We start from the raw sequence: 55,522 nt of genomic DNA on the forward strand, positions 1-55,522 counted from the left end.
CACGATGCGCCTCCAGGCAGCTTTGTGCTGATCGACCAGTACATCGACCGCACCATCCAGCGTGACAAAACCTTTTTCGGCCCCGGGCTGGTCGGCCATGTGCCCTTCGGCGAGCCGGTCTGTGCGCGCATGCGCGGCGTGCTCGCCGAGAGTGCCGAGGCCAGCGATATCCAGGCACGCAACGGCGGCACCTACGTGGTCATGGAAGGCCCGCAGTTCTCGACCCGCGCCGAGTCCCACCTGTACCGCCACTGGGGCGGCACGGTGATCGGCATGACCGCGATGCCCGAAGCCAAGCTGGCCCGCGAGGCCGAGCTTTGCTACGCGATGATCGCCATTCCGACCGATTTCGACTGTTGGCACGAATCCCACGAGCCGGTGAACGCCACGCTGGTGGCGCAACGCATGGCGGACACCTTCAACCTGACCCGGCGCCTGGTGACCGAAGCCGTGACCCGTTTGGGCCGGCATGCCGGGGCCTGCCCCTGCGGTTGCGACCGCGCCCTGGACACCGCGGTGATGACCGCTCCCGAGCACCGCGACCCGCGCATGGTCGAGCGCCTGTTGAGCGTTGCGCCCAATGCCACTCATTTGTCCGCGAACAAGGAATGAATCGATGAACCAGGCCATCCCCACCAAGGACCGTGTGCGGATCCATCAGGTCGAAGTGCTTTCGGACAACTGGTACGTGCTGCGCAAGACCACCTACGACTTCCAGGGCCGCGACGGCGTCTGGCGCACCCTGGACCGGGAAACCTACGACCGCGGCAATGGCGCCACCATCCTGTTGTACAGCCGGGCCAAGCAGACGGTGGTGCTGACCCGGCAGTTTCGCTTCCCGGCCTTCGTCAACGAACACGACGGCATGCTGATCGAAACCTGCGCCGGGCTGCTGGACAAGGACGATGCCCGTACCTGCATCCACAAGGAGACGGAGGAGGAAACCGGCTACCGCATCCGTGAGGTGCGCAAGGTGTTCGAGGCCTTCATGAGCCCGGGGTCGGTCACCGAGCGCCTGCACTTTTTCGTCGGCGAATATTTCGACGAAGACAAGCAGAGCGAGGGCGGCGGCCTGGAACACGAGGGCGAAGAGATCGAAGTGCTGGAGCTGCCGATCGACCGCGCCCTGGCCATGATCGACAGCGGCGAGATCTGCGACGGCAAGACCATCATGCTGCTGCAGTACGCCAAGCTGCACCGTTTGCTGGAGGCCGCCGATGACTGAGCTCAACGCCATCAGCTCGATGGAGCATGCCGAGCTGGCCGAATTCATCGCCGGCATCAGCCAGCACATCGGCATGCCGGTGCGCCTGACCCGTTGCTCCACCTCGGAGCTGATCGAACGCCTGCACAGCGGCAGCGCCGGGGCCTGGGACCTGTTGCTGGGCACGGCGGCCACCGCCTTGCTCGACCCCGGCCTGGCCTGGCAATTGATGCCGCTGACGGACATCGAATTCGCCGGCCTGCCGGACGCCGCGGTGGCCACGGATCGCCGCTGGTTCGCCGCGTCGGGTTTCGTCCCGGCCTTCTGTTATGACCCCAAGGTCCTCGCCCGCGAGGGCCTGGCGGTGCCGACCCGTTGGCAGAACCTGACCGCTCCCGAGTGGTCCGGGCGGCTGGCCTTGCCCGACCCCGGGCGCTCCGGCGCCGGCTACCTGCACCTTGGCGCGCTGCTCGAACATTACGGCGAGCAGGCCTGGGCGCTGCTGGCCCAGGTGGCCAGGCAAGCCCCTTCGATCAGCGGTTCCTCCACGGCGCCGATCGAGGCGGTCGTGCAGGGGCAGGCCTGGCTGGGGGTAACGGTGTCGACCGCGGCCACCCGCGCCGCCGAACAGCACCCGCACCTGCGCTGGTGCGTGCCGGAAGATGCGCGCTGTTATGAGGACGAGGTGTTCGCCTGTCGGGCCGGCTCGCCCAACGCCGCCCATGCGCAGCAGGCGTTGCAGTGGATGCTCACGCCTGCCGCGGCGGCGATCAGCCAGCGTTATGGCAAGGTGGTGCCGGGCCAGGCCCATCCGAGCGGTGCGCTGCAACCGCTGCCGGCCGTGCAGGCCAGCCGGGACAAGGCCGCGCGCTGCCGGCAATGGCAGGCGCTGTTCAGCCGGGAGACGGCCCATGGCTGAAGCCGCGCGGGATTCCAGTCAAGCGCTCAGCGGCCAGGAGCAGGTCCGCGAGGCGCGCCCGTGGTTCCTTTACCTGTTGTTCGGGTTGTTCGGCGCCCAGCAAGGGTTGCTCGGGCCGATCATGCCGTTCCTGCGCGAAACCCTGGCGCTCGACCTCGGTTGGGCCGGCCTGCATTTCGCCGCCTATGCCGCCGGCCTGGCGCTGGTCGGCTGGCCCTACCGCTGGCTGGAGCGACGGGCGCGGTCGACGAGCATGAGCACCGTAGCCTGCCTCTCGGTGGTGATCGCCAGCAGCCTGTTCGCGCTGGCCGGGCACTGGTCGCTGACCTTGCTCGCCGCCGGGGCGATGGGCCTGTCGGGTGGGTTTGTGCTGGCGGTGGGGCAGGCGGCCCTGGGCGAGCGTTATCGCGAGCAGGCCGCGCCGAGGCTGGTGGAGGCGCACATAGTCGCCGGGCTGTGCGTGCTCGGCGGCGCCTTGCTGGTGGGGAGCATGACCGGCCTGGGGCTGTCCTGGCGCCTGGTGCCGGGCAGCATCGCCGCCATCGCGCTGCTGGTGACCGTGCTCTCGCTGAGTACCTGGAACGCCCCGGCGATACTCGCCGCCGCCCATCAAGCCAGCGAGAGCGGGCAGAGCCTCATGACCCGGCGGGTTCAGCTGAGCCTGTGGGCCTTGGTGCTGCTGGGGATCTCCGCGGAATGGGGCGTCGGTTTCTGGGGCGCGGAATACCTGGCCGTGCACGTCCAGGTCAGCGCCTCGGCCGCGGCCACGCTGATGAGCCTGTATTTTGCCGGCACGGTGTGCGGGCGCCTGGCCAGCCGTTATGCGTTGAGCCGCATCAGCCCGTTGCCGCTGCTGGTCGGCGTGATGCTCGGGGCCATCGCCACCCTGGTGCTGCTGTACTTCAGCCAGACCCAACTGCTCACTGCCTTGTTGGTCTTTGTCCTGGGTGCCTGCCTGGGCAATTTCTTCCCGTTGATCCTCGGTTCGGCGATGCGTGTCGCGCCCCGGGCCAGTTCGGCCATCAGCGCCCAGGCCTCCCAGGCGGTGGGCGTGGCGCTGTTGCTGGCGCCGTTCCTGCTCGGCTTGCTGTCCGCGCGGATCGGTGTCGAAGCGGCTTTCAGCCTGTTGATCGTTTATCCCTTTCTCATGCTGCCGATCGCGCGCGGTCTGCATTTTCCCGGAGCACGCCCTTGAAGCTTTCTGCCCTGCTGTTCGATCTCGACGGCACCCTCATCGACACCGATGACCTGCACCTCAACGCCTACAACCAGTTGCTGGCGCGCTGGGGCAAGTCCATGAGCCTGGATTACTACAAGGCCCATGTGATGGGCTTTCCCGACGACATGATTTTCTCCGGCCTGTTTCCCAATGCTCCGGCAGCGCAGTACCCGGAGCTGGCGGCGCAGAAGGAGGCCATGTTCCGCGCCCAACTGCGCGAGACCACGCCGGTGCCTGGCGTATTGCGCACCCTGGATTATGCCCAGGCGGCCGGCATCCCCATGGCGGTGGTGACCAACGCACCCCGGGAAAACGCCGAAGCCATGCTCCAGGGCCTGGGGATTGCCGAGCGTTTCGATGCGCTGGTGATCGGCGGTGAGCTGGCGCGCGGCAAGCCCGACCCGCTGCCTTACCTGACCGCCCTGCAACTGCTGGAGGTGAGCGCCGATCAGGCGCTGGCCTTCGAGGACTCGCTGGCCGGTGTGCGCTCCGCGGCGGCGGCGGGCATCCACACCTTCGGCATGCTGTCGGGGCTCGAGGAAACTCAGCTTCGCGAGGCGGGTGCGCGGAGTATCATCCGGGACTTCAACGATGAGGCCTTGTGGCAGCGACTCCAGGTCCCTGCCTGAGCCCGGGCGGTCCATGCGGGACGGTGCCGGGGCAGGGCGCCGTAGTGCGAGGACCGCCATGGACCGATTCCAGGAAATGCAGGTGTTCATCAGCGTCGCCCAGGAGCAGGGCTTCGCTGCCGCGGCGCGGCGCCTGGGGCTGTCCGCGCCCAGCGTGACCCGGGCGGTGGCGGCGCTGGAGCTGCGTATCGGCACCCAGTTGCTGACCCGCACCACGCGCAATGTGCTGCTGACGGAAGCCGGCCAGCGTTACCTGGAAGACAGCCGGCGCATCCTCGCCGAGTTGCAGGACGCCGAGGCCTCGGCCGCCGGCATCCATGCCCTCCCGCGCGGCCAACTGACGATCACCGCGCCGGTGCTGTTCGGCGAGTTGTTCGTGACCCCGCTGATGGTGGATTACCTGGAACGCTTTCCCGAGGTCAGCATCAATGCCCTGCTGGTCGATCGGGTGGTGAGCATGGTCGAGGAAGGCATGGACGTCGCGGTGCGCATCGGCGAGTTGCCCGACAGCGGCCAGCACGCCATGCGCGTCGGCGAGGTGCGGCGGGTCATCTGCGCGTCCCCGGCTTTCCTGGCCCGGCATGGGCGGCCGCGCCATCCGCAGGAGTTGCGCCAGGCGCCGCTGATTGCGCCGTCGTCCATCGGCCAGTCCAGGAGCTGGCTGTTCAACGAGGGCGGAACCCCCTTGAGCGTTCGTCCGGAGCCGCGGCTGGTGGTTACCGCCAACCAGGCGGCGATCAGTGCCGCGTGCCTGGGGCTGGGCCTGACCCGGGTGCTGTCGTACCAGGTCGCGGGCAAGGTGGCGGCTGGTGAGCTGGAGATTGTTTTGGCTGAGTTCGAATTGGCGCCGCTGCCGATCCATGTGGTGTATCAGGGCGGGCGCAAGGCCCCGGCACGGGTGCGCAGTTTCGTCGACTTCGCGGTGCAGGCGCTGCGCGAACATCCGGCGTTGCAGTCGTAGCGTGGATCATTACGCTGGCTGAAATGATGGATTGTGTTTTCTGGTGATTCTGTTGTTTTGACCTGAGAGAGAAGATGGCGTCCGTCAGTGCCGCTCTTGTGAGCCGCACCCCTGCCCAGCGGAGTCTGCCATGCACGCCATCAAGCTCTACAACTTCCCCCGTTCCGGTCATGCCCATCGCGTCGAACTGATGTTGTCGCTGCTGGGGTTGCCTTTTGAGCTCATCTTCGTCGATCTGGCGAAAGGCGAGCACAAGCAGGCGGCCTTCCTGGCGCTGAACTCTTTTGGCCAGGTGCCGGTGATCGACGACCAGGGCGTGGTGCTGGCCGACTCCAACGCGATCCTGGTGTATCTGGCGCAGAAGTACGGCCAGGGCCGTTGGTTGCCCAGCGATCCGGTTGGCGCGGCACGGGTCCAGCGCTGGTTGTCGGTGGCGGCGGGACCGATTGCCTTCGGCCCGGCGGTGGCGCGGCTGATCACCGTATTCGGCGCGCAGCGCAACGCCGAGGAGGCCATCGACCGCTCCCATGCGTTGCTCAAGGTGGTCGAGCAGGAACTGACGGCCAGCCCTTACCTGGCGGGCAGCGAACCGACCATCGCCGATATCGCCGGCTACAGCTACATCGCCCACGCCCCCGAGGGCAATGTGTCGCTGGCGGATTATCCACAGGTCCGCGCCTGGCTGGCGCGCATCGAAGCCTTGCCCGGCTTCGTCGGCATGCCGCGCACCGCGGTGGGCCTGCAAAGCGCCTGAATCTGGCGGCCCGGCACCTCCCGGGCCCGCTGACTGCTGCGTCATCGACGCAGGGGAGACTCATGATGAATACCGAATCCCCCTGGCACGCAGGCGAAACCCGCCTGCAAGCCCAGGCCGGCGTGGCCGAGCGCATGGAAGTCGTCGGGCGCAAGGTGATCCGCAGCGAGATGCCCGATCAGCACCGGCAGTTTTATCAACAGCTGCCGTTCATGCTGCTCGGGGCTGTGGATAACCAGGGCAACCCCTGGGCCAGCGTGCTCGAAGGGGCTGTCGGTTTCGCCCACTCGCCAACCCCTGGGCGGCTAAGGCTCGACAGCCTGCCAGCCGCCGAAGACCCCGCCCAGCTGACGCCGGGCGCGGCCATTGGCCTGCTGGGCATCGAGCTGCACACCCGGCGGCGCAACCGCCTCAACGGGCGGATCGTCGAGCTGGACCATAGCGGTTTTGCCCTGGGCGTCGAGCAGTCCTTCGGCAACTGCCCGCGCTACATCCAGCTGCGTCAGTTCGAGTCGGTGCCGCTGGCCGCGCACCGGCCGGTGCAGCGCCTGAACGTGCTGGATGAAGAGGCGAGGGCGATGATCCGGAGCGCCGATACGTTTTTTGTCGCCAGTTACGTGGAGGTCGAGGGACGGCTCTGGGTCGATGTTTCCCACCGCGGCGGCCCGGCCGGCTTCGTGCGGGTCGAGGGCAACCGCCTGAGCATTCCGGATTTCGCCGGCAACCTGCACTTCAACACCCTGGGCAACCTGCTGCTCAACCCCCGCGCCGGCCTGCTGTTCATCGACTTCAGCCGTGGCGATCTGCTGCAGCTCAGCGGGCGCACTGAAGTCGTGCTCGACGACCCGCAGATCGCAACCTTCCCGGGCGCCGAGCGCCTGTGGCGCTTCGAGGTCGAACAACTGGTGCGCCGGCCCGCGGCGCTGGCCCTGCGCTGGCACCAGAGCACAAACCTGTAGGAGCGAGGCTTGCCCGCGATGGTCGTTAACGATGACGCGTGTTGACTGGGTAAACGCGGCGCTCTCAAGTCCATCGCGGGCAAGTCGGATCGCCGCCCGCTCGCTCCTACAACGCAACCTCAGGCGTAGGACAGGGCTTTTTCCTCCAGCAGCTCCTGGTACAGCTCGCTCCACCTGCGGCCCATCTCGTCGGCGGTGAACAGCTGCCGGTAACGGGCTTCGGCCTTGAGGCCCATTTGCGCGGCCTGTTCCGGGTTGTCCCAGAGCTGGCGCATGGCGGCGCGGAAGGCCAGGGGATCGCTGGGCGGCACCACCAGGCCGGTTTCGCCATGGATATTGATATAGCTGGTGCCGGTACCGATCTCGCTGGAGATCATTGGTTTGCCGTACATCGCGCCTTCGAGTAACGAGATGCCAAACGCCTCGGAGCGCAAGTGCGAAGGGAAGACGATGGCGTAGCTCAGTTGCAGCAAGGCCACCTTGTCTTCATCCCCCAGGCGGCCGAGGAAATGCAGGTTGCGCAGGCCCAGGGCCGCGGCCTGGGCATGCAGCTCGGCCTCGAGCGGGCCGGCGCCGACGATCACCACCGGGTAGTCCACGTCCTTGAGGGCATCGAGCAGGATGTGCAGGCCCTTGTAGTAACGCATCACCCCGACGAACAGGAAAAAACGCTCGCCCAGGCGCTGGCGCCACCGGGCCATGCGTTCGCTATCGGGCTGTGGATAACCGGCCTTGTTCAGGCCGTAGGGGATGACCAGGGTCTTGTCCGGGAATTGCTGCAGCACATCGCTGGTGTGCAGGTAGTTCGGCGACGCGGCGACGATCCGGTCGACACTGCCCAGGAAGCGATTCATCAACGGCCGGTACAGCTTGAGCAAATGGCGCTGGCGGATGATGTCGGAGTGGTAGGTGGCCACGCAGGGCTTGTTCATGCCACTCACGAAATGCACCAGGTCCATGAACGGCCAGGGGAAGTGGTAGTTGACCACGTCGGCTTCGGCAGCCATTTCGCGGAACTGCTTGAACACGCTGTAGGAGAAACCGGTGGAGGCGAACTGTATGTCGAGCTTGGCCCGGTGCACCTCATGCTGACCGAGCTTGAGTATCGCGGGGTGCGGGTCGGCGCTGAGGGTCAGGACCTGGCCTTCGATACCCTGTTGGGCGCCGCTTTCGCAGAGTTGGAAGATGACCTGTTCGATACCGCCGACCGAGTCAGGCAAATAGGTTTTGAAGAAATGTAAGACCCGCATTCAGCCTCCTATAGCCTGACGGTAGGTGCGCGCGGTGATCTGCGCGCAGTGCCTCCAGGAAAACCGCCCGGCTTGTTGCAAACCCGCTTCGCGGCATGCCTGCCAATGGGGCTCATCGTCGATCAAGCGAAGCATAGTGCTGTTCAAGCCATGCACATCGCCAGGCTCGACATAATTGCCGGCCAGACCCGCGACTTCCGGCATGGCCGAACGCCGCGTCACTACCACCGGTGTGCCACTGGCCATGGCTTCCAGGACCGGAAGACCGAAGCCTTCATACAGCGATGGAAAGATCAGCGCCCTGGCTCCGGCCACCAACTGCGCCACCTGTTCGTCCGGCAGGTAGCCCAGCAGTCGTACATGGCCGCTGGCCAAAGCCTTTTGCAGGGTGTCGCTGAATTGTCCTTGCTCCCAACCCGCCATGCCGACGATCAGCAACGGATAACGTTGGCGCAGCGCTGGCGGCAGCTGTTCGTGGGCCTGCAGGGCCTGGGACAGGTTCTTGCGTGGTTCCAGCGTGCCGACGCACAGGAAGTAGCCTTGAGGCTGCAGGCCATGGACTGCGAGGCTGTGTTCCAGCTCGGCATGCTCACGTGGATGGAAGCGCGGGGCGACGCCCAGAGGCGCCACGACAAAGCGATCGCGCGGCAGGCCGAAATAGTCCTGGGCTTCATCGGCGATGAACTGCGAGTCCGTCAGGATCAGTCGCGCCTGTTCCACGCCTGCGCCAAGACGCCGCTCGATTTCCTTCAAGCGGGCCGGCGGCTGGGTCGAGGGGTAATGCAGGTGAGTCAGGTCATGCAGGGTCATCACGGTCGGGCCTTCGAACTCCAGCGGCCACAGGCTGGGCTCATGGTAGAGATCGATCGCTGCAGGCTGCCCCTGGTCGAAGCGTCGCTGTTCCAGCCAGCGCCGGGCCTGGTAGGCCCCGGGGATCTGTCGCAGCCAAGGGGCCACTTGGGAGTAACCCGGCATGGCCGCCGCCGGCAGCTCGGGGCTCCAGCCCCAGCCGTGGAACAGTGACAACTCCAGCCCCTGTTCGGTGACCAGGGCCGAGGCCAGTTCCGCTACGTAATGACCGATACCGGTGCGGGGCGACTGGAGAATGCGCGCGTTAAGGGCTATCCGCATCGTGCGTCTCCATGACCGAGGGGGCGTGGTTCCTGTGGAACACAATGCGTTCGACCAGTTGGGTACTGGCTTCTCGCCAACCCAGCCAGCGCCAGTCATCGACATGGCGGGCCGCGGGAAACACGCCGCTGGTTTCCTGCTGGATGACCAGGTCGGCCAGGCTCTGCGGATTGTTCAGGTCGAAATAGGCCATGAACTCGCCGCCGATCTCGCGAAATACCGGGATGTCGCTGCCCATGGCGGGCAAGCCGCGCTGCATGGCCTCCACCAGAGGCAGGCCGAACCCTTCGACATAGGAGGGGAACACCAGCGCCGTCGCCTTGGAATAGGCGTACTCCAGGCTGTTGTCGTCCAGGGAGTTGAACATGAACAGGCGCCGGTTCAACTCCGGGTGCCGGCGAATCCGCTCGATCAGCGCCTCGCACTTCCAGCCGATGCGCCCGGCGATGCACAGGCGAGCCTGGGAACCGCTGGCCCAGACGCGCTCGAAGGCGTCGAGCAGGAACCCGTGGTTCTTGCGGGGTTCGATGGTGCTGACCATCAGGAAGACCGCTGCCTGGCCCTTGAACAGCTGGGCCAGGTCCGGGTTGATCCGAGCGTTTTCACTGCACTGGTCCAGTTCCGAACCCAGGTGGAAATAGTCGAACCAGCGCTGTGCCACCTGTTGGCGCCCGACCCGGCGGAGCATCTCTTCGCGGACCTGGTCGCGGATCGTCGCGGAAATGGCGATGTAGCCGTCGGCGGTGCGCGCTATCCAGTCGAACCAATGGTTGAACACCCGGACCAGCCCGGCGTCGCAGAACTGCGGGTGGGTCAGGGGGATCAGGTCGTAAATCACCGAGACGATACCCACGCCATCGCGCTTGAGTTGTTCGGCCAGGGGAAAGAAGTCGGCATGCCAGGATGAGTCCAGCAACACCAGTTGATCGCCCGGTTGATGTTGCAGCGGTACGCAGCGCTGGGGGATTTCCCGGGTGTTGAGGAACCGGTTGCACAGCCGCAACGGAATGCTGAAGCAGACCAGTGCGGTCAAGCGGCACGCCACATAGAGGAAGCGGCGCGCAAGGTAGGAATCGAAGGGTTTGCGTCGCTCCAGGGTGCGGTGACGCAGCCAGAAGACGTTGGCCATCTGTTCCAGGCGCACCCGCAACCCCATCAGGTTCCAGCGCTCGGGTTTCAACGGCTTCAGGCTCAATACCCGCAAGAGCTGGCCCTTGAGCATGACCACCGGAATGCATTCGACCGAGGCATCGGCCGCGGGCAGTTCACGGATAACGTTGCGCACCACACGCTGGATGCCCGAGTTGGTCTCGGGGTGTTCGAACACATAGGTGCATTCAATCAACAGTCGGGTCATGGAGCGGCTCGCTGAGGCATTGACTGGGTGGACTGCGACGGTGAGCGGACAATGCTGGTCCGCGCCTGCAGCCAGGAACAGCCGACGAAGTCTTCCTGGCGGTTGTTGATGACGTGGAAGACCAGGCCGTAGTCGCGCCATTCGAAGTTGCGATCCAGATGCGAATCCAGCCGTGACAGGCTCAGGGCCACCGAGTAGTTACCCTTGCCCAGGCCCATGGTGAAGGCAAAGCGGAAGGTGATCTTCTCGCCGGCGCTCAAGTCGGTCAGGGCCTGGTCCAGGCGATGGGTGTTGATGCCATACATGGGCTGGCCGAGACGGTCCTTGATCATGAAACCCAGTACCAGCCGTTCGATGTCCTGGCGTACCTCGACCTGTACTTCCAGCACCACCGGCTGGCCGACTTCGGCCATTTCGATCGAGCGCTCGCGCTCGTCACGCAGGTGCACACTGAGGATCCCGGCTTCGCCGGTGCCGGAAATGGTCCGCACCTGGCCGTTGGCGAGCATTTCCTGGCGCACCGTCTGGCCTTCGCGTTCGGCGAGCATGGCGTTGTAGTAGTCCATCACCTCTTCCGGCTTGCCGTGCATGGCCACACGGCCCTGCTCGAGCAGGATCGCGGTGTCGCAGATCGACTGGATCGCCGAGCGGTCGTGGGAAACGATCAGCAGGGTGGTGCCGGCGCGGCGAAAGCTGCGGATGCGCTCGAAGCTCTTGTGCTGGAAGTAGGCGTCGCCCACCGACAGTGCCTCGTCGACGATCAGGATGTCCGGGCGCCGGGCCGTGGCCACGCTGAACGCCAGGCGCATCTGCATGCCGCTCGAATAGGTGCGTACCGGGTGATCGATGGCCTCGCCAATTTCGGCGAAGGCTTCGATTTCTGCCATCAGGGCTTCGATTTCCTCGACCTGCATGCCCAGCAGCTGGCCGGCCATGACCGCGTTCTGGCGCCCGGTGAAGTCCGGGTGAAAGCCCATGCCCAACTCCAGCAACGCCGCCACCCGGCCTCGCAGGTGGATCTCGCCGCAGGTCGGCTGGGTGGTGCCGGTGATCATTTTCAGCAAGGTGCTTTTGCCGGCGCCGTTGACCCCGACTATGCCCACGGCCTGGCCCGGCTCGATCTCGAAGTCGACGCCCTGCAGCACCCAGTGCAGGTGATGGCGCGGCCTGGAAAACGGAATCATCCACTCGAACAGCCGGCTCCAGCGGTTCGGGTACTGCTTATAGGCCTTGCCCAGGCCGCTGACGCGTATATGTCCCATCAGAGCTCATCCACCATTTCACCGACGCGCTGGCGGAAAAGCCGCAGCCCCATGGCACAGAACAGCAGGCTGATCACCAGCATCGGGGTCAGCGAACTCCATTGCGGCCACTGGTCGTACAGGAACAGGTTCTGGTAGCTGTGCATCAGCGCGGTCAGCGGGTTGAGCGCCAGCAGGCGCTGGATCGACTCGGGCAGGATGCTGATGGGGTAGACGATGGGGGTCAGCCAGAACCAGAACTGCAGGAAGATGCCGAAAAACTGCGCTACATCGCGGAAGAACACGTTCAGCACCCCGAGGATCATCCCCAGGCCGGTGCAGAACAGCACCTGCAACAGCAGCAGCGGGATCAGCGCCAGCAGCGCCAGGCCCGGCAGGCGCCCGGTGATCAGCAGGAAGCCGAGGAACAGGCCGAGGATGATCGCGAAGTTGATGCCGGCGTTGAGCAGCACGATCACCGGCAGGCAGATGCGCGGGAAGCTGATCTTCTTCAGCAGGTTGGCGTTTTCCAGGAACATGCTCTGGCTGCGCAGGGTCAGCTCGGAAAACAGGCCCCAGGTCAGCAGTCCGGCGCACAGGTAGACGCTGTAGGCCAGGCCGTCCTCCACCCCTGGCAGGCGGGCGCGCATCACCTGGGAAAAGATCACCGTGTAGACGACGATCATCGACAGCGGGTTGAGCACGGTCCACAAGGCGCCGAACAGCGAGTTGCGATAACGCGCCTGGAACTCGCGCTGCACGCTGCCGAGGATGAAGCCCCGGTAGCTGCGCAGCGAGCGGTACAGATTGAGCAGCATCAGGCCGTCCTGCCGTATTGGTCTTCGAAGCGGACGATGTCGTCCTCGCCCAGATACTCGCCGCTCTGCACTTCGATGATGACCAGGTCGATCACCCCCGGGTTCGCCAGTCGATGCTTGTGCCCGGCGGCGATGAAGGTGGATTCGTTGCTGTTGACCAGGTGCGAGCCGTCGCCGTTGTTGGTGACCATGGCCGTGCCCTTGACCACCACCCAGTGTTCGTTGCGATGGTGGTGCATCTGCAGCGATAGCGCCGCGCCCGGCTTGACCACGATTTTCTTGATCTTGAAGCCCGGGCCTTCCTCCAGCACGGTGTAGCTGCCCCAGGGCCGACTGACCGTGCGATGCAGGCGATAGGACTCGTGGTTGCGGTCCTTGAGCTGCCGGGCCACCTGGCGCACGTCCTGGGCGCGGTCGGCGTGAGCCACCAGGATGGCGTCGGCGGTCTCGACCACGATCAGGTTGTCGACGCCGACCGTGGCGATCATCCGGCCCTCGCTCTGCACGAAGTTGCCGTGGCTGTCGATGAACAGGGCTTCGCCGGTGGCGCGGTTGTCCTGGGCATCGGCGTCGACCAGGGCGCTGATCGCGCCCCAGGAACCGATGTCGCTCCAGTCGAACCGGGCGGGCACCACCGCGACCTGGTCCGAAACCTCCATCAGCGCGTAGTCGATGGAAATGTCCGGCATCTCGGCGAAATGTTCCGCCGACAATTCATGCTGGAGGATGCGCCCGGTTTCCACCGGTGTGCTTGCGGCCAGGCAGGCGCGGCCCAGTTCCAGCAGCTCGGGGGCGTGCTGTTGCAGCTGCTCCAGCAGCGTGGCGACGGTGAAACAGAACAGGCCGGAATTCCACAGGAACCGGCCGCTTTCGAGGTAGCCCAAGGCGGTCTTCAGGTCGGGCTTTTCCACGAAGCGCAGCACCCTGGCGGCGCCCTGGTCGTCGAGAGCGTCGCCCGACTCGATATAGCCAAAGCCGGTTTCCGGCGCGTTCGGGGTCACGCCGAAGGTAACCAGATGCCCGGTCTCGGCCAGTTGCGCGGCATGGGCGACCGCGCTTTTGAAGGCTTCTTCGTTGCGGATCAGATGGTCGGCGGGCATCACCACCAGGGTCGCTTGGTCACCATGCCGGGCCTGCACGGCCAGGGCTGCGATGGCGATGGCCGGGGCGGTGTTGCGGCCCGAAGGTTCGAGGATGAAATGCCCGAGGTGCCGATCCAGCCGGGCGGCCTGGAAGTGATCCTTGCTTTGAAAGAAGTGGTCGCGGTTGGTCACGGTGACGATGTCGCCGCTGCCCGCCAGCAACCCGGCGGCGCGGCGGTAGGTCTTGCCCAGCAGGCTCTGGCCGTCGGGCAGGATCATGAAGGGCTTGGGATGACCTTCGCGCGAAACCGGCCACAAGCGGGTCCCGGCACCGCCGGAAAGAATCACTGGAATCAGCATGCCTTACTCCTTGGCGACGCGTTTCATGTCCGCATCCATCATCATGCGGATCAGGGTTTCCAGATGGGTCTTGGGTTTCCAGCCGAGTACCCGTTGGGCCTTGGCCGGGTTGCCCAACAGCACGTCGACTTCCGCGGGGCGGAAGAACGCCGGGTCGATTTTCACGTAGTCACGGTAGTTCAGGCCGACGTGTTCGAAGGCGATCTGGCACATCTCGCGCACGGTGGTGGTGACGCCGGTGGCTACCACGTAATCATCGGCCTTGCCTTGTTGCAGCATCAGCCACATGGCTTCGACATAGTCGCCGGCGAATCCCCAGTCGCGCTTGGCGTCGATGTTGCCCAGGCGCAGCTCCTGCTGCTTGCCCTGTTTGATCCGGGCGGCGGCGTCGGTGACCTTGCGGGTCACGAACTCGATGCCGCGCAGGGGCGATTCGTGGTTGAACAGGATGCCGCTACTGGCATGCAGGCCGAAGCTCTCGCGGTAGTTCACGGTGATCCAGTGTCCGTAGAGCTTGGCCACGCCGTAGGGGCTGCGCGGGTAGAACGGGGTATTTTCGTCCTGCTGCTCGGCCTGGATCAGGCCGAACATTTCACTGGTGGAGGCCTGGTAGAAGCGGGTGTGCGGGCTGAACTGGCGGATCGCCTCGAGCAGGTGGGTCACGCCCAGCCCGTCGACGATGCCGGTGGTCACCGGCTGGTCCCAGGAAGCGGCGACAAAGCTTTGCGCCGCCAGGTTGTAGAGTTCGTCGGGCGCCGCCTTGATCACCGCCCGTTGCACGGAGCAGGCGTCGGCCATGTCGCCATCCAGGTAGCGGATCTCGCCCTCGATACCCATCTCACGCAAGCGCCAGCGCGAGTCGCTGCTGCGTCGCGCCACCAGTCCGTGAACCTGATAGCCCTTGTCCAGCAGCAACTTGGCCAGATAGGCGCCGTCCTGCCCGGTGATCCCTGTGATCAGTGCACTTTTTGTCATTCTTGTCGTACCCGTGACTCCCAGTCGGACAGGATCGCCCGCAGGGATTGTTTTATTGTGGTTTCGGGCGTCCATCCGGTGACGGCTTGCAGCCTGGCGTGACTGCCACAGACACGACGCTGTTCTGCCCGTCGCAGACGGGCGGGGTCTTGAACCAGTTCCATTTCGACCTGAGCGATGTCCGCCAACTGCTGGATCAGGCTGCGGATGCTGTGCTCCCGGCCGGAGCAGATGTTGTAGACCTGGCCCGGCACGCCACTGCGCAACAGGGCCAGGTAAGCGTTCACCACGTCAGCGACATCGAGGAAATCGCGGGTGACGTCGATATCGCCGACCTCCAGCCGCGGTGCCTGCAGGCCGTGCTTGATCCGGGCGATCTGGCGCGCGGCGCTGGCGACGGCGAAGCTGTCCAGCTGACCGGTACCGATATGGTTGAACGGTCTGGCCACCATCACGGGCCAGCCTTCGCTCATGCCCCACTGCAGGCACAGGAGTTCGGTCGAGGCCTTGCTCACCGCATAAGGATTGCGCGGGGAGGGCGGCTGGCGCTCGTCGATGGGCAAGTCGTTTTCGCTGACCTGGCCGTAGACGTCACCGGAGCTGACGTACAGGAAGGTGCCGCTGAAGCCACGGGCTTTCAGCGCTTGCAACAGGTTGAGGGTGCCCAGCAGGTTGATCTGCAAGGTCCGGGCAGGATCGCGGAAGGCTTCGGGGACGAAGGTCTGGCCAGCCAGGTGAATCACCGCATCCGGCAACTCGGGCCACAGGTCTTGCAGGCTTTGCGGTTGGGTCAGGTCGAAGGGCGGCGCGGGCAACAGTTCCCAGCCTGAATCGGCAGCGCCCAGGCGGGAGCGTAGATGACGTCCCACGAATCCATTCAGGCCCGTTACAAACAGACGCTTTTTCAAGCAGCAGCCTCTTTAGACGGAGGCTTCGGCAATATTTGGACACATAATTCGTGTGAGAAATACGAAAACTCTGCTATTTCCCAGGGCCTTTCTATTGACGAAGCTTGTTGTAGTTGTTTGGCAGTCAATCTGTGCCAATTGCGCGGCAATTTCAATAAGTCCTACCGTGACCGGTAAGTTCTCGTTTTCCAGCATAGGAAAAATCTTGTTCTGAGGTTCCCGAATCTTAAACGGATGTGTTTAGAATGCCCCTCGTCTCGACCCAAAAACGATCAGGATGGCTGTCTCGGCGCCATGCAAAACTGACCAATAGAACAAGAACGTAGACGGGCATGAGAACGATGGATGCACGCCCACCAACACTGGCGTGGTGCCATGGCTCTACCGTCATTGTGTGAAGGTGCCAGGATGGCGGCTTCATCGTGAGATGCCATGAATTTCATTCTTTATTCGGATGTGAACGACGGCTCCATCAGCCAGAGCCTCGGGCGTCCGGAATACAGCTATTACTTCGTGCTCAAGGCCTATCGCCCGGTGCTGGAAAGCCTTGGGCGCGTTCATGTGGTGCAGACGCCCGCCGAGGTCGATCGGCTGTATCACGAGCTGCGGCTCAAGGGCGAAGACAGCCTGTTTCTTTCGTTCACCCCACCCCAGAAAACCCCGGCCGACCTGGACTGCCCGACCCTGTGCGTGGTGGCCTGGGAGTTCGATTCGATCCCCCACGAATACTGGGATAACGACCCGCACCAGGACTGGAGCCGCACCCTTGGCCGCCATGGCCGGGTGATCACCCTGTCCAGCCATACGGCCCGGGCGGTGCGGCGGGTGCTGGGTGAGCATTTCCCGGTGCTGGTGCTGCCTACCCCGTTGTGGGAGCGCTTCGACGGCGTCCGCGGGCAATACCCCAACGTCCCGGTCAACGCCGGCACTACCTTGCAAATCAAGGGCTGCATCATCGACAGCCGGACGCTGGGGCTTTCCGCCGATGGCCTGATCGCGCCGGTACTGGAAGAAGTGCCACCGTCTCCTGCTCCAGTCGAAGTCGAGGCCGAAATCGTCGCAGCCCCGCCGCTGACCGCCAGGCGCCGGCTGTTCATCGCCAAGCACTATCTGCGCGAATGGTATCGGGCGCTGGCCGGCGGCGAATGGCGCCGGCCGTTGTTCATCAGCAAGCACTACATTCGTGAATGCTACCGCGAGGGGTTGCGTGACCGGGTCCCCGAACGCCTGCGGGCGCTGATGGCCAAGCCAGGCCCGGAGCACGTTGTGCCAGCGCCACCTGCGCCTGAGCCAGAACCAGAACATCCCCAGGCCGTCCTCCCGGCCACCGACCAGCAGGTGGAGTTCCAGGTCGATGGCGTGGTCTATGTCAGCGTGTTCAACCCCGACGACGGCCGCAAGAACTGGCATCAGTTGATCACCGCGTTCTGCTGGGCGATGCGTGACACCGAAGACGCCACCCTGGTGTTGAAGATGACCCAGAACGACCTGTCGACCTATTACGTCGAAATGCTGACCCTGCTGTCGCAGCTGTCTCCGTTCAGCTGTCGGGTGGTGGCCATGCACGGTTATCTGGACGACGAGCAATTCGCCCGGTTGTACGGCGCGGCCAGTTTCTACGTCAACGCCTCGCGCTGCGAAGGCCTGTGCCTGCCGCTGATGGAGTTCATGGCCTGTGGCAAACCGGTGATCGCGCCGCTGCATACGGCCATGCTGGATTACATCGACGAAGAGGTGGCCTTCGTCGTCAAGTCCAGCCAGGAGCCGGCGATCTGGCCGCAGGACTCGCGCATCCTGTTTCGCACCCTGCGCCACCGCCCGGACTGGGGCTCGTTGAAAACCGCCTACCAGGACAGCTACCGCATGGCCAAGGAAAACCCCGTGGGCTACCAGTCGATGTCCCAGGCCGCGGCCCGGCGCATGCAGGAATACAGCAGCTTCGCCAGCGTGCAGGGGCGCCTGCGGGACTTCTTCGCCCTGACCTCGTTGACCGAGGCTGACGGCGCGTCCTCCCTGGCTGTGGCGGGTAACGCCTGATGCTGATCCTCATCCATTCGGAAACCAACCAGAGCAATATCCAGCAGAACCTCGGCCGTCCCGAATACAGCTACTACTTCGTGCTCAAGGAGTTCCGGCCGGTGCTGGAACGCCTGGGCCAGGTGCTGGAGGTCAGCAATCCCGACGAACAGGTGGACCGCCTGTATTTCGACTGCCAGAGCCGCGGCGAGGCGTGCATTTTCCTGTCGTTCTCGCCGCCCCATCGCACGCCCAACCACTACGCCTGCCCGACCATCCCGGTGTTCGCCTGGGAGTTCAGCACCATTCCCACCGAAAGCTGGCAGGGCGAGCCGCGGCATGACTGGCGGCTGGTCCTGGGCACCGCGGGCGCGGCAATCACCCACTCCAGCTTTACCGTGCGAGCGGTGCGCGATGTGATGGGCGAGGACTATCCGATCTGTGCGATCCCGGCCCCGGTCTGGGATCGCTTCGCCCGCCGTGGCGAGCAACTGGGCAAGCAGGCGCGGGCGTCCCGGGTGACCCTCAACCTGCATGGTCTGTTGCTCGACAGCCGCACCCTGGACCTGAACGCCTACGGTCCGAGCACGCTGCGCGAAGGCACGCCGCTGGTGCTCGATACCCAGGCCCGCGATTGCCAACTGCTGCTCGACGGGGTGGTCTACACCTCGGTGTTCAACCCCTACGACGGGCGCAAGAACTGGCAGGACATGATCAGCGCGTTCTGCACCACCTTTCGCGACTGTGCCGACGCCACCCTGGTGCTGAAACTGACCCACCACGATATCGGCAACGCGCTGGCCGACATGCTGCACCACCTCTACAAGAACCAGTCCTACCAGTGCCGCATCGTGCTGATCCACGGCTTCCTGTCCGATCCGGACTACGAGCGGCTGGTGGAGGCCACCTGCTATGTGGTGAATTCCTCGTTCGGCGAAGGGCAGTGCCTGCCGCTGATGGAGTTCATGTCCTGCGGCAAGCCGGCGGTGGCGCCGTGCAACACCGCGATGGCCGACTACATCGACCACGACAACACCTTCATCGTCGACTCCACCGACGAACTGACCGCCTGGCCCCACGATCCGCGGGCCGCCTATCGGACCCTGCGCTATATCACCAACTGGGATTCGCTGTGCTGGGCCTACCGCGCCAGCTACGACGTCGCCCTGCAGGACCCGGATCGTTATGCACGGATGTCGACCCATGCGATCGAAAGCCTGCGGCGTTTCTGTAGCCAGGCCATGGCCGAACAGCGCCTGGGTGAGTTCTTCCAGCAGGTGCTGGAGCGGCGCAAGGCACCTGCCACCCCCGGGCTTCCCACGTGATGCGGGCGTTTCTGCGACGTTTGCGCAGGGGCGCGCCGTTGCCTGCGCCGCTGCTGGCCGAAGCGCCCAAGGTGGCGGTTTCTCCCCGCGATTGCGGCTTGCGCGACGCCCTGCTCGACGGCTGGTTCCGTTCTGAAACCGGCGAGCTGCTCAAGGGCTTTGCCATCAGCGCTGAAGACACCCTGCTCGATGTCGGCTGTGGCGAGGGCGTGGCGACGCTGTTCGCCATGCGCCAGGGCGCTTCGGTGATTTTTACCGACAGCGAGTTCGACAAGGTGCGCGAGCTGGCCCGGCAAGTCGCCGAGCAATCGGACGTAGCCGCCCTGGGGCTGGTCAGCAACAGCCTGCCATTGCCGCTGGCCCAGGGCTGCGCCAGCAAAGTGGTGTGCATGGAAGTGCTGGAACACATCGAACAACCCGCGCCGTTTCTCGCCGAGCTGGTGCGCATGGGCCGCCCCGGCGCGCAATACCTGATCAGCGTTCCGGACCCGGTGGGCGAGCATCTGCAGAAGGGCATCGCGCCGCCCGGCTATTACCGCGCGCCGAACCATGTGCAGATCTTTTCCCGCGAAGGCTTTGGCCAGATGATCGAGGCCGCCGGGCTGGTCATCGAACACCGGCAGGCCACGGGCTTTTTCTGGGTCATGGGCATGATCTTCTTCTGGGCCAGCGAACGGGCCGCCGGCCGCGAGCCGCCGGGCGCCGTGCGCGACCGGATCCAGGCGCCGTACCCGGCGCTGATGGAAGGCTGGGCACGGACCTGGGAAGAACTGCTGGCGCAACCCGACGGGCTGGCGATCAAGCAGGTGCTGGATGGCTTCATGCCGAAAAGCCAGGTCATCATCGCCCGCAAGCCGCTGTCTGGCGCAGTGGCTGAGCCGTCTTGAACGACAAGCGGATCATGGACATCGAGCTGCTGCGGGGCATCGCGGTGCTGGGTGTGGTGTTCCATCATCTGCAAGGCAGTCTGTTTCGCGACGGGCTCGCCTGGCTGGGCAGCGTCGCGGCCTACGGCCAGTTCTGGTGGGGTGTGGACCTGTTCTTCGCCATCTCCGGCTTTGTCATCGCCCGCAGCCTGGTCCCGCAACTGCGCGCCTGCACCAGCGCCGCGCAGTTCTGGCAACGGACCCGCGACTTCTGGATTCGCCGCGCCTTCCGCCTGTTGCCCTCGGCCTGGTTGTGGTTGCTGCTGATGTTGCTGGCGACCCTGTTTCTCAATCGTTCGGGGGCCTTCGGCAGCCTGCACGCCAACCTGTGGGCCACGGTTGCCGGACTGTTGCAGTTTGCCAATTTGCGGTTCGCCGACAGCTTTTTCCACTATGAGTACGGCGCCAGTTTCGTCTACTGGAGCCTGTCGCTGGAGGAGCAGTTCTACCTGTTGCTGCCGCTGCTGGTGCTGTTATGCCGCAAGTACCTGGCCTGGGCGTTGCTGGCGCTGGTACTGGTGCAGATCCTGACCCTGCGCTCGGCGCTGCTGATGGTCATCCGGACCGACGCCATGGCCCTCGGCGTGTTGCTGGCGCTGTGGACGGCCCGCGGCAGCTACCGGCACTGGGAGCCAAAGTGGCTGGGACGGTATCCGGGGCTCGGCCCGCTGCTGTTGATCCTGTCGTGCCTGGGCCTGGGCTGGTTGGCCACCGATGGTTTTAATGTCACCCGTTACCGGGTTGGCGCCCTGGCGGTGCTCTGCGCGCTGTTGGTATGGATCGCTTCCTACAACCGTGACTACCTGTTGCCCCGCGGCCTGCTGAAAAGCCTGTTGGCCTGGGTCGGCAGCCGTTCCTACGGGATCTACCTGATCCATGTCCCGGTGTTTCTGCTGGTCCGCGAAGCCTGGTTCCGCCTGGCGCCCCTGGGCACGACCGGGCTGAACGAGCAGCCGCTGCTGGCAATGGCCTGCGCCGCGGGCCTGCTGCTGTTGCTGAGCGAACTCAACTACCGTGTCATCGAGTTGCCCCTGCGCAATCGGGGCGCCGAGCTGGTGCAACGCCTGGGTCCATCCCGTTCTCCCGTTCCCTCCACTGGAGTCACTTCATGCTGAGCCTTCTGAAAAAACTCACGGCGAGCGCTCCTGCGGCCGTGACGCCCGAGACACCGCCGCCGGCCAAGGTCGATCCGTACATGCTGGGCCTGCAGGACGCCATGCTCAGCGGCTGGTTCAACCAGGAAAACGGCGAGTTGTTCACCGGCTTTCCGGTGACGGCCGAGGACACCCTGCTGGATGTCGGCTGTGGTGATGGCGGTAACGTGCATTACTGCGCGATGCGCGGGGCGAAGATCATCATTGCCGACATCGATGCGGCCAAGGTCGAGGCGACGCGCCAGCGCCTGAGCGATACGCCGGCCCGCGGTGTCGAATGCCATGTCACCGACTGCAATCCGTTGCCGATCGCCGACGGTACCGCCAGCCGTGTGGTGTCCACCGAGGTCATCGAGCATGTGGACGACCCGGCGCAGTTTCTCTCCGAACTGGTGCGGGTCGGCCAGCCAAGCGCGCTGTACCTGTTGAGCGTGCCGCACCCGAGCTCCGAGGACCTGCAAAAGGACATCGCCGCGCCCGAGTATTTCCAGAAGCCCAACCATATCCGCATCATCAGCGAAGAGCAGTTCAAGCGGATGGTCAGCGACGCCGGGCTGGAGGTGCTCAGCCATAGCCAGTACGGCTTCTACTGGTCGATGTGGATGCTGCTGTTCTGGGAAGCCAAGGTCGAATTCAGCAACCCCGACCACCCATTGCTCGACCAGTGGGCGAACACCTGGCAGACCATCCTCAACTCGCCGCGCGGCGTGCAGATCAAGCACGCGCTGGACGCTGTGGTCGCCAAGAGCCAGGTCATCATTGCCCGCAAGCCGGCCTGAACCGGCGCGGGCTTTTGCCCGCTTGAATGAGGCAGGACGCTGGCTTTTGTAGCCGCTGCCGGAGGCTGCGATCGCGACCGAAGGGCGCAGATCGCTGAAGGCCTGCGGCCTTATCGCAGCCTTCGGCAGCGGCTACAGAGTTCAGGCCTGTTGCACGAAGGTCAGGCGCAGGGCAAAGCCGATCAGCAGGCTGCCGAACAGCCATTGCTGGACCCGCTGGGCGGCGCGGTTGTGCGCCAGCCAGCGGCCGATCCAGGCGCCGGCCAGGGCGTAGGCACTGTCGAACAGCAACCCCACCAGCACCAGCAGCAGGCCGAGGCTGGCGAACTGCGCCGCCACGGGGCCGGCCTGCGGGTCGATGAACTGTGGCAGCAGCACCGAGCAGAACAGCAGCGCCTTGGGGTTGAGCAGGTTGGTCAGCAGGCCGCGGCGGATCGCTTCGCGCCAGCGCAATGCGCTCGCGGCTTCGCCGTTTTGCAGGCTGGGCAGCAGGTTGGCCCGCAGGCACTGCACGCCAAGCCACAGCAGGTAGGCGGCCCCGCCCAGGCGTACCACTTCGAAGGTCCAGGGCGCGGCCTTGAACAGGGCGGCCAGGCCCAATGCCGCCAGCGCCACATGGCAGCCCCGGGCGATTGCCAGGCCTGCCGCGGTGGCCAGCGCCAGGCCCTTGCCCTGGCGGGCGCCGGTTTGCAGCAGCAGGATCATGTCGGGGCCGGGCAGCAGATAGACCACCGCCAGCGCCAGGAAAAACATCCAGAGTTGTGCCACCTTGCCACCCCTTTCGTTGTCGATTCGGTAGCCAGAGTCTAGGGCCGAAGGGCAGGGCAGGTGCTTGCGTAGTCAGCCAGCATGAGGGCGGAAATTGGCATAATCTTCCGTCTGGACATGGAGTGACTATCGGAAAATGCCAAAAATGAAACTGGACGCCTACGACCGCAAGATTCTCGCCGCCCTGCAGCGCGACGGCCGCCTGAGCAACGTGCAACTGGCGGAGGAGATCGGTCTGTCGCCCTCACCCTGCCTGCGCCGGGTACGGATGCTGGAAGAAGCCGGGGTGATTCGCGGCTACCAGGCCAACCTCGATCGCGATGAAGTGGGCCTGGGGCTGACGGTGTTCGTCGGGGTCAAGGTCGAGCGGCACACCGACGAGCATTCCGAAGCCTTCCACAAGGCGGTGACGGCGCTGCCGGAGGTGCTTTCGGCGTTCCTGGTGTCCGGCGAGTCGGACTTTCTGCTGCAGGTGGTGGTGCCGGACCTGCGCGCCTACGACCGCTTTCTCACCGGCAGCCTGCTGAAACTGCCGGGCGTCAGCGATATCCGCAGCAACTTCGCGATCCACACGGTGAAAACCCCGGGGGCGCTGCCGCTGGGGCATCTACCGGCCTGACGCGATCATCTGTAGCCGCTGCCGAAGGCTGCGATCGCGACCGAAGGGCGCGCAGGATCTGAAGATCGCTGAAGGCCTGCGGCCTTATCGCAGCCTGCGGCAGCGGCTACAGGGGCGGGACCGGGCTCTACATCTGCGTCGCCATCCCCTCGACATCCATCGCCGCCTGGCGCAATGCCTCGGAGCGGGTCGGGTGCGGGTGGCAGGTCAGGGCGATATCTTCGGCCGAGGCGGAAAACTCCATGGCCACGCAGTATTCGCCGATCATTTCGCTGACGCTCGGTCCTACTAAATGCACGCCGAGGATTTCATCGGTCTGCGCGTCCGCCAGGACCTTGGCGAAACCTTCGGTCTCATGGTTGATCTTGGCCCGGCTGTTGGCCGTGAAAGGGAACTTGCCGGCCTTGTAGGCCCGGCCCTCGGCCTTGAGCTGCTCTTCGGTCTTGCCGACGCTGGCCAGCTCCGGTTTGGTGTAGATCACACTGGGGATCAGGTTGTAGTTCACTTCACCGGCCTTGCCGACAATCTGTTCGATACAGGCCATGGCCTCGTCCTCGGCCTTGTGGGCGAGCATCGGCCCGGACGTGACGTCGCCAATCACCCACACGCCAGGGGCCTCGGTGCGGTGCTGGCGGTTGGCGAGCATGCCGCGCGAGTCGGTGCTCAGGCCGACGTTCTCCAGCCCCAGGCCCTGGGTATAAGGCCGGCGTCCGATGGCCACCAGCACGTAGTCGGCTTCCAGCAGCTGCGCCGTGCCGCCCGCCGCCGGCTCGATGCTCAATTGCACGCCGTTGGCCGAGGTGCTGGCGCTAGTGACCTTGGTGCCGAGCTTGAAGGCGATCCCCTGTTTGCCCAGGGCCCGTTGCAGGGTCTTGCCGGCTTCGCCATCGACGCCGGGGCAGATGCGGTCCAGGTACTCGACCACCGTCACCTGGGCCCCCAGGCGCCGCCAGACCGAGCCCAGCTCCAGGCCGATCACCCCGGCGCCAATCACCACCAGGTGCCGGGGCACTTCGCCGAGGGACAGCGCGCCGGTGGAGTCGAGGATGCGCCGGTTGTCGATCTCCACCCCGGGCAATGGCGTCGGCTCGGAGCCGGTGGCGATCACGATGTCCTTGGCCTGCAACCGGGTCTTGCCGCCGGCGCTGTCGGTCACCGTGACCTGGCCCGGGCCGTCGATATGGCCCCAGCCCTTGATCCAGTCGACCTTGTTCTTGCGGAACAGGAACTCGATGCCCTTGGTCAGGCCCGCCACGCTGTCATCCTTCTGCTTCATCATCTGGGCCAGGTTGAGGCTGGGCTTGACCTCGATGCCCAGTTCGGCGAATTCCTTGCCCATGGCCGCGTCATACAGCTCCGAGGCATGCAGCAAGGCCTTGGACGGCATGCAGCCGACGTTCAGGCAAGTACCGCCGAGGGTGGCGCGGCCTTCGACACAGGCGGCCTTGAGCCCCAGCTGGCCGGCGCGAATGGCGGCGTTGTAGCCACCGGGACCCCCACCGAGGATGACGACGTCGTAGCTGCTCATGGCTGTTCTCCTGCGATCGCAAAGACGGGTTTAAAGGTAGTCGAGCAAAAAATTATGACCGTAATATGGGCGTGCAAAGGGCTGGCGGTCAAGCAGGGGTGTTCACATTTCCTGTAGGAGCAGCCGGTCGACGCTCGATTGCTCGCGATGCGGCCAACGCGATTCAACGACAAGACCGCGTCGATGCCATCGCGAGCAAGCTTCGCTCCTACAGAAGAGGGGGCGGGGTGTTCAGGTCCACCAGTAGCGCACGAGGTGGAAGAAGATCGGCGCGGCGAAACACACCGAGTCCAGGCGATCGAGCATGCCGCCGTGGCCTTCGATCATGTGGCCCCAGTCCTTTACCCCGCGGTCGCGCTTGATCGCCGACATGACGATGCCGCCGGCAAAGCCCAGCAGGTTGATCAGCAGGGCGATCAGGAACGACTGCCAGATAGTGAACGGGGTGATCCACCACAGCGCGCCGCCGATCAGCGAGGCCAGCAGGATGCCGCCGACAAAACCTTCCACGGTCTTGGACGGCGACAGCCGTGGGGCGATCTTGCGTTTGCCGAAGAGTTTTCCACAGACGTACTGCAACACATCCGACATCTGCACCACGATCACCAGGTAGGCGATCAGCAGCAGGTTGCGCCCTTCGTAGCCGGCGATATCCAGGGTCAGCAGCGCCGGCACGAACGACACGCAGAACACTGCGATCATCAGCCCCCACTGGACCTTGGAGGCACGCTCCAGGAAGTGCGTGCTGTCGCCGCCCAGGGACGCGAGGATCGGCAGCAGCAGGAACACATAGACCGGGATGAAGATCGAGAACAGCCCGTACCAGTCGAAGTAGATCAGCAGGTATTGCACGGGCAGGGCCAGGTAGAACGCCGCCACCAGCGCCGGGTAGTCGCTGCGCCGGGTCGGCATCAGGGTCAGGAACTCGCGCAGGGCGTAGAAGGACACGGCGTAGAACAGCAGGATCACCGCGCTGGTGCCGAGCCAGAAGGCGACGCCGATCACCAGCACCATCACCCACCAGGCGTTGATGCGCGCGTTGAGGTTGTCGATCACCGAGCTCGGCGCGCCACGGGTGCGCAGCTTGAGCAGAAAACCGATCAGCGAGGCCAGCACCAGTACCGCGCCGATCCCGCCGAACAACATCAGGGTTTGCCTATCCATCTCAAGAATGCTCCGGGGCCATGGCCAGCAGCGCTGCGCGGCTGCGTTCGAGGAATTGCTCTTTGCTTTCGCCGTCCTCCAGGGACAACGGCGCGCCGAAGCTGGTGGTGCATAGAAGCGGCAGGGGCAGGAAACGACCCTTGGGCATCACGCGGTTGAGGTTGGCGATCCACACCGGGATCACCTGGGCCTGTGGGTAACTTTTCGCCAGGTGGTAGAGGCCGCTCTTGAACGGCAGCAGGCCTTCCTCCTCCAGGTTGCGCGTGCCTTCGGGGAAGATGATCAGCGAATCGCCGTTGGCCAGGGCGTCGAGCATCGGCTGCAAGGGGTTATCCACAGGCTCCTTGCGCTCGCGGTCGATCAGCACGCCGTTGAACACCCGGTTGATGATGTAGCGGCGCAGCGGGCGGGTCTGCCAGTAATCGGCGCCGGCCACTGGCCGCGTCACCTTGCGCAGCGCGGGCGGCAGCGAGGCCCACAGCAGCACGAAGTCGCCGTGGCTGCTGTGGTTGGCGAAGTAGATGCGTTGCACCGCCTGCGGCCCGCAACCGAGCCACAGGCTGCGCGCCCCGGTGATGGTGCGGGCGGCGGAGGTGATGAGGGTGGCGACCAGGGGTTCGAGCATGAGAATTCCTTATCCGGCGATGGCCAGCCAGGGGCTGGCCAGGATGAAGCCCAATGTCAGCAGTATTTGCGCCGCCAGCAGCCAGGCCTGGCGACGCAACAGGTTGAGGGCGCCGCGGCTGCGTTGTTGCCACGGGCGGCCGCCGGCGGTCGCCGGTTGCAGGCCGAGGGCGCTCAGCGCCTGGTCCAGCGCGGCGCTGCGTTCGGCCAGCGGCAGCGGACTGTCCGCCACTCGCTGGAACAACTCGGCATCGAAGGCCACCCGCAGCGCCCAGTACTTTTGCAGCACTCCCAGGAGCAGCAGGGCGACGCTCAGGGCAATGGCCCAGGGGGCGGACGCGCCGAGCAACCACTGGCCGAGGCCAAGCAGGGCGCCGAGCAGTGTCAGGCCTGTGGATAACAGGTCCAGCGAATGCCCGCGGCGCAACAGGCTCGCCACCGCATGCAGTTCCATATCAGTGGCCATGCACCTTCCCCTGGGCTGTGGATAAAGGCTCCAGGGCCCGGCGGTGCGCGGGTTGCAGGACGATCTGCGGGCGCGCGCGACGGATCTGCACGATGGCCGCATCGACGCTGGCGGCGCGGCCTGTGTACAACAGCCAGGCGGCCACGGCGGTGGCGCTACGCGAGTAACCCAAGGCGCAGCAGACCAGCAGCGGCGCGTGCTCGCGCAGGCTTTCGATGGCTTGCGCGGCCTCGCGGCATTGCGTGGTGGTGGGCGCGGTCAGGTCGAGCACCGGCACGCAGCGATAGGCCAGGTGGCGGCCGTCCATGGACAGCTCGGCGCACAGGTCGACCACCGCGCTGAACGGGCTGTCCTGCAGCTCGCCCGGGGTCGGCACGCGCCCGAGCCAGACGTTATCCACAACCTCGTCGGGCTGTGGATGCTTGCGTGTCCACAGCCGGGAATTGGTCCAGGCCGCCGCCAGGTAAGGCGCCAGCAGCCAGCGCGTGGCGTTGCTAAGGCGGCCGTCCGCGCCTTTCTGGAAACCCTTGGCGTCGAACAATCCGTAGTTCAGCGCCACCAGCAGCAGGGCCACGGCGGGCCACAGCAGCCACAGCCAGGTTGCGGCGAAGGCCAGGGCCGGCATGGCAAACAGCAGTGCTCCCAGGGCATAACGCAACGCCAGGCGCCAGCGCTGGCGATCGCGAGCCAGGCGCAGGTTCTGCAGCATACCGGGACGGTCCAGCGGCCACAGCCAGACGCACAGCCAACCGGCCAGGGCGCCTGTGGGCAGGTCGATAAAGTGGTGTTGATAAGTGGTCAGCACCGACACGCCGATCAGCGCGAACCAGCCGTGCACCAGCCAGCGCCAGGCGCCCTGGACATGCCGCGCGTAGCAGACCCACAGCACCACCAGCAGCGCGATGTGCAGCGACGGCGCCTGGTTGAACGGCTTGTCGAAGCCAGCCAGCACGTCGAACAGCCAGCCGAACAGGCCATCCAGCTCCGGGCGCTGGAAGGTGAAGCGCAACGGCCAGAGCAGGAAGCAACTGACGGCGATGACTTGCGCGGTCAACAGGCGCAAGGCGTGGCGCTTGAGTTCTTCGCGGCTGGTGGGCAGCAGCAGGGAAAAGCCGTACAGCAGGTCGATCGACCAGTAGGGCACGATGCTCCAGGCCCAGAACGGCATCTGCCGCTCCCAGTCGAACACCAGGCTGCCGACCTCGGCCCGTTGCGAGGTGACCCAGGTGGCGAAGCCGTAGGTGCCGAAAAACAGCGGCGCCAGTAGCAACAGCCAGAGCACCGCGGGTTTCAGCAGGCCGGGCTCGCGGGTGTATGTCGCGGCGACCGTCATCATTGCACCCGCTGCGCCAGCGACACGCTGAAAATGCCCCACTGATCGACGCGCAGGGTGATCCGGCGGAATCCCGCGGCCTCCACCAGTTGGTCCATCTCGGCCTGGGTCCGGCGACGCATGACCCAGGCCTGCCCCGCGCGGTGGCTGGTCAGGGCGCGGGCGATCAGTTCCAGCTGCGGGTGCCACGGCTGCCCGGTGTAGACCAGGTAACCGCCGGGCTCCACGGCGGCGGCCAGGCCCGCCAGGGAGTCGCTGACCATCTGGTTGTCGGCGAACAGTTCGTACAGGCCGGACACCACCGCCAGCGTCGGTTTGGGCTCCAGGGCCGCGAGGTCGTCGCGGTCGAAGGCGTCGGCCTTGACGAAGCGGGCGATCTGGCCCAGGCCTTGCTCGGCGATCAGCGCGCTGCCGTCGCGCACGTTGATGTCGCTGTAGTCGCGCAGCAGGATCGATTCCGGCAGCGGGCTGACGCCCTGCAAGGCTTCGAGAATGTAGCGCCCGTGGCCGGCGGCGATGTCGACGATGCGCACTTCGCGCTGCTGGGCGCGCAATTTCTCCATGGCCAGGCGCAGCAGTTCTTCCACATGCAGCTTGCGTTGACGAATGCCGCGCCAGCCGATGGAGTCCAGGTAGTTGCGGTCGATCATCCGGCCCAGGGCCGAGGTGCCGGTCGCTTGGTTGCGGTACACGTAGTCCAGGGTGCTGCCGGAGTCGAAACCGGTGTCGAACCCCAGCTTGACCCCGGCCGAGAGCTGGCTGCCCAGGCGCATGCTGGCGCGGGTCAGGCGCCAGTAGAGGTCGCGCAGGGAGTTATGCGGCAGCGGTGCCGCCAGTGCCTCGGATTCGGCGCAGGTCAGGCCCAGGCGGTCGGCGTCGAGCAGGGAAGGGCGGTTCAGCGGCCGCGCGAAGTTCTGCAGGATGAACCGTCGGGCGCTGGCGACGGCCGGGGCCCGGGCTTTCTCGCCGAGGGTGTCGTGGAAGAAGCCCGGCAGGATGTGTTTTTCCTTGTGCAGGCTGCCCAGGCGCTCGAAGAACTGCTCCTGGGGTCGGCGATGGACGACGAAGTCGGCGCCGGAGATCAGCAACTGGGTCGGCACCTGGATCGCCTGGGCGTCGGCCACCACCCGCTCGGCGGCTTCGTACAGGCCGAGCAGCACGTTCACCGAGATCGCCTTGGTGATCAGCGGATCGCTGTCATAGGAGGCCACCCGCGCCGGGTCGTGGCTGAGGAAGCGCGCCTTGACGTAGCTATTGACGAAAAAGTTGCCGCGAAACCGCCGCATCAGCGCCAGGCCCGGGCGGGCGAAAGGCACGTAGAGCTTGACCTTGAACGCCGGCGACGCCAGCACCAGGGCGCGGATGCGCGGTGCGTAGTCATGGACCCAGGTGGATGCGATCACCGCGCCGACGCTCTGGGCCACCACGGCCATGTGTTCTTCGTCGATGCCGTGGCTGGCCCGCAGGTGATCGCAGAAGGTCTGCACGTCGCGCACGCTGGTGGCGAAGCTCGGGCTGTCGCCCCGGGCGCCGGGCGACTGGCCATGGCCGCGGGCGTCCCAGGCGAAGAAATCGAAGGCCGGCAGGTCCAGTTCGTCCACCAGATGGGCGATGCGCGCGGAGTGTTCGTGGCCGCGGTGGAACAGCAGCACGGCCTGGCGCGGGCCGTCCGCGGGGGCGGCGGTGGCCGGCCAGTGGCGGTAGAACAGCTCGACGCCGTCGTGAGTGGTGAAGGTCTGGTGGAGAGCTTCGCGCATGGCAACTTCCTTATTCCGAGGGGGCGTTTTGCTGCACTTGTTGTGGTGCTTCTGGTTGTGGCACGTCTTGCTGTCGTGCTTCGAGCAGGCCCTGGCGAACCCGGTTGATCAAGGTGTAGACCAACAACGCGGCGACCACCGCCAGCAGGCCATTGATCCAGGCGGCGCTGAGCCAGCCCAGGGCGATGCCGGTGGCCAGCACGCCGAGTACGAACGCCCGGTCGCTCTTGCCCATGGGGCCGTCGTAGCGACGCGAGGCGCCGATCATCGGCCCGAGCACGCCGGCGTATTCGCTGAACAGCGCCAGCAGCGTCACCAGCAGGACCAGCGGCAGGCTGACGCCGGCAATTAGCGCGAAAGGCAGGATCAGCGCGCTGTCGGCAATCACATCGCACAATTCGTTGAGGTAGGCACCCAGGCGCGATTGCTGGCCGAATTCCCGGGCCAGCATGCCGTCGATGGCGTTCAGCGCCATGCGCAGGATCATCCACAGCGGGATCAGGATGAACAGCCAGAGGTGGTTGGCGAAACTGCCGATCAGGGCCCCCACCAGCACCGAAATCACCCCTGCCAGCACGGTGATCTGGTTGGCCGTGGTGCCGTTGTCGTACAGGCGCTGGACCCAAGGCCGCAGCAGATTCTGGAAGCGCGGTTTGAGCTGGTAGATGGAGAGCATGGCTGGACGTTTCCTTGTCACAAAGTGGGCCACGGATTATGGCCACAGATCTCGCGGGCTGGCATCAGCGCAGCAGCGGTTTTCCCCGGCTTTGTGACGCGCTCATGGCAAATAAAGGCATAGGTAAGCGACGAAAATTTCACTACTATCGTTATATCGTAACGATTTGTGACAAATACAGCGGCCTGCCGAAGAGTTATCCACAGGCCGGAACGGGTTAACGACCAGCGTTGGGGTGGTATGCAAGTCGATCTTGAGACTGAAGGGGCGGGGGTCGAAGCCTTGCCGAGGTTTCAGCGGGCGGCCTTTCACGAGCGCCGTCTGAAGCGTTGGGGCATCGGGCTGGCGGGGCTGGCCGGGGTGGGGTTGGTGCTGGCGTTTTTCGTCGACCTGTTTGCCCCGCAATCCTTGTGGCCGGCGTTGCTGGTCAATCTGGCGGCGGCTTTGCTGGTGCTGGTCGGCGGCCTGCAGGCGGCGGGCTGGGTCAGTGCCTGGCGCGCGGGTGTGTTGCGCGCGCCAGATGTGGCGCCGAGCCCGGAGCCGGTTGTGGACGAACCCTTGCCCGATGACGGCTGGTACGAACGCTTGCTGGACGGCATCAGCCAGCGTTGGTCCGGGCTGCTGGCGCAGATCGGCGCGCCGACCCTGTGGCTGGGTGGCTGGGCCTTGCTGGTGCTGTTGGTCATCGAGCAGGCGTGGAACCTGAGCCTGTCCGCCGCGGCCCTGGGCCTGGCGGGCAATGTCGGCGCGGTGCTGGCGCTGTTGCTGGCCTTCGGCTTGCTGGTGTTCGAGCGCCAGCTGAGCCAGGAACACCCCGGCGAATGGCCGGAAGCCGAGGCGCTGGCACAGTTGGCGCGAGTGGCGATCATCAGCCTGGTACTGGCCGCGCTGTGCCTGTTGTTCAGCAGCGACACGGCGCTCTGGCCGGTGCGCCTGGGCGTGTTGATCGGGGTATTGCCGGCGCTGGTGGCCCTGGAGTTCCTGCTGCGCGCGGTGCTGTCGTTGTTCAGCCCGCGGCGCGCGCAACTGGAACCGCGCATGTTGGCCCACAGCGTGATTGCCGATTTGTTGCGCTGGCCGCCGCAGCCTTTGCTGGCCTTGCAGCACGAATTGCACAACCGCTTCGGCATCGATCTGCGGCAGATCTGGGCCTTCACTTATATGCGCCGGGCGTTCCTGCCGGTACTGCTGGTGGTGCTCGGGGTGGGCTGGCTGCTCACCGGCCTGCATGAAGTGCCGTTGCAGGGGCGAGGTATCTACGAACGTTTCGGCAAGCCGGTGGCGGTCTTTGGCCCGGGTTTGCACGCGGGTCTGCCCTGGCCGCTGGGGCGGGTGCTGAGTGTGGAGAACGGCGTGGTGCATGAACTGGCCACCAGCGTCGGCGAGGCGCCTACCGTAGTCGAACCGGCATCCGCCGAAGGGCCGCCGCCATTGGTGGCCAACCGCTTGTGGGACGCCAGCCACGTGAACGACAAGTCCCAGGTGATCGCCAGCGGCAGTGCCGACAAACAGAGTTTCCAGATCGTCAACATGGATGTGCGCTTCGTCTATCGCATCGGCCTGAGCGATCAGGCGGCGCTGGCGGCGACCTACAACAGCGCCGACATTCCGATGCTGATCCGCAGCACCGCCAGCCGCATCCTGGTCCACGACTTTGCCTCGCGCACCCTCGATGGCCTGTTGGGCGAAGACCGTACCAACCTGGCCGAGGATATCGGCCGCGCGGTGCAGGCCGACCTGGAGAAGCTCGACAGCGGGGTGGAGATTCTCGCCACCGTGGTCGAAGCCATTCACCCGCCGGCGGGCGCCGCCAATGCTTATCACGGTGTCCAGGCCGCGCAGATCGGCGCCCAGGCGCTGATTTCACGCGAGCGCGGCGCGGCCAGCGAACAGACCAACCAGGCGCAGTTGCAGGCCAGCATTGCCCGCGACCAGGCCCAGGCCTCGGCCCATGAAGTGCAGGCCACGGCGCAAGCGGCCGACCTGCGTTTCTCCGCCGAGCAAAAGGCCTATGCCAGCGCCGGCCAGGCATTCGTTCTGGAGCAGTATTTGAGCCAGCTGAGCCAGGGCCTGCGCAACGCCAAGTTGCTGGTACTCGATCATCGCCTGGGCGGCGCCAACGCACCGACCCTCGACCTGCGTACATTCACTTTGCCAACCGAGCCTTCGGTGCCGGGTAACACCGCTCAGCCAGGAGCCGTCCATTGAGCCAGTCCCATTCCCACGATCATCAGGATCACGCCGGCCACGATCACGGCCACGGTGGTCATCACCACCACGGGCACCATCACCACCACGGCGCGCCGGAAGAGGCGGGGCCCTTTCCCTGGCGGCGCATGGCCTGGGCGCTGTTGCTGGTGCTGTTCGCCGTCGCTGCGGCGAGCCTGGTGCAAGTGCGTTCCGGCGAAGCCACGGTGATCACCCGTTTTGGCAACCCGGCGCGGGTGCTGCTGGAGCCGGGCCTCGGCTGGCGCTGGCCGGCACCGTTCGAGGCGGCGATCCCAGTGGACCTGCGCCTGCGCACCACGTCCAGCGGTTTGCAGGATGTCGGCACCCGCGACGGTCTGCGCATCATCGTCCAGGCCTATGTGGCGTGGCAGGTGCAGGGCGACCCGGACAACGTGAAGCGCTTTATGCGCGCGGTGCAGAACCAGCCGGACGAAGCGGCGCGGCAGATCCGTACCTTTGTCGGCTCGGCCCTGGAAACCACCGCCAGCAGTTTCGACCTGGCCAATCTGGTGAACACCGATGCGAGCAAGGTGCGCATCGCCGACTTCGAAGCCCAGTTGCGCAAACAGATCGAACAGCAATTGCTGAGTACCTATGGCGTGCGCGTGCTGCAAGTCGGCGTGGAACGCCTGACCCTACCCTCGGTGACCCTGACCGCCACCGTCGACCGTATGCGCGCCGAGCGTGAAACCATCGCCACCGAACGCACGGCCATCGGCAAGCGCGAAGCGGCGCAAATCCGTTCCGCCGCCGAGCGCGATGCGCGCATCGTCCAGGCCGACGCCACGGTGAAGGCCGCGGATATCGAAGCGCAATCCCGGGTGCAGGCGGCGGAGATTTATGGCCGCGCTTATGCCGGTTCGCCGCAGCTGTACAACCTGCTGCGTTCGCTGGACACCTTGGGCACGGTGGTGACCCCGGGCACCAAGCTGATTCTGCGCACCGATGCCGCACCGTTCCGGGTGCTGGTGGACGGGCCGCCGACCCTCGGCAATAAAGCCGCCGGGTCGCAACCATGAGTTTGGTTCCACGTGGAACACATGAACTTGGCAGCCCGTGGATTCAGGCCGGTCGCCTGGCGTTTCTCGCCCTGTATGCGGTGACCGTGCTGGCGGCACTGGCCTGGGCGTTTTCCAATGTGCGGCAGATCGATCCACAGAACCGTGCGGTGGTCCTGCATTTCGGCGCTCTGGATCGCATTCAGAACGCTGGATTGTTGCTGGCCTGGCCGAAACCGTTCGAACAGGTGGTGCTGTTGCCCGCCGCGGACCGGGTGATCGAGCGCCGGGTGGAAAGCCTGCTGCGTTCCGATGCGGCCCTAAAGGGTGACAAGGTGGCGAGTTTCGCCGTACCGCTGAGCGATGCCCTGGCCGGTTCCGGTTATTTGCTGACCGGCGACGCCGGGGTGGTGCAGCTGGATGTGCGGGTGTTCTACAAGGTCACCGAGCCCTATGCCTTCGTGTTGCAGGGCGAACATGTGTTGCCGGCGCTGGATCGGCTGGTGACCCGCAGTGCCCTGGCCCTGACCGCCGCCCGCGATCTCGACACGATATTGGTGGCGCGTCCGGAACTGATCGGGGCCGACAATCAGGCCGCCGAGCGTCGCGAACGGTTGCGTGGCGATCTGGTGCAAGGTATCAACCAACGGCTGGCGGATCTGGCGGCGACCGGGCAGGGGATCGGCATCGAGGTGACCCGGGTCGACGTCCAGTCCAGTTTGCCGGGGCCGGCGGTCAGCGCCTTCAACGCGGTGCTGACCGCCAGCCAGCAAGCCGACAAGGCGGTGGCCAACGCCCGCACCGACGCCGAAAAGCTCACGCAAACCGCCAACGAACAGGCCGACCGTACCTTGCAGGTGGCGCACGCCCAGGCCGGTGAACGCCTGGCCAAGGCCCAGGCCGACACCGCGACCATCCAGAGCCTGGCCCAGGCGCAACGCAATGGCACCGACCCGGAAATGCTCCTGCGCATCTACCGCGAACGCCTGCCGAAGATTCTCGGTCAGGCCGGCTCGGTGACCACGGTCAATCCCAAAGACGATTCCCGCCTGATCATTCAGGGAGCCCAACCATGACTGCTCACACCCATGCCGCCGCGCCGGCGAGCATGCTGACTTCCGCCGAACAACGCAGCGCCGCGCGCCAGCTGACCCTGGCCATGCTGGCCTTGGGGCTGCTCGGCCTGGGCCTGGTCTGGCGCTGGCTGGCCCCGGAACAGACCGGCGTCAGCCAGTTGCTGCTGGGTTTTGCCTCGTTGCTGGTGGCGCTGCCGGTGATGCGTTCGGCCTGGTACAGCCTGCGTTACCCGAGCCTGCACGGCATTACCGACCAGTTGATCGCCCTGGCCATGCTCGGCGCCTGGGCCACCGGCGACCTGCTGACCGCGGCGCTGTTGCCGATCATCATGATCTTCGGCCACGTGCTGGAAGAGCGCAGCGTCATCGGTTCCCAGGAAGCCATTCATGCCCTGGGCCGTTTGACCCGCAGCCATGCGCGGCTGGTGCAGGCCGACGGCAGCATTGGCGAGGTGGACAACGCCACGCTCAAGGCCGGCGATATCGTCGAGGTGCGCGCCGGCGACCGGGTGCCCGCCGACGGCCTGGTGCTGTCCGGGCAAGCCAGCCTTGACACTGCGCCGATCACCGGCGAGTCGGTGCCGTTGGAGGCCGATGTCGGTATGCAGGTGTTCGGCGGGGCGATCAATCTCGACGGCCTGTTGCGCCTGGAAGTGACCCGCACTGGCCACGAATCGACCCTGGGCAAGGTCATCGCGCTGATGCAAAGCGCCGAGCGCTCCAAGCCGCCGATCACCCGGTTGCTCGAACGTTACGCCGGCAGCTACATGGTGCTGGTGTTGCTGCTGGCAGCGGTGACCTGGTTCATCACCAACGATGCCCAGGCGATGCTCGCGGTGCTGGTGGCGGCCTGTCCCTGCGCCCTGGTGCTGTCCGCGCCGGCCACGGCGATTGCCGGGATCGCCGTGGCAGCGCGTCATGGCATCCTGATTCGCAGCTCGGCGTTCCTCGAGGAGCTGGCGGACCTGACCTCGCTGGTGGTGGACAAGACCGGCACCCTGACGTTTGGCACCTTGCGCCTGCAATCCATCGACAGCCCGCGGGAAGATCGCCAGGCCTTGTTGAACCTCGCGGCCAGCCTCGGTTCGGCCAGCAGCCACCCGGTCAGCCGCGCGCTGGCCGGGTTGGTGGCCCAGGAGCATTTCCTGGTGTTGTCGGATATTCACGAGCGCCAGGGCCTCGGCGTGGTGGCGCAGACCGAGCAGGGCGAAGCGGCCCTGGGGCGTCCCGAGTTGTTCAGTCAACTCGGCATCGCCACCACCGCGGTACCGGAACATGACGGACCGATTGCCGGGCTGGCGTTGAACGGCGAATTTCTCGCCTGGCTATTGCTGGCCGACAGCGTCAAGCCGGAGGCGCGTTTTGCCCTCGACGAACTGCGTGAACTGGGGCTGGGCCGCCAGCTGTTGCTGACCGGTGACCGCCAGAGTGTCGCCGACAGCCTGGCGCGGGATGTTGGCATCGGCGATGTCGAAGCCCAGGCGCTGCCGGAAGACAAACTCAAACGCGTGCTGGGGGAAATCGACAGCGGTTTCCGGCCGATGGTGGTGGGCGACGGGATCAACGATTCCCTGGCGCTCAAGGCTGGCGTGGTCGGCGTGGCCATGGGCGCAGGCGGAGCGGACATCGCCCTGGCCTCGGCCGATATCGTGCTGATCGGCAGCGACCTGCGGCGCCTCGGCACCTGTGTGCGCCTGAGCCGCCAGTGCCGCCAGACCCTGCAAGTCAATGTGATCATCGGCCTGGGCTGGACCCTGGCCATCGTCGCCTTCGCCGCGTTCGGCTGGCTCGGCGCGGCGGGGGCGATGATTGCGGCGGTGCTGCATAACCTCAGCACCTTGCTGGTGCTGGGCAACGCCGGGCGTTTGTTGCGTTTCCAGGAGCCGTTGCTCAAGTTGTAGAGGCGGAAAATGGCGGCGCTGAGGGAGCGCCGCTTGTGGCTGTTGCCCCTCGAGCCGCGACCGGCTGCTTCTATATATAGAGAGGAGGGCCAGGGTATGAAGCGCGGGCATGAGCGTCTGCAGCTAGACTTGAAACCAGGTCGAACTGTGGGCCCGCCTGGCGGTCATCTGTGAAGAGGGCCCAGCCCCCGGGACGGTCGGCTGGCTGTTCACCAGGGATTGTTGCAATGCCGGCACTGATGAATTTCAGCTATCAGATCGATAGCCTGCTATTTTTTCAGTATGGTCTAACCTCACTCAGACGTCTGAAACAAGGGGGATAATCCATGCTCGCGCAACTTCCACCGGCCTTACAGAATCTGCAACTACCGCTACGCCTGCGGCTCTGGGACGGCCATGAATTCAACCTGGGGCCGGCGCCCAGCGTCACCATTGTGGTCAAGGACCCGCAACTGGTCACCCAGCTCACCCATCCCACTCTCGACGCGCTGGGGGCGGCGTTCGTCGAGGGCAAACTTGAACTGGAAGGCTCGATCAGCGAAGTCATCCGGGTTTGCGATGAGCTGACCCAGGCGCTGCTGGACGGCGATGAACAAGTGCTGCCGGTACGCTCCCTGCACGACAAGGCCACCGACGCGGCCGCTATCTCTTACCACTACGACCTTTCCAACGAGTTCTACCAGCTGTGGCTCGACAGCGACATGGCCTATTCCTGTGCCTATTTCGAGACCGGCAGTGAAAGCCTGGAACAGGCCCAGCAAGCCAAATTCCGCCACCTGTGCCGCAAGTTGCGCTTGCAGCCCGGCGAGTACCTGCTGGACGTCGGTTGTGGCTGGGGCGGGCTGGCGCGTTACGCGGCGCGGGAATTCGGGGCCAAGGTATTCGGTATCACCCTGAGCAAGGAACAACTGGCACTGGCCAAGGAGCGGGTGATCGCCGAAGGCTTGCAGGACCAGGTGGAACTGCAACTGCTGGACTACCGCGACCTGCCCCAGGACGGCCGCTTCGACAAGGTGGTGAGTGTCGGCATGTTCGAGCACGTGGGCCACGCCAACCTGGCGCAGTACTGCAAGACGCTGTTCGGCGCGGTGCGCGAAGGCGGGCTGGTGATGAACCACGGGATCACCGCCAAGCACACCGATGGACGTCCTGTGGGCCGTGGGGCCGGCGACTTCATCGAGAAGTACGTGTTCCCCAACGGCGAGCTGCCGCACCTGGCGATGATCTCGGCCGAGATCAGCGAAGCGGGGCTGGAGATCGTCGACGTGGAAAGCCTGCGCCTGCATTACGCCCGCACCCTGGACCACTGGAGCGAGCGCCTGGAAGACAACCTGGAAGCCGCCTCCCGGCTGGTGCCGGAACAGGTCCTGCGCATCTGGCGCCTGTACCTGGCCGGCTGCGCCTATGCCTTCGCCCGCGGCTGGATCAACCTGCACCAGATTCTCGCGGTCAAGGCTCACGCCGATGGCAGTCATGAACTGCCCTGGACTCGCGACGACTTGTATTACTCGTGAGTTAAAGAATCGGTGAAATAAGCCGGGCTACCCGCATGCCAAGCTGTTGCAGGCGGTGGGTTTCCCGGCTTTCTTCTTTGGCGATTTCGCGCGAGTGCTCGAAGTCGAGGTTGAGCATCTGTTCCACCTCCCTGGCGAAGGCTTCGTCCACGGTCAGCAACATCACCTCGAAATTCAGACGGAACGAGCGGTTGTCCAGGTTGGCGCTGCCGATCGCGCTGATTTCGCTGTCGATCAGCACCACTTTCTGGTGCAGGAAACCCGGCTGATAACGGAACACCCGCACCCCGGCGCGTACCGCTTCGAAGGCGTACAGGCTGGACGCGGCGTAGACGATCCGATGGTCCGCGCGCGACGGCAGCAGGATCCGCACGTCCACCCCGCGCAGGACGGCCAGGCGCAGGGCGGAAAACACTGCTTCGTCGGGGACGAAATAGGGGCTGGTGATCCAGATCCGTTCGGTCGCCGCGTGGATGGCTTCGACGAAGAACAGCGAGCAGGTTTCGTAAGGGTCCGCCGGGCCGCTGGCCAGCACCTGGCACAGCACGCCGTCGTCGGGGTAAGTGTCCGGCAGGATCAGCGGCGGCAGTTGCCGCGAGGCCCAGAACCAGTCTTCGGCGAAGGATTCCTGCAGGCAGGCCACCACCGGGCCGCTGACCGAAACATGAGTGTCGCGCCAGGGCGCCAATGGCGGTTTTTTCCCCAGGTATTCGTCGCCGACGTTATGCCCGCCGACAAACCCCAGCAGGCCATCCACCACCACAATCTTGCGGTGGTTGCGGAAGTTGATCTGGAAGCGATTGAGCCAGCCGCTGCGGGTGGCGAAGGCATGTACCTGGATGCCGGCATCGCGCAGTGGTTGCACATAGGAGTGGGGTAGGGAATGGCTGCCGATGCGGTCGTAGAGCAGGTGGATCGCCACGCCTTCGCTAGCCTTTTTCAGCAGCAGCTTTTGCAGGCGTCGGCCAAGGTCGTCGTCGTGGATGATGAAGAACTGGATCAGCACTGCCGTGCGGGCGCGTTCGATGGCCTGGAAAATCGCGGCGAAGGTGGCATCGCCGTTGACCAGCAGTTGTACATGGTTGCTGGCCAGGCAGGGCATGCGTCCCAGCTTGGGCATGGCCCGCAGCGAGGTGTAGGCGGCCGAGGCGCGGGCACTCAGGGCCTCCTCGACCCAGGGGCGCCAGTTCAGCTCGTTGATCGCCTTGCGCATCTCCAGGTTGGCCTGGCGCCGGGCCTTGATATAGGCATCGAAGGTGCTGCGGCCGAATACCAGATAGGGAATCAGGGTCAGGTACGGCATGAACAGCAGCGACAGGGCCCAGGCGATGGAGCCTTGGGCGGTCCTGACGGTCAACACGGCGTGGATGGCGGCGATCAGGCCGAGAATGTGCAGGGTGGCAATCAGATAGCCAAAGATGTGCGGGCCAAAATAATCCATGGGGCAGCCTTGCTCCTGAAGATTCAATGCCTAGGGGCTGTACGAAAAGTGGCTGCGCGCTGGGCGCTGTCGACGCTACGCAGGCCTGGTGCGAAAACAGGCTCGACCTTCGCTCGCCGACTTTTCATGCAGACCTTAACAGACCATGTTCCACAGCGATTGTCGCTAATTAATTCGCCATGCAACGCCGCTGCATTTTTGGCGTCTAACGGGCCACTACTGTCTAGGAGTCATTCGATGAAGCTTCGTCTACTGGGTTTGGCCATGGCTGCCGTTGTCTCGCTTCCGTTGGCCGCGCAGGCCCAGATGCTGCAACCGGGCCTGTGGGAACTGACCACCAGCAACATGAAAGTCGATGACCAGAGCCTGCCGGATCTGTCGTTGATTCTCGGCCAGTTACAACAACAGCTGACCCCCGAGCAACGGGCACAGCTGGAGAAGCAGGGCGTGACCATGGGCGGCAAGGGCATCCGCGTGTGCCTGACGCCGGAGCAGGTGAAGTCCGACACCATTCCGCTGCAAGACCCGCAATCTGGCTGCCGCCAGGAGGTCACCGACCGTACTTCCAACCAGTGGAAATTCCGCTTCAGCTGCCCGAAAGCCCAGGGCTCGGGCGTGGCGAAATTCCTCAGCGATCGCGAGTTCACCACCAACGTCAGCGGCACCTTCAATGCCACCGGCTTCCAGCAGAAGGGCAGCATGGACACCCGCGCGGTATGGCTGGGGCAGGATTGCGGGACTGTTAAACCAAGGGCTTAAAAGCATCGCGGGCAAGTCGGATCTGCGGGCGTTCATACCTTTCATGAACGCCCGCAGTTCTGTAGGAGCGGAGCTTGCCCGCGATAGCGTCCGCCCAGGCGCTGTCGCTACAACGCCGAGCGCATCCGCTCGGCCACCTCGCTCACGGCCCACCGCCCCAGATCCTCGCCATGGCGGCTGCGCAAACTGACAAATCCCCCATCCTTTTCCTTGTCGCCCACCACCAGCAGGTACGGCACCTTTTGCAGGCTGTGTTCGCGGATCTTGTAGCTGATCTTCTCGTTGCGCAGGTCGGCGCCGATCCGCAAACCCTGGCGCTGCAGGGTGTCGGCCACCGAGCGGGCGTAGTCCGCCTGGCCTTCGCTGATGGTGATCACCACCGCCTGCCGTGGCGCCAGCCAGCACGGCAGGGCGCCGCTGTAATGCTCGATGAGGATGCCGATAAAACGTTCCAGGGAACCGAACAGCGCGCGATGCAGCATCACCGGGCGCTGGCGTTCGCCGTGCTCGTCGATGTAGCTGATATCGAAACGTTCCGGCAGGTTGAGGTCGACCTGCAGGGTGCCGCATTGCCAATCGCGGCCGATGGCATCGCGTAGCACGAACTCCAGTTTCGGGCCGTAGAACGCGCCTTCGCCGGGGTTGATCCGGTAGTCGATCGCCATGGTTTCCAGGGCGCCGGACAAGGCACCTTCCAGCTGGTCCCACACTGCGTCGCTGCCGATGCGATGGGCTGGCCGGGTGGAGAGCTTGACCGCGACCTCGTGGAAGCCGAAGTCGCGATAGATGTCGAACACCAGGGCGATGGTGCTCTCGCATTCCGCCTGCATTTGCGCCGGGGTGCAGAAGATGTGTGCGTCGTCCTGGGTGAAGTGGCGCACCCGCAGCAACCCGTGCAACGCACCGGAGGGTTCGTAGCGATGCACCTTGCCGAACTCGGCGATGCGCAGCGGCAGGTCGCGGTAGCTTTTCAGGCCACGGCTGAAGATCGACACCGCGCCGGGGCAGTTCATCGGCTTGAGGGCGAACACCCGCTGGTCCTCGGTGGTGGTGCTGAACATGTGGTCGCGATAGTTCTGCCAGTGCCCGGAGGTTTCCCAGAGGCTGCGGTCCATCACGTCCGGGGTATTCACTTCCTGATAACCGGCCTGATCCTGGCGCTGGCGCATGTAGCCGATCAGTTGCTGGAACAGGGTCCAGCCCTTGGCGTGCCAGAACACCGAGCCCGGCGCGCAGTCGTCGAAATGGAACAGGTCCAGTTGCTGCCCAAGCTTGCGGTGGTCGCGCTTGCCGGCTTCTTCCAGGCGGGTCAGGTAATCCTTGAGGTCTTTCGGCGTAGCCCAGCAAGTGCCGTAGATCCGTTGCAGCGGCGCGTTCTTGGCATCGCCGCGCCAGTAGGCGCCGGCCACCTTGGTCAGCTTGAACGCCTGCAAGATTCCAGTGAACGGCACGTGTGGGCCCCGGCACAGGTCTTCGAAATCGCCCTGGCGGTACAGCGACAGGACCTGGTCTTGCGGGATGTCGCGGATCAGTTCGGCCTTGTAGTGCTCGCCGAGGTTGCCGAAGTATTCCAGGGCGTCGTCACGGGACAGCTCGCGTCGGCGCACCGCATGGTTGGTCGCGGCCAGCCGGGTCATGCGCGCTTCGATGCGCTCCAGGTCGTCGGGGGTGAAGGGCCGTTCGTAGGCGAAGTCGTAAAAGAAGCCGTCCTCGATCACCGGGCCGATGGTGACCTGGGCCGAGGGGTACAACTCCTTCACCGCCATGGCCAGCAGATGCGCGCAGGAGTGGCGCAGGATCTCCAGGCCTTCGGGCTCGCGGGCGGTGACGATGCTGACCCGGGCATCGCCTTCGAGCACAAAGGAGCAATCCACCAGTTGATCGTTCACCCGGCCGGCGACGGCCGCCCTGGCCAGGCCGAGGCCGATGCTCGCGGCCACCTCGTACACGGAAAGCGGCTGGTCGTACTCGCGTTGCGAGCCGTCGGGCAGGGTGATGTGAATCATCGGGTGTTCCTTGGTGTTTCAGGGGGATTCGGGGAAAGGGCTCAGCGGGTAAAACGCAGCGGCAAACCCTGGCAGTTGTCGTACAGGCGCCCGGCGTGCCAGGCCAGTTGCCCCGACACCAGGGTGGTAGCAACGCTGTGCCGGAAATGCCGTTCGGCGAAGGGCGTCCAGCCGCATTGGGCGAGGATCGGCTGCTGGGCCACGGCGATGCCCTCGGGTTCGGGCCTGATCAGCACCAGGTCGGCCCAGTAACCCTCGCGCAGGTGGCCACGGTCGGGAATGGCGAACAGGTCGGCGACCCGGTGGCTGGTTTTCGCCACCAGGGTGGTGATGGGCAGCACGCCGTCGGCCACCAGTTCCAGCAGGGCGGGCAGGGCGTGTTGCACCAGCGGCAGCCCGGCAGGTGCCTGGCGGTAGGGCAGTTGTTTCTGCGCCCAGGTATGCGGCGCGTGATCGCTGCCGATCACATCCAGGCGGTTACCGAGCAGAGCCTGGCGCAGGGCGTCGCGATCGGCGCGGGTCTTGATCGCCGGATTGCATTTGATCAGGTGCCCGAGGCGCGCGTAGTCACGGTCATCGAACAGCAGATGGTGCAGGCAGACTTCGGCGGTGATGCGCTTTTGCGCCAGCGGCTTGTCTTCGAACAGTGCAAGTTCGCGTGCGGTAGTCAGGTGCAAGACATGCAGGCGAGTGCCATGCCGCCCGGCCAGGTCCACGGCCAGCGACGAGGAGCGGTAGCAGGCTTCGGCATCGCGGATCAGGGAGTGGGCCACGGCGGGAATCGCTTCGCCGAAACGCTCCTGCATGCGCCGCTCGTTGGCCTGGATGCTGGGCGTGTGTTCGCAGTGCGCCAGGAGAAGGGTCGGCACCTCGGCGAACAAGCGCTCCAGGACCTGCGGATCGTCCACCAGCATGTTGCCGGTGGAGGCGCCCATGAACACTTTGACCCCGGCCACCAGGCACGGGTCGAGGGCCGCGACTGTGTCGAGGTTGTCGCGGCTGACGCCGAAGTGAAAGCCAAAGTTCGCCACTGAATTGATGGCCGCGCGGCGTTTCTTGTCCTCCAGCGCGGCCAGGGTCAGGGTCGCGGGCTGGGTGTTGGGCATGTCCATGAAGCTGGTGATGCCACCCGCCACGGCCGCCCGCGACTCGCTGTAGAAGCTGCCTTTCTCCGGCGCGCCGGGATCGCGGAAATGCACCTGGTCGTCGATCATGCCCGGCACCAGCCACTGGCCCTGGGCATCGATCTCGGTGCGGGCATTCTCGCCTTCGATGCTGCTGGCGATCTTCACGATGCGCCCATGGTCCACCAGCAGGTCGGCGTCGAACTCACGTCCTTCATTGACCAGCCGGGCGTTGCGAATCAGCACGCTGCTCATGTTCAGAACTCGTTCTGCAGGGCTTTGTAACCGCGCACCAGATCGACGTTGGTGCGCGCCACGTCTTCGGAAAACTCCGAGGCGCTGACGCTAACCGGCGGGAACTGCGAGAGGTCGGTATTGGGCCCGATGCGGGTGGTGGAGGGCACGTAGAAGCCTTGCGGCAGGTCGCGGCCATCGACCACCGAGTTGTGCCGCACCACGCTGCCGTTGCCGACCGCGCAGTTGAACAGCACGCTGTTGAAGCCGATGAATACCCGGTCGCCGACCGTGCACGGGCCATGGACGATGGAGCGGTGGGCGATGGAGGTGAACTCGCCGATGGTCACCGCCGCGCCGGATTTGGAGTGGATCACCACGCCGTCCTGGATGTTCGAATTGGCGCCGATGATGATCGGGTCCATGGCGCCATGTTCGTTGACTTCGTCGGCGCGGATCACCGCGTAGGGGCCGACGAAGACGTTCTCGCCGATCACCACCTTGCCGCAGATGATGGCGGTCTTGTCGACGTAGGCCGACTCGGCGATGACCGGCAGATCGCCGGAAGGGTTTTTGCGAATCATGCTGGGGTTTCCTGTAGCGGTGCGCTGATGACCTGCACCGCGCCGTCGCGAATGGCGTTGTAGAAACAGTTGGGGCGCCCGGTGTGGCAGGCCGGGCCTTGCTGATCCACCAGCAGCAGGACGGCGTCGCCGTCGCAGTCCAGGCGTGCCTCGAGCAGGCGCTGGCGATGCCCCGAGCTTTCACCCTTGCGCCACAGTTGCTGGCGCGAACGCGACCAGTAGCAGACCTGCCCGCTGGCCAGGGTCTCGGCCAGCGCCCTGCGGTTCATCCAGGCCAGCATCAGCACCTCGCCGCTGTCGTGCTGCTGGGCGATGGCGGCGATCAGGCCGTCGGCATTCCATGGCAGGGCATCGAGCACGCTGGTGAGCGGCCAACGGCTGCCCAGGGGCGCGCTTTCCAGGTCGAGCATCGACAGTGGAGGGCGCTTGTTCATGGCTGGCTCAGGGCGTCGTACAGGGTGTTCAGGTTGTATTCGAACAACCCGGTGAACGTGCTGGCCGGCCCCTTGGCGGCGAGGGCGTCGGAGTACAGGGTGCCGCCGATCTGGGCGCCGCTTTCGTCGGCGATCTGCTTGAGCAGGCGTGCGTCCTTGATGTTCTCCATGAACACCGCCTTGACCTTGGCGTTGCGGATCTGGGTGATCAGCGCGGCGACTTCGGCGGCCGAGGGTTCGCGCTCGGTGGACAGACCCTGCGGGGCCATGAAGTCGATGCCGTAGGCCTGCCCCAGGTAACCGAAGGCGTCGTGGGAGGTGACGATCTTGCGGTTGCCCGGCGGCAGCGCGCCGAACTTGGCCTTGGCCTCGGCCAGCAGCGCGTAGATCCGTTTCAGGTAAGCCTGGCTGTTGCGTTCGTAGTCGGCCTTGTTCGCCGGGTCGGCGGCCACCAGCGCCTTGGTGATGTTGCTCACATAGAGCTCGGCGTTCGCCAGGTTGTGCCAGGCGTGAGGGTCGGGGATGGTCTCGCCGTCCTCATCCAGCGAACGTGGGATCACCCCGCGACTGGCGGTGATCACCGGAGCCCGGGTGGCGGTACTGGCCACCAGGCGATCCAGCCAGGGCTCGAAACCCAGGCCGTTCTTGATGATCAGCCGGGCCTTGAGCAGGGCCTTGGCATCGTCCGGCGTCGGTTCGTAGGTATGGGCGTCGGCGTCCGGACCGACCATGTCGGTGATCTGGATGTGCTCGCCGCCGACCTGTCGGGTGATGTCGGCGAGGATGCTGAAGCTGGTGACCACAGCGAGTTTGTCCGCGGCCTGGGCGGACGACAGCGACAACGGCAGCAACAGACTGAAGAGCACGAGTAGAGCGCGCATCGGGGAACACCTCATGGGGATGTGAGCAAAGGCGGGCGGCGCAGCAGACCGTGCACCGGACCGAACACCACGGACAGCAGGTACAGGCCGCCAGCCGCCAGGACGATGGCCGGGCCGCTGGGCAGCGAGTAGTGGAACGACAGCAACAGGCCGAGCCATACCGAGAGGCAGCCGAGCAGGGCGGCGATGCCGATCAGTACCGGCAGGCGACGACTCCAGAAGCGCGAGGCGGCGGCCGGCAGCATCATCAGGCCGACCACCATCAAGGCACCGATGGCCTGGAAACCGATCACCAGGTTCAGCACCACCAGGGTCAGGAACAGGCCGTGGGCGAGGGGGCCGAGGCGGCTGACGCTGTTGAGGAACAGCGGGTCGAGGGTGTCCAGCAGCAACGCTTTGTAGATCAGCGCCATGGCCACCAGGCTGAACCCGGAGACCCAGAGCATGCCGTCGAGGGTCGGCCCATCCACCGCCAGGGCCGAGCCGAACAACAGGTGCAGCAGGTCCAGGCGCTTGCCGGCGAGGCCGAGAATCAGCACGCCGCTGGCCAGGGAAATCGGGTAGATCGCGGCCAGGCTGGCGTCTTCGCGCAGGCCGGTGCGCCGGGTAATCCAGGCGGCCAGGCCGGCCATGCCCAGGCCGGCACCGAGGCCGCCGAAGGTCAGCGCCGGCAGGCTCAACCCGGCGAACCAGAAGCCCAGCGCCGCGCCGGGGAGGATGCCATGGGCCACGGCGTCGCCGATCAGGCTCATGCGCCGCAGGATCAGAAACACCCCCAGCGGCGCGGTGCTGCACGCCAGCACCAGGCCGCCGAGCAACGCCCGGCGCATGAACATGAATTCGTGGAAGGGTTGCCAGAGCTGGGCAGCGGCGAGCATCAGGCCACCTGCATCCGCAGGGGCTGGACGATCAGTTCCTCGCTGCTGCCGAACAGGCAACCGCTGGCTTTGATCACCAGGGTCTGGGGGATGTGTTGACGCACGGCAGCGAGGTCATGGCAGACCACGATTTGCGTGCGGCCTTGCTGCTGCCAGCTGTGGATGTGTTTCCACAACAGGGCCTGGCCCAGTTCGTCCAGGGCGGCGTGGGGTTCGTCCAGCAGCAACAGCGGGGCATCGGCGAGGCTCAGGCGGGCGAGCAGGGCGCGTTGCAATTCGCCACCGGACAGGGCCATCAGCGGGCGTTGTTCCAGGCCGCTCAGGCACCAGTCTTCGAGCACCCGCTGCAGGCGTTCGGCACGCTGTTGCGAGCTTTGCCGATCGCCCCAGAAGCCGGCGGCTACCAGCTCTTGCAGAGTGATGGGGAACTGCCGGTCGAGGTATTGCTGCTGCGGCAGAAAGGACAGGCCACCACGGCGGGGAACCTGCAACCTGACTTTCCCGGCCAAGGGTTTTTGCAGGCCGGCGATGACCTTTAGCAGGCTGCTTTTGCCCGAGCCGTTGGCACCGATGATGGCGGTCAGGCTGCCGGGTTTCAGCTCGAGGTCGAGCGCTGGCGTCAGCGGTTGGCCGGGCGTGCCCCAACGCAGCGATTGCAGGTCGATCATGCGGCCTCCCAGTTCCAGCGGCTTTCCGCTACGGCGTCGTGGGCGTGCAGGCTTTCGGCGTGAACCACGCGCACCTGGAAGGCGCGGATGCCGGGCGAGCGTTGCAAGGCGAGGTTCAGGCGGCGCGCGGCGTCTTCGCAGAACATCAGGTTCTGCCCGTTGGCCAGGGCGAAGGCTTGTTCGTCGGCGCGTTTCACCGCGGTTTGCACGGCGGTACCGAGGGCGGCTTCGGCGTCGTTGATCGCTGCCATCAGCGGCAACTCATCGAGAAAGTCGTCCAGGCGCAGCTGCAATTGCGCACTGCTGCGCTGACTGTGGGGCGTGGCGACTATGCCTTTCGAAGAACCGAGCCAGGCCAGGATGTCTTCGTGTTGCAGCTGCCGGTTGGCGAAGTCATCGATGAATTGCTGCTGAATCAGCTGCCTGGAAAGCGCGGCGGAACAAGGGCAGGTGGAGGAATAAGGCACCTCGATTTTTAGTTCCACGTGGAACATTGCGTTTTTCAGATGCGCTTCGATGCTCACCGGATAGGTTTTCCAGCCGGCCAACGGGCTGATCAAGGCCGGGCGTTTCAGCAGCAGATCGGCATGAATTCGCAGGTAGGCGCTGCTGGACAGACCGTCGTGGCTGTCGAGAAAACGTTGCAGTACCTGGCGCATCAGGCCCGGGGTGAGGTTTTCCTGTTCGAGCATTTCCAGCGCCAGATACAGGCGCGACATATGAATGCCGCGTGCTTCGCCATCGTCGAGGCTGACGCCGGCATCCGCTTTTGCGCCAATCCGCTGGCCATCAAACAACACAGGTAAGGCAATGCCACACATGCCCACCCACTCAAGGGGCAGGGCCTGGCGTGCGGCCTGCGCGGCGATATCCGGCAGAGTCAGCGCATTCATGAGCAGGTCCATCGTTGGAAACAATTTGCCATGTTATATTATAACAATGCGGTCGATGAAACCTTTTTCCTGAACGTTTTTTCACCAAGCCTTATCGAGCCTGGATGCTCCTCAATCTGCGGTGTAAGTCATGCACAGACGTCAGTTGCTCAACCTGCTGTTGGCCAGCGCGGCCTTGGTTCTGCCTTTGGGGGTGTCCGCCACCCAGATCCGCAACCTGCGGTTATGGAATTCGGCCGACAAGCTGCGCCTGGTGCTCGATCTGAGTGGGCCGGTGCAGTACAAGACCTTCACGCTCCGCGCGCCGGAACGCCTGATCATCGACCTCAGCGGCGCGCAGCTCAGCGGGGATTTCAGCCAGCTGGCCCTGGCCAACACGCCGATTCGCTCGATCCGTTCCGGGCACTTTGGCCAGGGCGATACGCGGATCGTTCTCGACCTGGCCGAACCGCTGCGGCTCGACAGCTTTTTGCTGCCGCCCCAGGACGGCCAGGGTCACCGTCTGGTGCTCGACCTGAGCAACGCCAGCCATGTTCCACAGCAGATTGCGGCGGTCGCCGCCCCGGCTTTGTCGCGTGAAACACCGACGGACCGGGCGCATCCCAAGCGCGACATCATCGTCGTGGTTGACCCGGGCCATGGCGGCAAGGACCCGGGGGCGGTCGGCGCCCGGGGCGAACGGGAGAAGGATGTGGTGCTGGCGATCGCCCAGCTGCTGGCCAAGCGGCTGAAGCGGGAGAAGGGCTTCGATGTGAAGCTGGTGCGCAACGACGATTTCTTCGTGCCGCTGCGCAAGCGGGTGGAGATCGCCCGCAAGCACAAGGCCGACATGTTTATCTCGGTGCACGCCGATGCGGCGCCGCGCCTGACGGCGTCCGGGGCCTCGGTGTATGCACTGTCGGAAGGTGGCGCGACCTCGGCCACCGCGCGCTTCATGGCGCAGCGGGAGAACGGCGCCGACCTGCTGGGCGCCACCAGCCTGCTCAATCTGAAAGACAAGGATCCGATGCTCGCCGGGGTGATTCTCGACATGTCGATGAACGCGACCATCGCCGCCAGCCTGCAGTTGGGCAGCACCGTGCTGGGCAGCCTGGCGGGCATCACCACCCTGCATCAGAAGCGCGTGGAACAGGCCGGTTTCGCGGTGCTCAAGTCCCCCGACGTGCCTTCGATCCTGGTGGAGACCGGCTTCATCTCCAACAGCCGCGACAGCCAGCGCCTGGTGACCGCGCGGCACCAGCAGGCGATTGCCGATGGGTTGTTCGCGGGCTTGCAGAGCTACTTCCAGAAGAACCCGCCGGTGAACAGCTACATGGCCTGGTTGCAGGAGCAGAAAAAAGCCCAGGTTTGACACCGCCCAGGCTTCTGTAGGAGCACAGCTTGCGTGCGATGAAGACGCTGCGGTGTATCCGCTATACCGCGTAAGCGTTCATCGCGGGCAAGTCGGATCGCCGCCCGCTCGCTCCTACAAAATACTCTGCTTAGCAGCCAGTGATCCGGCTGCAAGTGAACTTACCGCTGCTACCGCCGGAGCTGGAAAAACGGTTGCGGGTGGTCCAGCCGACGCGCTGGCTGTAGCCGACCCAGGCTTCGCCATCGGAGGCCAGGCCGGTAAAGAAAGTCAGTTGACCGTAGCGGCTGTTGGTCTGCGCCCAATAACGTTTGCCGGCCACTTCGAAGCCTCGCAGATAGGTAGTGTTGCCCGCGGCCGCGACGCTGTAGGCATTGCCTTCGGCATCCACGCAGGCCAGCAGATTGGCGCTGCGGGTGCAGGTGGCCAGGGCGCTGGGTACTTGCGCGTTGGCGGCGTTCGCGACCAGCAGGGACAGGCTCAGCAGCGTGTATTTCAGGGCATTGCGCATCGGCGTTCTCGGCAAGGGACGCTCAAGCATCCCGCCCTTCGTCGTGGGCGGCAAGAGAGGGTTGGCTTATTTGTATTGTTATACTATAACATTAAATAAAGCCTGATCCGTGACCCACCATGACTGAACGCCCGATGACCGAAGCGCAACTTCTCGCCCAACCCGAGGCGGACTACATGAACGACGTCCAGCAGGCCTATTTCCGTGAGCTGCTGCTGGCGCAGCGCGTCGAGCTGCAAGAGCGCATCGACGGTGAGTTCGAGGTGCTGCGCGAGCAGGAGCCCCACAGCGACCCCGCCGATATCGGCAGCGCCGAAGAACAGCGTCAGTGGCAACTGCGCCTGCTGGAGCGGGAAAAGAAGCTGCTGGACAAGATCGACGAAGCCCTCGAACGCCTGGCCCGCGGCGAGTACGGCTGGTGCCGGGAAACCGGCGAGCCCATTGGCCTCAGGCGCCTGCTGCTGCGGCCCACCGCCACCCTGTGTATCGAAGCCAAAGAACGCCAAGAGCTGCGTGAACGCCATCAACGGGCGATCTGACCCAGCCACCCAGCCCCCGATGAGGACCCCCTGATGACCGACCGTCTTCCCGTTACCGTGCTGTCCGGCTTTCTCGGCGCCGGCAAAAGCACGCTGCTCAACTACGTCCTGCGCAACCGCGACCACCTGCGGGTGGCGGTGATCGTCAACGACATGAGCGAAATCAACATCGACGGCAGCGAAGTGCAGCGCGATGTCAGCCTCAACCGCGCCGAAGAAAAACTGGTGGAAATGAGCAACGGCTGCATCTGCTGCACCCTGCGCGAAGACCTGCTGGAAGAGGTCGGCAAGCTGGCCAGGGACGGGCGCTTCGACTACCTGCTGATCGAATCCACCGGCATCTCCGAGCCGCTGCCGGTGGCCGAGACCTTCACCTTTCGCGACGAAACGGGGCAGAGCCTGGCCGACATCGCGCGGTTGGACACCATGGTCACCGTGGTCGACGGTATGAACTTCCTGCTCGATTACCAGGCCGCGGAAAGCCTGGCGTCCCGGGGCGAAACCCTGGGTGAGGAGGACGAGCGCTCGATCACCGACCTTTTGATCGAGCAGATCGAGTTCGCCGACGTGATCCTGATCAGCAAGATCGACCTGATCGGCAGCGATGAGCGCCAGGAGCTGATCGCCATCCTCGAACGCCTCAATTCCCAGGCGGAAATCATCCCCATGGTGATGGGCGAAGTGCCGTTGGCGAAGATCCTCAACACCGGCCGTTTCGACTTCGAGCGGGCCGCCCAGGCGCCGGGCTGGTTGCAGGAACTGCGCGGCGAGCACGTGCCGGAAACCGAGGAGTACGGCATCGCCTCCAGCGCCTATCGGGCGCGGCGGCCGTTCCATCCGCAGCGCTTTTTCGACTTCATCAACCGCCCCTGGATCAACGGCAAGCTGTTGCGTTCCAAGGGCTTTTTCTGGCTCGCCAGCAAGCATCAGGAGGCGGGCAGCTGGTCCCAGGCTGGCGGTCTGATGCGCCATGGTTTCGCCGGACGCTGGTGGCGTTTCGTGCCCAAGCAACACTGGCCGCAGGACGCGGAAAGCACCGCGGCGATCATGCACAACTGGACCGCCGCCACCGGCGACTGCCGCCAGGAACTGGTGTTCATCGGCCAGAACATCGACTTCGCTCGGCTCACCGCGGAACTCGATGACTGCCTGCTGACTGACGACGAAATGGCCCTGGGCGTGGAGGGCTGGCGCCTGATGCGCGACCCGTTCGGCCCCTGGCATGAAGAGGCTGCTGCTTGATGCCTTACCTGTCCCTGAGCCCTGTGAAAGCAGCCGGTCGACGTTCGATTGCGGGTGCAGAAGTCCTGCGGCCAATCCTGCAAAAGCCGACGCGCCGCCAGGCCTCCGGCCCGGCCCCCATCGTCCTCGCCGAGGTGCTGGACGATGAGGTCAACCTGGCCCTGTGGCAGCGCCGGTTGCCGACGCATATCGCCGATTTCGGTGCCTTGCTGCTGTCGCTGAACGAACCGTTGGCCGAGTCGCTGTCGCTGGAACTCGATACTGAGGACGCCGAGCCGAACCTGCGCGGCCTGGCCTCCGGCTTCAGCGATCTGCAGGGATACGACGGCTTTATCGCCGATGTCGCCTGGCTGGTCAGCGCCTTTGCCTGCTTGCTGGGCGCCAAGCGCGTCGGCCTGCGCCTGCGGGTACTGGATAAGGCCATGTGTCCGCGTTTTCATGTCGACCATGTGCCAGTGCGGCTGATCACCACCTATGCCGGTGTTGGCAGCCAATGGCTGCGCGAGGGCGCGATGGACCGCCGGCAGCTAGGCCAGGCCGAGGCCGAACCCACGGATGCCGCGCTGATCCAGCAGATCGCCAGCGGCGAGGTGGCCTTGTTCAAGGGCGAGAAGTGGCTGGGCAACGAAGGCTTCGGCCTGATCCACCGCTCGCCGCAACCGGCCCCCGGCGAACGCCGGCTGATCCTCACCCTGGACTGGCTCGGCTGACCCTGTAGCCGCTGCCGCAGGCGGCGATCGGCAGCGCAGCCGACGTGCGCTTGAGGACGTCAAAAGGCGCTGCGCGCCTTATCGCAGCCTGCGGCAGCGGCTACGTTTCGCTGTCGCGGGTTAGCGCGTAGGATCAATCACCTTCTTTCCGAGCGCTCCACCCATGCTGCACAACATCCCCACCCACGTCATCGCCGGCCCCCTCGGCGCGGGCAAGACCAGCCTGATCCAGCACCTGTTGGCGCAGCGTCCGGCCCATGAGCGCTGGGCGGTGCTGATCAACGAGTTCGGCCAGATCGGCCTGGACGCGGCGCTGCTGACCCGGGACGAGGACGGTATCGCCCTGGGCGAGGTGGCCGGTGGCTGCCTGTGCTGTGTCAACGGCGCGCCGTTCCAGGTAGGCCTGGGGCGCCTGTTGCGCAAGGCCCGGCCCGATCGCCTGTTTATCGAACCTTCCGGCCTGGGGCACCCGGCGCAGCTGCTCCAGCAATTGCGCGAGGCGCCCTGGCAAACGGTCCTGGCCGTGCAGCCTTGCGTGCTGGTACTCGATGCCCAGGCATTGGCGGCCGGCAAGCCGCTGCCGCGGGCCCAACAGGAGGCGCTGCCCAGCGCTGGCCTGTTGCTGCTGAACAAGGAGGAGGGGCTCGACGCGGTGCAGCGTCAGGGCATTCTCGAGCAGTTGCCGGCCTGTCCGGTGTTCTGGAGCACCCGCGGGACCTTGCCACTGGACTGTTTGCCTGGCGCGGATGTTCAGGCGGGGGCGGCTGTAGAGGCCTTCGAAGTACCCAAGGGATTGGCGCAGTTGCCGGCGATCTGGACCGATCCGGCCCAACCCATCTGCCTGAGCCAGGCCCAGGAGGGCGGCTGGAGCATTGGTTGGCGCTGGCACCCGAGCCGGGTGTTCGATGTTCGGCATGTGGAGCAATGGCTGGCGAGCCTCGACTGGCGTCGGGCGAAGCTGGTGATCCAGGGTGCCAATGGCTGGGTGTCGGGCAACGCCCTGGATAACGCCGCGTTGCACTGGCAAGCCAGCGAATGGCGCCGCGATTCACGGATCGAGCTGATCTTCAGCGAGCCGCAAGACGTGGCCGTCCTGCAACAATCCCTGGCCAAGTGCTGCCAATAACCCAACGTGGTCCGATGCTTCTGTAGGAGCGAAGCTTGCTCGCGATAGCCGCGAAGCGGTGATTTATCCTGGTAAACCGCGTCATCGTTGACGTCTTTTTCGCGGGCAAGCCTCGCTCCTACAGGATTGCATAGGCGGTTGGCGCTACTTGCTACGCTCTTCACGCCACTGGCTCAGCTCGATCACCTCGGCGCTGCGTGTCGGCACGGGTGGAGGCGCGGGAGTTGCAATCGGGTAGGGCGCCAGCTCGATCTGCGCGCTGTGGGCGCCGAACTGGGTGATGGTCCCCGCATGGCGGGTTTCGCCGGTGACGGTGAATTCGAAGTTGTAGATCCGGGCCAGGCGCCGGCGGCCACTGGCGTCCCTGACGAAACCGATGCGTTTCAACGCCACGTTGCCGTCCAGCAGCTCGATATCGAGCCGCGCGCAATGCTGCTTGACCCTCTCCAGCGCCCGCTCGCGCAGGCCGTGGTTGTGCCATAGCCAGGCGGCGCCGGTCGCCAGCAGCATCAGCACGAAAATGTTTCCAAGGGTCAGCATGAGGTGCGCTCCAACGAAGTCGCACCAGCTTAACTGCGTCTTCGGTCTGTCGTACAGGTTGCGTTTAGTCGCATACTGCGCGGCTCGAATTTCAATCGTTTTACGGAATGACCCGAATGAAACGTACGCCTCATCTGCTCGCGATCCAGTCCCATGTGGTCTTTGGCCATGCCGGCAACAGCGCCGCGGTGTTTCCCATGCAGCGGGTCGGGGTGAATGTCTGGCCGCTCAATACCGTGCAGTTCTCCAACCACACGCAATACGGCCAGTGGGCCGGCGAAGTGCTGTCGCCGCATCAGATTCCGGAGCTGGTGGAAGGCATTGCCGCCATCGGCGAGCTGGGCAACTGTGATGCGGTGCTGTCCGGCTACCTGGGCAGCGCGGCGCAGGGGCGGGCGATCCTCGGTGGCGTGGCGCGGATCAAGGCGACCAACCCCAAGGCCCTGTACCTGTGCGACCCGGTGATGGGCCACCCGGAAAAGGGCTGCAGCGTGCCGCAGGAGGTCAGCGACTTCCTCTTGGAAGAAGCAGCGGCCGTGGCGGACTTCCTCTGCCCCAACCAGCTGGAATTGGACAGCTTCGCCGGGCGCAAGCCGCAGTCGCTGTTCGACTGCCTGGCCATGGCCCGGGCGCTGCTGGCTCGTGGGCCGAAAGCGGTGCTGGTCAAGCACCTGGATTACCCGGGCAAGTTGCCGGACGGCTTCGAGATGCTGCTGGTGACCGCCGAAGGCAGCTGGCACCTGCGTCGTCCGCTGCTGGCATTCCCGCGTCAGCCGGTGGGCGTAGGCGACCTGACTTCGGGCCTGTTCCTGGCCCGGGTGCTGCTGGGCGACAGCCTGGTGGCGGCGTTCGAGTTCACCGCCGCGGCGGTGCATGAAGTGCTGCTGGAAACCCAGGCTTGCGCCAGTTACGAGTTGCAGCTGGTACGGGCCCAGGACCGGATCACCCATCCACGGGTGCGGTTCGAGGCGGTGCCGATCG

At 65.2% G+C, this 55,522-nt stretch carries 53 protein-coding genes (2 of these 53 running past the window's edge); 26 read left to right on the top strand and 27 right to left on the bottom strand.

Annotated elements, in window-relative coordinates; translation table 11 throughout:
• The 8 genes from mtnP to NRG23_RS19465 form a co-directional block, all read left to right on the top strand.
• Nucleotides 1-612 carry the 3' portion of an S-methyl-5'-thioadenosine phosphorylase gene (mtnP, locus tag NRG23_RS19430; RefSeq protein ID WP_257371741.1) on the top strand. 300 nt of this gene lie to the left of the window's left edge, so the window shows 612 of its 912 coding nt (coding positions 301-912); the start codon falls outside the window, past its left edge; the stop codon is at nt 610-612.
• Between the two features lie 4 nt (nt 613-616).
• Complete coding sequence (gene nudK, locus NRG23_RS19435) at nt 617-1,225, top strand: GDP-mannose pyrophosphatase NudK (protein ID WP_009051685.1); 609 nt, start codon at nt 617-619, stop codon at nt 1,223-1,225.
• Nucleotides 1,218-2,123, top strand: a complete 906-nt coding sequence (locus tag NRG23_RS19440) for an ABC transporter substrate-binding protein (protein WP_257371743.1) — start codon at nt 1,218-1,220, stop codon at nt 2,121-2,123. The genes nudK and NRG23_RS19440 overlap by 8 nt, the downstream gene beginning before the upstream one ends.
• Nucleotides 2,116-3,318: a sugar MFS transporter gene (locus tag NRG23_RS19445; RefSeq protein WP_257371745.1), complete on the top strand. Its 1,203-nt coding sequence runs from the start codon at nt 2,116-2,118 to the stop codon at nt 3,316-3,318. Before NRG23_RS19440 ends, NRG23_RS19445 begins: the two co-directional genes overlap by 8 nt.
• Nucleotides 3,315-3,971, top strand: a complete 657-nt coding sequence (locus tag NRG23_RS19450; RefSeq protein WP_009051682.1) for an HAD family phosphatase — start codon at nt 3,315-3,317, stop codon at nt 3,969-3,971. The genes NRG23_RS19445 and NRG23_RS19450 overlap by 4 nt, the downstream gene beginning before the upstream one ends.
• Nucleotides 3,972-4,029: 58 nt before the next feature.
• Nucleotides 4,030-4,932: a LysR family transcriptional regulator gene (locus NRG23_RS19455; protein ID WP_257371747.1), complete on the top strand. Its 903-nt coding sequence runs from the start codon at nt 4,030-4,032 to the stop codon at nt 4,930-4,932.
• Between the two features lie 130 nt (nt 4,933-5,062).
• The gene (locus tag NRG23_RS19460) at nt 5,063-5,686 is read left to right on the top strand and encodes a glutathione S-transferase family protein (RefSeq protein ID WP_016703962.1); all 624 of its coding nucleotides are present in this window, start codon (nt 5,063-5,065) and stop codon (nt 5,684-5,686) included.
• A 65-nt stretch (nt 5,687-5,751) separates the two neighbouring features.
• Nucleotides 5,752-6,645, top strand: coding sequence for a pyridoxamine 5'-phosphate oxidase family protein (locus NRG23_RS19465; protein WP_028683600.1), 894 nt, complete (start codon nt 5,752-5,754; stop codon nt 6,643-6,645).
• Nucleotides 6,646-6,764: 119 nt separating this feature from the next.
• Here the strand turns inward: NRG23_RS19465 and NRG23_RS19470 are convergent, their stop codons facing one another.
• Genes NRG23_RS19470 through NRG23_RS19505 form a run of 8 tightly spaced genes read right to left on the bottom strand, consistent with a single transcriptional unit; the run spans nt 6,765 to nt 15,767 of the window.
• The gene (locus NRG23_RS19470; RefSeq protein WP_009051678.1) at nt 6,765-7,895 is read right to left on the bottom strand and encodes a glycosyltransferase family 4 protein; all 1,131 of its coding nucleotides are present in this window, start codon (nt 7,893-7,895) and stop codon (nt 6,765-6,767) included.
• Nucleotides 7,896-9,026: a glycosyltransferase family 1 protein gene (locus tag NRG23_RS19475; RefSeq protein WP_009051677.1), complete on the bottom strand. Its 1,131-nt coding sequence runs from the start codon at nt 9,024-9,026 to the stop codon at nt 7,896-7,898. It abuts the gene before it with no gap.
• The gene (locus NRG23_RS19480; RefSeq protein WP_009051676.1) at nt 9,010-10,383 is read right to left on the bottom strand and encodes a glycosyltransferase family 1 protein; all 1,374 of its coding nucleotides are present in this window, start codon (nt 10,381-10,383) and stop codon (nt 9,010-9,012) included. The genes NRG23_RS19475 and NRG23_RS19480 overlap by 17 nt, the downstream gene beginning before the upstream one ends.
• Nucleotides 10,380-11,645: an ABC transporter ATP-binding protein gene (locus NRG23_RS19485; protein WP_009051675.1), complete on the bottom strand. Its 1,266-nt coding sequence runs from the start codon at nt 11,643-11,645 to the stop codon at nt 10,380-10,382. Before NRG23_RS19485 ends, NRG23_RS19480 begins: the two co-directional genes overlap by 4 nt.
• The gene (locus NRG23_RS19490) at nt 11,645-12,442 is read right to left on the bottom strand and encodes an ABC transporter permease (protein WP_009051674.1); all 798 of its coding nucleotides are present in this window, start codon (nt 12,440-12,442) and stop codon (nt 11,645-11,647) included. The genes NRG23_RS19485 and NRG23_RS19490 overlap by 1 nt, the downstream gene beginning before the upstream one ends.
• Entirely contained in the window at nt 12,442-13,884 is a 1,443-nt protein-coding gene (locus tag NRG23_RS19495) for a mannose-1-phosphate guanylyltransferase/mannose-6-phosphate isomerase (RefSeq protein WP_009051673.1), read from the bottom strand. Before NRG23_RS19495 ends, NRG23_RS19490 begins: the two co-directional genes overlap by 1 nt.
• Before the next feature lie 3 nt (nt 13,885-13,887).
• Complete coding sequence (gmd, locus tag NRG23_RS19500; protein ID WP_007924592.1) at nt 13,888-14,859, bottom strand: GDP-mannose 4,6-dehydratase; 972 nt, start codon at nt 14,857-14,859, stop codon at nt 13,888-13,890.
• Nucleotides 14,856-15,767: a GDP-mannose 4,6-dehydratase gene (locus NRG23_RS19505; protein WP_101284048.1), complete on the bottom strand. Its 912-nt coding sequence runs from the start codon at nt 15,765-15,767 to the stop codon at nt 14,856-14,858. The genes gmd and NRG23_RS19505 overlap by 4 nt, the downstream gene beginning before the upstream one ends.
• A gap of 432 nt (nt 15,768-16,199) precedes the next feature.
• Here NRG23_RS19505 and NRG23_RS19510 point away from each other — a divergent pair, with 432 nt between their 5' ends.
• The 5 genes from NRG23_RS19510 to NRG23_RS19530 are packed head-to-tail and all read left to right on the top strand — an operon-like array spanning nt 16,200 to nt 21,967.
• The gene (locus tag NRG23_RS19510; RefSeq protein WP_257371748.1) at nt 16,200-17,804 is read left to right on the top strand and encodes a glycosyltransferase; all 1,605 of its coding nucleotides are present in this window, start codon (nt 16,200-16,202) and stop codon (nt 17,802-17,804) included.
• Entirely contained in the window at nt 17,804-19,108 is a 1,305-nt protein-coding gene (locus NRG23_RS19515; protein WP_257371749.1) for a glycosyltransferase, read from the top strand. Before NRG23_RS19510 ends, NRG23_RS19515 begins: the two co-directional genes overlap by 1 nt.
• A complete protein-coding gene (locus NRG23_RS19520) occupies nt 19,108-19,995 on the top strand; it encodes a methyltransferase domain-containing protein (protein ID WP_016703971.1) in 888 nt (295 codons plus the stop codon). The genes NRG23_RS19515 and NRG23_RS19520 overlap by 1 nt, the downstream gene beginning before the upstream one ends.
• Nucleotides 19,992-21,149 carry an acyltransferase gene (locus NRG23_RS19525; RefSeq protein ID WP_009051668.1) on the top strand — a complete coding sequence of 386 codons (1,158 nt, stop codon included), beginning with the start codon at nt 19,992-19,994 and terminating at the stop codon, nt 21,147-21,149. The genes NRG23_RS19520 and NRG23_RS19525 overlap by 4 nt, the downstream gene beginning before the upstream one ends.
• Nucleotides 21,143-21,967 carry a bifunctional 2-polyprenyl-6-hydroxyphenol methylase/3-demethylubiquinol 3-O-methyltransferase UbiG gene (locus tag NRG23_RS19530; protein WP_257371761.1) on the top strand — a complete coding sequence of 275 codons (825 nt, stop codon included), beginning with the start codon at nt 21,143-21,145 and terminating at the stop codon, nt 21,965-21,967. Before NRG23_RS19525 ends, NRG23_RS19530 begins: the two co-directional genes overlap by 7 nt.
• Before the next feature lie 141 nt (nt 21,968-22,108).
• Here the strand turns inward: NRG23_RS19530 and NRG23_RS19535 are convergent, their stop codons facing one another.
• Nucleotides 22,109-22,735, bottom strand: a complete 627-nt coding sequence (locus tag NRG23_RS19535) for a LysE family translocator (RefSeq protein ID WP_028683611.1) — start codon at nt 22,733-22,735, stop codon at nt 22,109-22,111.
• 145 nt (nt 22,736-22,880) lie between these two features.
• Here NRG23_RS19535 and NRG23_RS19540 point away from each other — a divergent pair, with 145 nt between their 5' ends.
• A complete protein-coding gene (locus NRG23_RS19540) occupies nt 22,881-23,354 on the top strand; it encodes an Lrp/AsnC family transcriptional regulator (RefSeq protein ID WP_009051665.1) in 474 nt (157 codons plus the stop codon).
• A 127-nt stretch (nt 23,355-23,481) separates the two neighbouring features.
• Here NRG23_RS19540 and lpdA read toward each other — a convergent pair whose 3' ends face one another.
• The 7 genes from lpdA to NRG23_RS19575 all read right to left on the bottom strand — a co-directional run bounded on the left by lpdA (nt 23,482) and on the right by NRG23_RS19575 (nt 30,902).
• Nucleotides 23,482-24,882, bottom strand: coding sequence for a dihydrolipoyl dehydrogenase (lpdA, locus tag NRG23_RS19545; protein WP_009051664.1), 1,401 nt, complete (start codon nt 24,880-24,882; stop codon nt 23,482-23,484).
• A gap of 231 nt (nt 24,883-25,113) precedes the next feature.
• Nucleotides 25,114-26,046, bottom strand: a complete 933-nt coding sequence (locus tag NRG23_RS19550; protein WP_009051663.1) for a phosphatidate cytidylyltransferase — start codon at nt 26,044-26,046, stop codon at nt 25,114-25,116.
• Nucleotide 26,047: 1 nt separating this feature from the next.
• Nucleotides 26,048-26,671 (bottom strand): 1-acyl-sn-glycerol-3-phosphate acyltransferase, encoded by a 624-nt coding sequence (locus tag NRG23_RS19555; RefSeq protein ID WP_038574533.1) that lies wholly within the window; start codon nt 26,669-26,671, stop codon nt 26,048-26,050.
• Between the two features lie 9 nt (nt 26,672-26,680).
• Entirely contained in the window at nt 26,681-27,136 is a 456-nt protein-coding gene (locus NRG23_RS19560) for a hypothetical protein (RefSeq protein ID WP_038635742.1), read from the bottom strand.
• Nucleotides 27,126-28,469: a phosphatase PAP2/dual specificity phosphatase family protein gene (locus NRG23_RS19565; RefSeq protein ID WP_257375081.1), complete on the bottom strand. Its 1,344-nt coding sequence runs from the start codon at nt 28,467-28,469 to the stop codon at nt 27,126-27,128. The genes NRG23_RS19560 and NRG23_RS19565 overlap by 11 nt, the downstream gene beginning before the upstream one ends.
• Complete coding sequence (locus tag NRG23_RS19570) at nt 28,469-30,226, bottom strand: bifunctional alpha/beta hydrolase/class I SAM-dependent methyltransferase (RefSeq protein ID WP_257371765.1); 1,758 nt, start codon at nt 30,224-30,226, stop codon at nt 28,469-28,471. The genes NRG23_RS19565 and NRG23_RS19570 overlap by 1 nt, the downstream gene beginning before the upstream one ends.
• Nucleotides 30,227-30,236: 10 nt before the next feature.
• Nucleotides 30,237-30,902, bottom strand: a complete 666-nt coding sequence (locus NRG23_RS19575; protein WP_016703978.1) for a CDP-alcohol phosphatidyltransferase family protein — start codon at nt 30,900-30,902, stop codon at nt 30,237-30,239.
• Nucleotides 30,903-31,142: 240 nt separating this feature from the next.
• Between NRG23_RS19575 and hflK (NRG23_RS19580) the strand changes: the two genes are divergently transcribed.
• From hflK (NRG23_RS19580) to cfaB, 5 genes are all read left to right on the top strand, one after another.
• Entirely contained in the window at nt 31,143-33,110 is a 1,968-nt protein-coding gene (gene hflK / locus NRG23_RS19580; protein ID WP_135007067.1) for a protease modulator HflK, read from the top strand.
• Entirely contained in the window at nt 33,107-34,150 is a 1,044-nt protein-coding gene (gene hflC, locus NRG23_RS19585; RefSeq protein WP_028683618.1) for a protease modulator HflC, read from the top strand. The genes hflK (NRG23_RS19580) and hflC overlap by 4 nt, the downstream gene beginning before the upstream one ends.
• Entirely contained in the window at nt 34,147-35,205 is a 1,059-nt protein-coding gene (gene hflK, locus NRG23_RS19590; protein WP_257371774.1) for a protease modulator HflK, read from the top strand. The genes hflC and hflK (NRG23_RS19590) overlap by 4 nt, the downstream gene beginning before the upstream one ends.
• Nucleotides 35,202-37,106, top strand: coding sequence for a cation-translocating P-type ATPase (locus NRG23_RS19595; RefSeq protein WP_110177304.1), 1,905 nt, complete (start codon nt 35,202-35,204; stop codon nt 37,104-37,106). Before hflK (NRG23_RS19590) ends, NRG23_RS19595 begins: the two co-directional genes overlap by 4 nt.
• Nucleotides 37,107-37,432: 326 nt before the next feature.
• A complete protein-coding gene (gene cfaB, locus NRG23_RS19600; protein ID WP_016703983.1) occupies nt 37,433-38,620 on the top strand; it encodes a C17 cyclopropane fatty acid synthase CfaB in 1,188 nt (395 codons plus the stop codon).
• Nucleotide 38,621: 1 nt separating this feature from the next.
• Here the strand turns inward: cfaB and cls are convergent, their stop codons facing one another.
• Nucleotides 38,622-40,061 (bottom strand): cardiolipin synthase, encoded by a 1,440-nt coding sequence (gene cls / locus NRG23_RS19605; RefSeq protein ID WP_257371799.1) that lies wholly within the window; start codon nt 40,059-40,061, stop codon nt 38,622-38,624.
• A gap of 237 nt (nt 40,062-40,298) precedes the next feature.
• Between cls and NRG23_RS19610 the strand changes: the two genes are divergently transcribed.
• Complete coding sequence (locus NRG23_RS19610; protein ID WP_025806930.1) at nt 40,299-40,820, top strand: DUF3617 domain-containing protein; 522 nt, start codon at nt 40,299-40,301, stop codon at nt 40,818-40,820.
• Between the two features lie 107 nt (nt 40,821-40,927).
• Here NRG23_RS19610 and thrS read toward each other — a convergent pair whose 3' ends face one another.
• The 8 genes from thrS to folE2 are packed head-to-tail and all read right to left on the bottom strand — an operon-like array spanning nt 40,928 to nt 48,522.
• Nucleotides 40,928-42,826: a threonine--tRNA ligase gene (thrS, locus tag NRG23_RS19615; protein WP_009051651.1), complete on the bottom strand. Its 1,899-nt coding sequence runs from the start codon at nt 42,824-42,826 to the stop codon at nt 40,928-40,930.
• A gap of 41 nt (nt 42,827-42,867) precedes the next feature.
• A complete protein-coding gene (locus NRG23_RS19620) occupies nt 42,868-44,205 on the bottom strand; it encodes a dihydroorotase (protein ID WP_257371800.1) in 1,338 nt (445 codons plus the stop codon).
• Nucleotides 44,206-44,207: 2 nt separating this feature from the next.
• Nucleotides 44,208-44,768 (bottom strand): carbonate dehydratase, encoded by a 561-nt coding sequence (locus NRG23_RS19625; RefSeq protein WP_009051649.1) that lies wholly within the window; start codon nt 44,766-44,768, stop codon nt 44,208-44,210.
• Nucleotides 44,765-45,202 carry a phosphoribosyl-AMP cyclohydrolase gene (gene hisI / locus NRG23_RS19630; protein ID WP_009051648.1) on the bottom strand — a complete coding sequence of 146 codons (438 nt, stop codon included), beginning with the start codon at nt 45,200-45,202 and terminating at the stop codon, nt 44,765-44,767. Before hisI ends, NRG23_RS19625 begins: the two co-directional genes overlap by 4 nt.
• Nucleotides 45,199-46,083 (bottom strand): metal ABC transporter substrate-binding protein, encoded by an 885-nt coding sequence (locus NRG23_RS19635; RefSeq protein ID WP_257371801.1) that lies wholly within the window; start codon nt 46,081-46,083, stop codon nt 45,199-45,201. The genes hisI and NRG23_RS19635 overlap by 4 nt, the downstream gene beginning before the upstream one ends.
• 11 nt (nt 46,084-46,094) lie before the next feature.
• Nucleotides 46,095-46,961 (bottom strand): metal ABC transporter permease, encoded by an 867-nt coding sequence (locus NRG23_RS19640; protein WP_257371802.1) that lies wholly within the window; start codon nt 46,959-46,961, stop codon nt 46,095-46,097.
• Complete coding sequence (locus NRG23_RS19645) at nt 46,961-47,629, bottom strand: metal ABC transporter ATP-binding protein (protein ID WP_257371803.1); 669 nt, start codon at nt 47,627-47,629, stop codon at nt 46,961-46,963. Before NRG23_RS19645 ends, NRG23_RS19640 begins: the two co-directional genes overlap by 1 nt.
• A complete protein-coding gene (gene folE2 / locus NRG23_RS19650; protein ID WP_038635765.1) occupies nt 47,626-48,522 on the bottom strand; it encodes a GTP cyclohydrolase FolE2 in 897 nt (298 codons plus the stop codon). Before folE2 ends, NRG23_RS19645 begins: the two co-directional genes overlap by 4 nt.
• 130 nt (nt 48,523-48,652) lie before the next feature.
• Between folE2 and NRG23_RS19655 the strand changes: the two genes are divergently transcribed.
• Complete coding sequence (locus tag NRG23_RS19655; protein ID WP_257371804.1) at nt 48,653-49,873, top strand: N-acetylmuramoyl-L-alanine amidase; 1,221 nt, start codon at nt 48,653-48,655, stop codon at nt 49,871-49,873.
• Nucleotides 49,874-50,003: 130 nt separating this feature from the next.
• Here the strand turns inward: NRG23_RS19655 and NRG23_RS19660 are convergent, their stop codons facing one another.
• Entirely contained in the window at nt 50,004-50,384 is a 381-nt protein-coding gene (locus NRG23_RS19660) for a hypothetical protein (protein WP_053267916.1), read from the bottom strand.
• Nucleotides 50,385-50,518: 134 nt separating this feature from the next.
• Here NRG23_RS19660 and dksA point away from each other — a divergent pair, with 134 nt between their 5' ends.
• From dksA to NRG23_RS19680, 4 genes are all read left to right on the top strand, one after another.
• On the top strand, nt 50,519-50,923 hold the full coding sequence (gene dksA / locus NRG23_RS19665) for an RNA polymerase-binding protein DksA (RefSeq protein ID WP_257375082.1): 405 nt from the start codon (nt 50,519-50,521) through the stop codon (nt 50,921-50,923).
• A gap of 33 nt (nt 50,924-50,956) precedes the next feature.
• Nucleotides 50,957-52,165, top strand: a complete 1,209-nt coding sequence (gene zigA / locus NRG23_RS19670; protein WP_257371805.1) for a zinc metallochaperone GTPase ZigA — start codon at nt 50,957-50,959, stop codon at nt 52,163-52,165.
• Nucleotides 52,165-52,875: a DUF1826 domain-containing protein gene (locus NRG23_RS19675; protein ID WP_257371806.1), complete on the top strand. Its 711-nt coding sequence runs from the start codon at nt 52,165-52,167 to the stop codon at nt 52,873-52,875. Before zigA ends, NRG23_RS19675 begins: the two co-directional genes overlap by 1 nt.
• Before the next feature lie 163 nt (nt 52,876-53,038).
• Nucleotides 53,039-54,001, top strand: a complete 963-nt coding sequence (locus tag NRG23_RS19680) for a GTP-binding protein (protein ID WP_257371807.1) — start codon at nt 53,039-53,041, stop codon at nt 53,999-54,001.
• A gap of 144 nt (nt 54,002-54,145) precedes the next feature.
• On the opposite strand, the gene NRG23_RS19685 is transcribed toward NRG23_RS19680, so the two are convergent.
• Nucleotides 54,146-54,541: a DUF3301 domain-containing protein gene (locus NRG23_RS19685; protein WP_009051637.1), complete on the bottom strand. Its 396-nt coding sequence runs from the start codon at nt 54,539-54,541 to the stop codon at nt 54,146-54,148.
• A 116-nt stretch (nt 54,542-54,657) separates the two neighbouring features.
• On the opposite strand from NRG23_RS19685, the gene pdxY reads away from it, so the two are divergent.
• Nucleotides 54,658-55,522 carry the 5' portion of a pyridoxal kinase PdxY gene (gene pdxY, locus NRG23_RS19690; RefSeq protein WP_009051636.1) on the top strand. 8 nt of this gene lie beyond the right edge of the window, so 865 of the gene's 873 nt are visible here — the first part of the coding sequence; the start codon lies at nt 54,658-54,660; its stop codon lies beyond the right edge, outside the window.

The sequence above is a fragment of the Pseudomonas sp. T8 genome (assembly GCF_024610635.1).
Taxonomy (GTDB): domain Bacteria; phylum Pseudomonadota; class Gammaproteobacteria; order Pseudomonadales; family Pseudomonadaceae; genus Aquipseudomonas; species Aquipseudomonas chlororaphis_I.

What these genes read in the sequence shown, in the direction of transcription:
- nudK (WP_009051685.1), top strand. Translation starts at nt 617, where the DNA reads ATGAACCAGGCCATCCCCACCAAGGACCGTGTGCGGATCCATCAGGTC.
- NRG23_RS19440 (WP_257371743.1), top strand. Translation starts at nt 1,218, where the DNA reads ATGACTGAGCTCAACGCCATCAGCTCGATGGAGCATGCCGAGCTGGCC.
- NRG23_RS19445 (WP_257371745.1), top strand. Translation starts at nt 2,116, where the DNA reads ATGGCTGAAGCCGCGCGGGATTCCAGTCAAGCGCTCAGCGGCCAGGAG.
- NRG23_RS19455 (WP_257371747.1), top strand. Translation starts at nt 4,030, where the DNA reads ATGGACCGATTCCAGGAAATGCAGGTGTTCATCAGCGTCGCCCAGGAG.
- NRG23_RS19460 (WP_016703962.1), top strand. Translation starts at nt 5,063, where the DNA reads ATGCACGCCATCAAGCTCTACAACTTCCCCCGTTCCGGTCATGCCCAT.
- NRG23_RS19465 (WP_028683600.1), top strand. Translation starts at nt 5,752, where the DNA reads ATGAATACCGAATCCCCCTGGCACGCAGGCGAAACCCGCCTGCAAGCC.
- NRG23_RS19470 (WP_009051678.1), bottom strand. Translation starts at nt 7,895, where the DNA reads ATGCGGGTCTTACATTTCTTCAAAACCTATTTGCCTGACTCGGTCGGC.
- NRG23_RS19475 (WP_009051677.1), bottom strand. Translation starts at nt 9,026, where the DNA reads ATGCGGATAGCCCTTAACGCGCGCATTCTCCAGTCGCCCCGCACCGGT.
- NRG23_RS19480 (WP_009051676.1), bottom strand. Translation starts at nt 10,383, where the DNA reads ATGACCCGACTGTTGATTGAATGCACCTATGTGTTCGAACACCCCGAG.
- NRG23_RS19485 (WP_009051675.1), bottom strand. Translation starts at nt 11,645, where the DNA reads ATGGGACATATACGCGTCAGCGGCCTGGGCAAGGCCTATAAGCAGTAC.
- NRG23_RS19490 (WP_009051674.1), bottom strand. Translation starts at nt 12,442, where the DNA reads ATGCTGCTCAATCTGTACCGCTCGCTGCGCAGCTACCGGGGCTTCATC.
- NRG23_RS19495 (WP_009051673.1), bottom strand. Translation starts at nt 13,884, where the DNA reads ATGCTGATTCCAGTGATTCTTTCCGGCGGTGCCGGGACCCGCTTGTGG.
- gmd (WP_007924592.1), bottom strand. Translation starts at nt 14,859, where the DNA reads ATGACAAAAAGTGCACTGATCACAGGGATCACCGGGCAGGACGGCGCC.
- NRG23_RS19510 (WP_257371748.1), top strand. Translation starts at nt 16,200, where the DNA reads ATGAATTTCATTCTTTATTCGGATGTGAACGACGGCTCCATCAGCCAG.
- NRG23_RS19515 (WP_257371749.1), top strand. Translation starts at nt 17,804, where the DNA reads ATGCTGATCCTCATCCATTCGGAAACCAACCAGAGCAATATCCAGCAG.
- NRG23_RS19520 (WP_016703971.1), top strand. Translation starts at nt 19,108, where the DNA reads ATGCGGGCGTTTCTGCGACGTTTGCGCAGGGGCGCGCCGTTGCCTGCG.
- NRG23_RS19530 (WP_257371761.1), top strand. Translation starts at nt 21,143, where the DNA reads ATGCTGAGCCTTCTGAAAAAACTCACGGCGAGCGCTCCTGCGGCCGTG.
- NRG23_RS19540 (WP_009051665.1), top strand. Translation starts at nt 22,881, where the DNA reads ATGAAACTGGACGCCTACGACCGCAAGATTCTCGCCGCCCTGCAGCGC.
- lpdA (WP_009051664.1), bottom strand. Translation starts at nt 24,882, where the DNA reads ATGAGCAGCTACGACGTCGTCATCCTCGGTGGGGGTCCCGGTGGCTAC.
- NRG23_RS19550 (WP_009051663.1), bottom strand. Translation starts at nt 26,046, where the DNA reads ATGGATAGGCAAACCCTGATGTTGTTCGGCGGGATCGGCGCGGTACTG.
- NRG23_RS19555 (WP_038574533.1), bottom strand. Translation starts at nt 26,671, where the DNA reads ATGCTCGAACCCCTGGTCGCCACCCTCATCACCTCCGCCGCCCGCACC.
- NRG23_RS19560 (WP_038635742.1), bottom strand. Translation starts at nt 27,136, where the DNA reads ATGGCCACTGATATGGAACTGCATGCGGTGGCGAGCCTGTTGCGCCGC.
- NRG23_RS19565 (WP_257375081.1), bottom strand. Translation starts at nt 28,469, where the DNA reads ATGACGGTCGCCGCGACATACACCCGCGAGCCCGGCCTGCTGAAACCC.
- NRG23_RS19570 (WP_257371765.1), bottom strand. Translation starts at nt 30,226, where the DNA reads ATGCGCGAAGCTCTCCACCAGACCTTCACCACTCACGACGGCGTCGAG.
- NRG23_RS19575 (WP_016703978.1), bottom strand. Translation starts at nt 30,902, where the DNA reads ATGCTCTCCATCTACCAGCTCAAACCGCGCTTCCAGAATCTGCTGCGG.
- hflK (WP_135007067.1), top strand. Translation starts at nt 31,143, where the DNA reads ATGCAAGTCGATCTTGAGACTGAAGGGGCGGGGGTCGAAGCCTTGCCG.
- hflK (WP_257371774.1), top strand. Translation starts at nt 34,147, where the DNA reads ATGAGTTTGGTTCCACGTGGAACACATGAACTTGGCAGCCCGTGGATT.
- NRG23_RS19595 (WP_110177304.1), top strand. Translation starts at nt 35,202, where the DNA reads ATGACTGCTCACACCCATGCCGCCGCGCCGGCGAGCATGCTGACTTCC.
- cfaB (WP_016703983.1), top strand. Translation starts at nt 37,433, where the DNA reads ATGCTCGCGCAACTTCCACCGGCCTTACAGAATCTGCAACTACCGCTA.
- cls (WP_257371799.1), bottom strand. Translation starts at nt 40,061, where the DNA reads ATGGATTATTTTGGCCCGCACATCTTTGGCTATCTGATTGCCACCCTG.
- NRG23_RS19610 (WP_025806930.1), top strand. Translation starts at nt 40,299, where the DNA reads ATGAAGCTTCGTCTACTGGGTTTGGCCATGGCTGCCGTTGTCTCGCTT.
- thrS (WP_009051651.1), bottom strand. Translation starts at nt 42,826, where the DNA reads ATGATTCACATCACCCTGCCCGACGGCTCGCAACGCGAGTACGACCAG.
- NRG23_RS19620 (WP_257371800.1), bottom strand. Translation starts at nt 44,205, where the DNA reads ATGAGCAGCGTGCTGATTCGCAACGCCCGGCTGGTCAATGAAGGACGT.
- NRG23_RS19625 (WP_009051649.1), bottom strand. Translation starts at nt 44,768, where the DNA reads ATGATTCGCAAAAACCCTTCCGGCGATCTGCCGGTCATCGCCGAGTCG.
- hisI (WP_009051648.1), bottom strand. Translation starts at nt 45,202, where the DNA reads ATGAACAAGCGCCCTCCACTGTCGATGCTCGACCTGGAAAGCGCGCCC.
- NRG23_RS19635 (WP_257371801.1), bottom strand. Translation starts at nt 46,083, where the DNA reads ATGCGCGCTCTACTCGTGCTCTTCAGTCTGTTGCTGCCGTTGTCGCTG.
- NRG23_RS19640 (WP_257371802.1), bottom strand. Translation starts at nt 46,961, where the DNA reads ATGCTCGCCGCTGCCCAGCTCTGGCAACCCTTCCACGAATTCATGTTC.
- NRG23_RS19645 (WP_257371803.1), bottom strand. Translation starts at nt 47,629, where the DNA reads ATGATCGACCTGCAATCGCTGCGTTGGGGCACGCCCGGCCAACCGCTG.
- folE2 (WP_038635765.1), bottom strand. Translation starts at nt 48,522, where the DNA reads ATGAATGCGCTGACTCTGCCGGATATCGCCGCGCAGGCCGCACGCCAG.
- NRG23_RS19655 (WP_257371804.1), top strand. Translation starts at nt 48,653, where the DNA reads ATGCACAGACGTCAGTTGCTCAACCTGCTGTTGGCCAGCGCGGCCTTG.
- NRG23_RS19660 (WP_053267916.1), bottom strand. Translation starts at nt 50,384, where the DNA reads ATGCGCAATGCCCTGAAATACACGCTGCTGAGCCTGTCCCTGCTGGTC.
- dksA (WP_257375082.1), top strand. Translation starts at nt 50,519, where the DNA reads ATGACCGAAGCGCAACTTCTCGCCCAACCCGAGGCGGACTACATGAAC.
- zigA (WP_257371805.1), top strand. Translation starts at nt 50,957, where the DNA reads ATGACCGACCGTCTTCCCGTTACCGTGCTGTCCGGCTTTCTCGGCGCC.
- NRG23_RS19675 (WP_257371806.1), top strand. Translation starts at nt 52,165, where the DNA reads ATGCCTTACCTGTCCCTGAGCCCTGTGAAAGCAGCCGGTCGACGTTCG.
- NRG23_RS19680 (WP_257371807.1), top strand. Translation starts at nt 53,039, where the DNA reads ATGCTGCACAACATCCCCACCCACGTCATCGCCGGCCCCCTCGGCGCG.
- NRG23_RS19685 (WP_009051637.1), bottom strand. Translation starts at nt 54,541, where the DNA reads ATGCTGACCCTTGGAAACATTTTCGTGCTGATGCTGCTGGCGACCGGC.